This is a genomic window from Salinisphaera sp. PC39, assembly GCF_040361335.1.
Lineage (GTDB): Bacteria > Pseudomonadota > Gammaproteobacteria > Nevskiales > Salinisphaeraceae > APNM01.
The window spans coordinates 1-55,573 of sequence record NZ_APNM01000018.1; the positions used below are offsets into that span (position 1 = coordinate 1).

Sequence of the window (55,573 nt, forward strand, 5' to 3'; positions counted from 1 at the left end):
TGCCAGCCGAACGCAGACCGCTTGACCCGAGACATAGAATCTCTCCCCCAAGGGGGGAAAGGGGAGTGGGCCGCGGGCGGAGGGGATGATGTCCTCCGGGGGCGTGGCGAGGGCTGTCAGAACCGCACGTTGATGCCGGTGGTCAGGCGGCGGCCCGGCTGGGGGACGTCCAGGAACGAGGTGTGGCGCACGATCTCGTCGTCCAGCAGGTTCTCGCCGCGCAGGTAGACCAGGGTGTCGGCGTCGCCGGTGGTCAGGCGGTAGCCGAGGAAGGCACCCAGGTCGGTGAAGCCGTCGGTGGCGTCCTCCAGCGGGGCGGTGCGGTCCTGGCGGTCGGCGTGCAGGACTTCCAGGTTGGCGAGCCAGGGGCCGCCGGCGTAGTCCAGGCCCGCGCCGTAGCGGGTCGGCGTGATCCGCGGCAGGTCTTCGCCGCCGGAGAGCTCGCCCCGGACCAGGTCGCCGAACACCCGCAGTGTCAGCCGCTTCGGGCCGGCGAGCAGGTCGTAGCCGGCCTCCAGCTCGGCGCCCAGGAAGTCGGCGTCGGCGGCGGCGTAGTCGAGCAGCAGCAGTTCGCCGTCGGGGTCGAAGTCGCCTTCCTCGTCCACGCGGTCGGCCTGGCCGTCGCTGGCCGGCGTGCCGGTGCCGTCGGCGTTCAGGCCGCGGTCCACGGAGCGCAGGTACACGAAATCCTTGTAGTTGGTGTAGAAGACGTTGGCGGACCAGCGCAGGCGGCCGTCGCTCTTGCGCAGGCCCAGGTCGACGTGCCGGGCGGTCTCCTCGTCCAGGTCGACGTCGCCGCGCTCGAAGGTCTGGGTCGCCTCGTGCGGGCCGAAGCTGTAGAGCTCCTCGGTGGCCGGGGCCCGTTGGTAGCGGCCGGCGCTGAGCGACAGCGTGACGCCGTTGCCGAGCGGACGCAGGCCGCCGAGCGACAGGCTCAGCGGGGTGTGGTCGCGGTCCGGGTTGCCGCCGGAGGCGTCGTGCTCCTGGCGTTCGACGCGGGCGCCGGCCTGCAGGATCCAGGCCCCGAGCGGGCGCTCCTCCACCGCGAACAGCCCCAGGCTGCGGGTGTCGGTGGGCGGCACGAAGATCTCTTCCTCGCCGTAGGCCTCGAACTCGCGGTCGATAGCCTGCAGGCCGACGGCGCCGCGCCAGCCTCCCGCATGGGCATGGCCCAGTTCCAGACGCAGTTCGGTCTGCTTGTTCTCGAAGAAGGCCTCGCCGCCCTCGGCGTGCAGGTAGTCGGTGTGTGCGGCCGCGACGCTCAGGCGCTCGAAGCCGGGCAGCGGGTCCAGCAGCTCGCCCATGACGTCGACCCGGTCCTGGTCCATGGCGATGACGGCGTCCTCGCCGGGGATGCCGTAGTCGCGCTGGAAGCCGCTGACGGCGCCGCCGATGTAGCCGCGATCGCCGCTCCAGGATAGGCCGCCGCTGTAGGTCTGGGTGTCGGTGGCGCTGTTGCCGATGCGGCGGTCGTCGTCCGCCCGATAGTCGCCGGTGTCGCGGGTCAGGCCCTGCAGGTTCCAGGCGAGGTCGCCCATGCCGCCGGTGAGGTCGAGCCGGGCCAGGGCCTCGTCCAGGGTGTCGTCGCCGTAGGCCAGGTCCATCTGGCCGGTGAGCCGGGTGGGGGCGCTCTGCGGCACGCGGTCGGTGACCGTGTTGACCACGCCGCCGATGGCGCCGGAGCCGTAGAGCAGGGTGGCCGGGCCCTTCAGGACTTCCACCTGGCGGGCGCCGAGCGGGTCCACCGAGACCGCGTGGTCGACGCTCAGGGTGGAGACGTCGCCGCTGCCCAGGCCGTTTTCCTGGACCCGCACGCGCGGGCCGCCCAGGCCGCGGATCACCGGCTGGCCGACACCGGCGCCGAAGTCCGCGGAGGACACGCCGGGCTCCCGGGCGAGGAGCTTGCCCAGGCTCTGTTCGCGGCGGCGCAGCAGGTCGTCGTCGGCGAGCACGGTGCTCGGGTGCATCGCCTCGGCCTCGCCGCGGCCGCCCAGGGGCAGGGCCTCGATGACGATGGTCTCCATGGCGTCGGTGTCGGCGGTCGCGTCGTTGTTCGCGGCCGCGGGCAGCGCGGCCGACAGGGCCGCGCCCAGCAGAAGGCCGGGTACGTGGATTCGCATGATCTGGTCTTCCCTCGCGTGGGCGCGCGATGGCGCCCGGAATCTCGGTTGCCGCTGTCACGGCGGCGCGGCGCCCTTGCGTCCGGACCCGCGTGGGCGGGTCGTCGTGCTCGGGCGGAGCGGCCGGCATCGCCGGCCGGGCCGAGGCGTCGCCTCAGCCGTGGTGGAGCGAGGGAAGCGGCGGCGCGCGGCTGCGGTAGCCGCGGGCGGGGGAGACGGCCGGCGGCCGGGTGTCCACGGCGCGTTCGGGGCCGTGGGCGGGCGCCGTGAGCGCGGTGCCGGTCTCGGCCGACGGGAGCGCGCCGCCGCCGTGGCCGTGCGGGCAGGCGACGCAGTCGTGATCGGCGTGCTGGCCGACCGGATGATCGAAGGCGTGCGCCACCGCCAGGGCCTGCAACAGCAGCAGGCCCGCCAGCAGAACGCTCAGGTGGCGGCGGGATCGAAACATAATTGGGTTTTGTTTAAGTCGGTCGGGGTCGGCTTGTCAATGGATCGATCGGTCGGGGTCGGTCCGGTGGATGCCGGATAAGACACGCCGCGTCTCTCCGGTATGGCGCCGGGGAGCGAGGCGTGCTTGCCGGGGACGGCGTCAGTCGCGCTCCAGCAGCACGTCGCCCAGTCCTTGGCGATGGTTGTCGTGGCGCGCGGCGACGAACAGGTAGTCGCTCAGGCGGTTGAGGTAGGTGTGCACCGGGGCCGGCACCGGCTCGTCGCGGTGCAGGGCCTGGAGATCGCGTTCGCAGCGGCGGCAGATGGTGCGGGCCAGGTGCAGGTGGCCGGCGGCGCGGCTGCCGCCCGGCAGGATGAATTGCTTGAGCGGCGGCAGGTCGGCGTCGGCGGCGTCGATCCAGCGTTCCAGTTCCTCGGTCTCGGCGGCCGCCATCGCGGGGATGGGGAAGCCGATCGCGTCCGGATCGGGCACCGCGATCTGCGAGCCGAGCTTGAACAGCTTGTGCTGGATCGCCCGGAGTTGGTCGGGCAGCGGCGGCGCCGGGTCGTGCGCCAGGGCCAGGCCGATGGCGCTGTTGAGCTCGTCCACGTCCCCGTAGAGCACCAGCCGGGGGTGGTCCTTGGGGACGCGGCCGACACTCAGGAGTTGGCTGGTGCCGCGATCGCCGGTGCGGGTGTAGACCCGAGCCTTGTTCGCCATGCGGCGGGCGGGACGCGCCGCCTCAGGCGGCGGCGCCGCGCCGGCCGCGCAGCGTCGCCACGCCGGCGTGGGCGAGCGCGCCCAGCGACACCCAGAAGACCAGGGTGGCGAGGTAGGCCGGGAAGTAGCGTGCCTCGCGCGCCGCGAATTCGGCCAGCGTCGGGTCGGCGACGGTGCCGGACAGCCAGTAGAAGCCGCCGCTGGAGAAGGCCTCGCACACGACCGCGCCGACCGCGACGGCGCCGGCCAGTGGCGCCAGGGTGTCCCAGGCCATGCGATGCCGGGCCGCGTACCAGCGGCCGGCCGCCCAGAGGGCGGCGTAGGCCGGCAGCAGCATGGCGTAGGCCGGCGTGAAGCAGTAGGCGGCGATGCCGCCCCAGCCGACCGTCGCCGCGTCCAGCGCGAAGGCCAGCGCCAGGAACGCCGGCAGCGCGATGCCGGCGGTCAGGTAGACGCCGGCGGCGAAGAACACCGCCCAGGAGCCGCTGTGCAGGAGCTCGGGTCCGCCGAGCTGGGGGCTCCGGGTGACGGCCATCAGCAGGGCCAGGCCGCCGGCGATAAGCAGTTGCTGCTTGGTGTTCAGAGTACGCACTGGGTGCTCCTAGGGCTGATATCGAAGGGTCACGAAGTAGACGCGGCCGGGTTGCTCGTAGAAGGCCGCCGTCTCGTAGTCTTCATTGAACAGGTTACTGATTCGGGCCTGCAGGCGCCAATCCGGGGCCAGCTTCAACCCGCCGCGCAGCTCCACCAGCTCGTAGCCGTCCAGCTCGTCGTCGTTGGCCGGCTTGTCGTAGGTGTCGCCGGCCACGGTCAGCCCGGCGCCGGCGCTGAAGCGGCCGAATTCGCGGTCGATGTCGAGCTGGGCGCTGTAGTCGGGACGGCGCGGCAGCTCGTTGCCCTCGTTGGGGCCGTCCTCGATCTCGGCGTCCAGCCAGGTGGCGTTGGCGTTGACCAGCCAGCCGGCCAGGGTCGCGCCGGCCTCGGCCTCCACGCCGCGGATGCGGGATTCGCTGATGTTCTGCGGCGTAAACACGCTGTTGAGCACGATCAGGTCGTCGATGCGGGTCTCGTAGGCGTGCAGCGACCAGCGGCCCCACGTCTCGCGCGCGTCCAGACCCAGTTCGTAGGTGCCGGACTCGACCGGGTCGAGGTCGGGGTTGGAGGCGGGCGGGGTAAGCCCCTCTACCAAAGCCCGGCTAGCCCGGGAAATCGGGATAGTAGAGCTCGTTGAAGGTGGGCGCCTTGAACGCGGTGCCGTAGGACACGCTCACGGTGTGGCGGCCGGTGAGGTCGAAGCCGTAGGTGGCCGAGCCGGTGGCGTGCTCGCCGAACTGCTCGTTGTCGTCGCCGCGCCCGGCGAGCTGGATCTCGTGGCGGCCCCAGCGGCCCAGGTACTGCGCGAACACGCCCTTGTTGTCGCGCTCGTCCTCCTTGTAATCCGCGCTGCTGGTCAACTCCTCGCGCCGGTAGTCCAGGCCCAGGGTGAGCAGGTTGCCCGGGGCCAGCGTGATGTCGTTCTGGAGGCTGAGGGTGTCGCGCTCGGTCTCGAAGGTGTTGACGTAGCTGCCGTCCAGGAAGCTCTCCGACTCGTCGCGGTTGTGGCCGGCCGCCAGCTTCACGCGCCAGGCGCCGGCGGGACGGCCGGTCACGGACAGGCCGTAGACCTCGCGGGTGTTCTCCGATTCGTTGGTGGTGGAACCGTCGAACTCGACGTCGCCCCGGGTGTGCAGGGCGTGGGCGTCGACCCGCAGGGCGTCGCTGAAGCGGTAGCCGACGCGGGCGGAGGCGTCGATGCGCTCGTAGCCGTCGTCGTCCGGCTCGTCGGCGAAACAGGCCGAGAAGGCGTCGCAGGCGTCGAAGCCGTCGGTGTTCTCCAGGCCGTAGCTGACGTTGTAATTCAGCCGGCCGTCGCCGCCGGACAGGCCGATGCGGCCCTGGTGGCGGTCGTGGCTGCCGGTGCCGGCGCTGAAGTAGGGCTTGGTGCCCTCGCCGCCGTCGCGGGTGAAGATCTGGATCACGCCGCCGATGGCGTCCGCGCCGTAGAGCGAGGAGCGCGGGCCGCGCACGATCTCGATGCGCTCGATCTGACCCACCGGCAGGTCCTGGATCGCCGGGATGCCGGAGGTGGCGTCGCCGTAGCGCACCCCGTCCACCAGCACCAGGACATGATCGGATTCGGTGCCGCGCATATAGACCGAGGTCAGCTTGCCGGGGCCGCCCTCGTTGGCGACGTTGATGCCCGGCGAGCGGCGCAGCAGCTCGGTGACGGACTCCGCCTGCAGGCGCTCGATGTCGGCGCGGGTGATGACCGTGGTCGGGGCCAGGGTGTCCGACTCCGCCTGCGGCGTGCGGTTCGCCGTGACCACGACCCGGTCGAGCGACTGGGCGTCCGTGGCCCGGGTGTCGTCGTCGGCGGTATTGGCGTGCAGGACCAGCGGCCAGCTCAGCAGCAGGACACCGGCGATTCGGCTGTTCATCGGCTTGTCTCCCTCGTCGGGCGCGCGCACCCGCGCGCCGGGCATGGCGGCGTGGCACGACGGAGACGGGGCCGGGAGGCGCGTGCGGACGACGCGCCGGGGGCGGTCGCTTGCGCCGGCCGGACCATCGCCCACCGCGATGCCAGTGCCTCGTGCGACAGGCCGGTCTCCGGGCTCGCGAGCGACGTTTCCGTCGGCGACCGCGCCTTCCCGGGTCCGTGGCCCAGTGGCGTGTGGCGGTCGCGCTGGCTCGCCTACCGTTGCGGGGGCAGCGCCGGATTTGCCGCGCGTGTCGCGCGGCGCACCGTCTTCCCGTTTCACCCGGCCGTCGGGGCGGCCGGACACCTGTCGAGCGGCGAGAGCCTAGTGACGGGGCGGGGGCGCGTCAAGTCGCGCCGAATGCCGTCGTCACGGCGATAGCGGCACCTGATTTTCTGCTTATCCGCATAAGCGGATATACTGGTTGGCTGAACTTCGGTAACGATCGAGTCAATGAGCGACCAGCTTAGGCAAGCGCTGAACGAGCGGATACTGGTGATCGACGGCGCCATGGGCACCATGATCCAGAACCGCGGACCCGACGAGCAGGACTTCCGCGGCAACCGCTTCCAGGATTGGGACAGCGATCTCAAGGGCAACAACGATCTGTTGTCCCTGACCCGCCAGGACCTGATCCGCGAGATCCACGGCGAGTACCTGGAGGCCGGCGCCGACATCCTGACCACCAACACCTTCTCGGCGACCACCATCGCCCAGGCCGACTACAGCATGGAGTCCCTGGCCGAGGAGATGAACCGGGTGTCGGCGGAGCTGGCCCGCGAGGTGGCCGACGAGTACGCCACCGACGACAAGCCCCGCTTCGTGGCCGGCGTGCTCGGCCCGACCAACAAGACCGCCTCGATCTCGCCGGACGTCAACGACCCCGGCAAGCGCAACACCGATTTCGACGAGCTGGCGACCGCCTACGGCGAATCCGCCGCGGCCCTGATCGACGGCGGCGTGGACATCCTGCTGCTGGAGACCATCTTCGACACGCTCAACGCCAAGGCGGCGATCTACGCCTGCCGCCGGCTGATGCGCGAGCGCGGCATCGATGTGCCCCTGATGATCTCCGGCACCATCACCGACGCCTCCGGCCGCACGCTCTCCGGCCAGACCACCGAGGCCTTCTACAACTCGATCGCGCACGCCCGGCCGCTGACCGTGGGCCTGAACTGCGCCCTCGGCCCGGCCGACCTGCGCCAGTACGTGGCCGAGCTCTCGCGCATCGCCGCCTGCTACGTGCACGCCTATCCCAACGCGGGCCTGCCCAACGAATTCGGCGAGTACGACCTGCAGCCCGACGAGATGGCCGAGCACATCGGCGAATGGGCGGAAGCGGGCCTGCTCAACATCGCCGGCGGCTGCTGCGGCTCCACGCCCGAGCACATCGCCGCGATCGCCGACGCCGTCGCGGACAAGGCCCCGCGCCAGCTTCCGGAAATCCCGCGGGCCATGCGCCTGTCCGGCCTGGAGCCCTTCACCGCCGCCGCCTGAGGACAATCCACCGATTCCACGGATTTCACGGATGAGATTCAGGGATGTTCAAGGACGACCCGGAGACGTTCGCGATCATAGGCGCGGCGATCGAAGTGCATAAGGAATTGGGATGCGGGTTCTCGGAACCCGTCTATCAGGAAGCCCTGGCATGCGAGTTGGGCGGCCGGGAAATTCCTTATCGAAGAGAGGTGCCTTTCGATGTCGTCTACAAGGGGAGAGTTCTGAGAACGACCTATCGAGCCGACTTCGTTTGCTTCGACTCGACCATAGTCGAACTGAAGGCGCTGACGCATATGTCCGGCAACGAGGAGGCCCAGGTCCTCAACTACCTCAGGGCCTCGAATCTGAACAAGGCTTTGCTGATCAATTTCGGCGAGCGCAGCCTGCGCCACAGGCGCTTTGTCAACTAAATTCCGTGAAATCTGAGTAATCAGTGGATTCTATGACCCAATCTTCCACCCAGTTCATCAACATCGGCGAGCGCACCAACGTCACCGGTAGCGCCAAGTTCCGCCGCCTGATCAAGGAGGAGCGCTACGACGAGGCGCTGGAGGTGGCGCGGCTCCAGGTCGAGAACGGCGCCCAGGTCATCGACGTCAACATGGACGAGGGCCTGCTGGATTCGGCCGAGGCCATGCGCAAGTTCCTCAACCTGATCGCCGGCGAGCCCGACATCGCCCGCGTGCCGGTGATGGTCGACAGCTCCAAGTGGGAGGTCATCGAGGCCGGCCTGCAGTGCATCCAGGGCAAGGGTATCGTCAACTCGATCTCCCTCAAGGAAGGCGAGGAGGCCTTCCTGGAGCAGGCGCAGGCCTGCCTGGACTACGGTGCCGCGGTGGTGGTCATGGCCTTCGACGAGGAGGGTCAGGCCGACACCGAGGACCGCAAGGTGGAGATCGCCGAGCGGGCCTACAAGCTGCTCACCGAGAAGCTGGACTTCCCGCCCGAGGACATCATCTTCGACCTCAACATCTTCGCGATCGCCACCGGCATCGAGGAGCACAACAACTACGCGGTGGACTTCATCAACGCCACCCGCCGGGTGCGCGAGTCCTGCCCCGGCTGCCACGTCTCGGGCGGCCTGTCGAACGTGTCCTTCTCGTTCCGGGGCAATGAGCCGGTGCGCCGCGCGATGCACTCGGTGTTCCTGTACCACGCGATCCCCGCCGGCCTGGACATGGCGATCGTCAACGCCGGCCAGCTCGACGTCTACGACGAGATCCCCGAGGAACTGCGGGAAGTGGTCGAGGACGTCGTGCTCAACCGCCGCGACGACGCCACCGAACAGTTGCTGGAGATCGCCGACAAGTTCAAGGGCGACGGCAAGCAGAAGGAGAGCCAGGAAGACCTCGCGTGGCGGGAATGGCCGGTCGAGAAGCGCCTGGAGCACTCCCTGGTCAAGGGCATCGACAGTTATGTCGAGGACGATACCGAGGAGGCCCGTCAGAACGCCGACAAGCCCCTGGAGGTGATCGAAGGGCCGCTGATGGACGGCATGAACGTGGTCGGCGACCTGTTCGGCGCCGGCAAGATGTTCCTGCCGCAGGTGGTCAAGAGCGCCCGCGTGATGAAGAAGGCCGTCGCCTACCTGCTCCCCTACATCGAGGAGGAGAAGGCCGAGGCCGACAAGGGCGGCAACAACGGCAAGATCATCATGGCCACCGTCAAGGGCGACGTCCACGACATCGGCAAGAACATCGTCGGCGTGGTCCTCCAGTGCAACAACTTCGAGGTGATCGACCTGGGCGTGATGGTGCCCGCCCAGCAGATCCTGGACACCGCCGAGAAGGAGAACGCCGACATCATCGGGCTCTCCGGCCTGATCACCCCGAGCCTGGACGAGATGGTCAACGTCGCCAGCGAGATGCAGCGCCGCGGCATGACCCAGCCGCTGCTGATCGGCGGCGCCACCACCTCGCGCGCGCACACCGCGGTCAAGATCGACCCCGCCTACGACGGGCCCGTGGTCTGGGTGAAGGACGCCAGCCGCTCGGTGCCGGTGGCCTCGCGCCTGGTCGAGAAGGGCGGGCACGAGGCCATGAAGGCCGAGCTCAAGACCGAGTACGACGAGCTGCGCGAGCGCCATGCCAGCAAGAGCAAGGAGAAGTTCCTCACGCTGGCCGACGCCCGCGCCAACAAGACGCCGATCGACTGGACGGACTACGAACCGCCGCGTCCGACGCTGCCCGAGAGCACGGAATACGCCGAGCGCCGGCCCGTGCCGTACGCCGGTGGCGGCCAGGCCGACCCGCCCGAATCCGGCCTGTACGTGTTCGACGATTTCCCCATCGAGACCCTGATCGAGACCATCGATTGGACGCCGTTCTTCCTGTCCTGGGAGATGAAGGGGCGCTATCCGAAGATCCTCGACGATCCGGACAAGGGCCCCGAGGCGCGCAAGCTGTTCGACGACGCCCAGGCCATGCTCAAGCGCATCGTCGACGAGAAGTGGCTCACCGCGCGGGCGGTGGCCGGCATCTTCCCGGCGCGCACCGTGAACGACGACGACATCGAGGTGCTGTCCGACGACCGCGGCGAGGCGGTCAAGGTCCTGCACCATCTGCGCCAGCAGAGCGAGCACCGCAAGGGCGTGCCCAACCGCTGCCTGGCCGATTTCGTGGCGCCCGAGGACTCGGGCAAGCAGGACTGGGTCGGCGCCTTCGCGGTGACCGCCGGCCTCGGCTCCAGCGATATGGTCGAGAAGTTCAAGGCCGAGAACGACGACTACAGCGCGATCATGGTGGAGGCCCTGGCCGATCGTCTGGCCGAGTCCTTCGCCGAGTGGCTGCACAAGCACGTGCGCACCCAGCTATGGGGCTACAGCGCGGACGAGTCGCTGTCCAACGAGGACCTGATCAAGGAGAAGTACGACGGCATCCGGCCGGCTCCCGGCTATCCGGCGTGCCCCGAGCACACCGAGAAGGACGCCATCTGGGAACTGCTGGACGTCGAGGCCAACACCGGCATCGAGCTCACCGACTCGCGCGCCATGTGGCCCGGTGCCGCGGTCTCCGGTCTGTACTTCAGCCACCCGGAATCGCGCTACTTCGTGGTCGGCCGTGTCGACAAGGACCAGGTGCGCGACTACGCCAAGCGCAAGGGCTGGGACGAAGCCACCGCCGAGCGCTGGCTGGCGCCGAACCTGGGGTACAACCCGGACGAGTGAGGGGAGGAAATCTCCCCATTCCCCTTTTTCAGAGGGGGTCAGGGGGATTTAGCCGACGCTGAGAAATCCCCCTCATTCCTCCTTTGGAAAAGGGGGATGTGAGGCGCCGTGGTTCTCTTGCTCCCTTCCCAGGGAGGCGAGGGGATTACGCCGCGACCCGCTCCGCCGCCAGCCGCCGGATGGTCTCTACCATGGAATGCAGCCCGTTGCGGCGGTTGGCGGTGATGTGCTGCTCCAGCTTCAGCTCCTCGAAGATGGCGCGGATGTCGGTGTCCACGATCTCCTGCGGAGTCCGGTCGGAATAGATCTGGAACAGGATCGCGATCAGGCCGCGCACGATGTGCGCGTCGGAGTCGCCCCGGAAGTGCAGCACCGGCCCTTCGGCACCGTTGGGTCGGTCCTCGGCGGTGAGCCACACCTGGCTCATGCAGCCGCGCACCTTGTGCTCGTCGGTCTTCTCGGCGTCGTCCATGGGTTCGAGCTTGCGCCCCAGGTCGATGATGAAGCGGTAACGCTCCTCCCAGTCGGGCAGCATCTCGAACGTGGACTTGAGCTTTTCGATCTGCGCATCCATACCCGTATTTTAACAGTTCGGGCGGCCCCGCCCCGATGCCCGAGCCCTATCTCCACATTCCCTCTCCCCCTTGGGGGAGAGAGTGTTGTGGGATTCGGACGAGATTCGCGCCCGTCGCGCTACAATAAGCCCGTGATAGACGTCATCCGCCGCCTCCTGGTCCGCCTGCTCCAGCTGCCGATCCATGCCTACCGGCTGCTGGTGTCGCCGCTGCTCGGCCCGCGCTGCCGCCACATCCCGAGCTGCTCGGCCTATGCCCTGCGGGCGCTGGAGGTGCACGGCCCGGTCTACGGCACCTGGCTGGCCGTGCGGCGGGTGACCCGCTGCCACCCGCTGAATCCGGGCGGCGAGGATCCGGTGCCGCCCCGGCGCGGCGAAAAAGTGTCCTCCCCTTTGAAAAAGGGGAGTTAGAGGGGATTTCTTAAGGCCGTGAAATCCCCCTTGATCCCCCTTTGAAAAAGGGGGAAACCGGGGCCGCACTTTGCCCTGTGCTAGTAACCCTTTACTATTTGCGCCCCCATGACCCGATCCGCGCCACCACGATTCCCCGAGCACAAGGGGCTGGACTTCCCGTCGCTGGACGCGGAGGTGCGCGTGCTTTGGGACGAGCAGCGCGTATTCGAGCGCTGCGGCGAGCTGCGGCGCGACGCGCCGGTGTTCACCTTCTACGAGGGGCCGCCGACGGCCAATGGGCGGCCCGGCATCCATCACGTGCTCGGGCGCACGGTCAAGGACGCCTTCTGCCGCTACAAGACCATGCGCGGCTACCGGGTCGACCGCAAGGCGGGCTGGGACACCCACGGCCTGCCGGTCGAGATCGAGGTGGAGAAGGAGCTGGGCCTCAAGTCCCGCGAGGACATCGAGGCCTACGGCATCGCCGAGTACAACGCCGCCTGCCGCGAGTCCGTGCTGCGCTACAAGTCGCAGTGGGATGAGTTGACCCGGCGCATCGGCTACTGGGTGGACCTGGACCATCCGTACGTCACCTTCGCCAACGAGTACATCGAGTCGGTCTGGCACCTGCTCCGGCGGCTCTGGGACAAGGGCCTGCTGTACAAGGGCTACAAGATCCACTGGTACTCGCCGGGCACCGGCACCGTGCTGTCCTCGCATGAGGTCAGCCTGGGCTACAAGGAGGTGGACGATCCCAGCGTCACCGTGCGCTTCCCGGTCGCCGGCGAGGCCGACACCTATTTCCTGGCCTGGACCACCACGCCCTGGACCGTGATCTCCAACGCCGCCCTGGCGGTGGGCGCGGACATCGACTACGTGCGCGCCGGCAACGGCGAGGAGACCGTGATCCTGGCCGCCGCCGCGGTGCCGCGCGTGCTCGACGACAGCTACACCGTCGAGGCGACGATAGCCGGGCGCGACCTGGTGGACACGCGCTACACGCCGCCGTTCGACCATTTCCGGGATGCCGAGGGCGCGGACAACGCCTGGCGCGTGGTTGCCGCCGACTTCGTGTCCACCGAGGACGGCACCGGCATCGTCCACATCGCTCCCGCCTTCGGCGCGGACGACAACGCCGTCGGCCAGGCCGAGGGCCTGCCGCTGCTCAACCCGGTGACCCGTGACGGCCATTTCGCGGAAGACGTGCCGGACATCGGCGGGCTCTGGTTCAAGGACGCCGACAAGCCCCTGATCCGCACCCTCAAGGACAAGGGCCTGCTGTTCGCGCGCGCCACCGTGCGCCACAACTACCCGCACGACTGGCGCAAGGGCACGCCGCTGCTCAACTACCCGGTGGAGAGCTGGTTCGTGCGCACCGCCGCGCACAAGGACCGGCTGGTCGAGCTCAACGAGACCATCAACTGGTATCCGGACTACGTCGGCAAGGGCCGCTTCGGCGACTGGCTCGCCAACAACGTCGACTGGGCCCTGTCGCGCCACCGCTACTGGGGTACGCCGCTGCCGATCTGGGTCTCGGACACCGACCCGTCGCACGTCGAGGTCATCGGCTCCATCGCCGAGCTGAGGGAAAAAGCCGGCGATGCCGTGCCGGCGGACGCCGAACTGGACCTGCACCGGCCGCACGTCGATGACATCACCTGGCCCGCCCCGGACGGCGGCACCATGCGCCGGGTGCCAGAGATCATCGACGTCTGGTTCGACTCCGGCGCCATGCCCTTTGCCCAGTGGCACTACCCGTTCGAGAACGAGGACGCGTTCAAGGCCAACTTCCCGGCGGACTTCATCGCCGAGGGCCTGGATCAGACCCGCGGCTGGTTCTACACCCTGCACGCCATCGCCGCGCTGACCGAGGACTCGGTCGCGTTCCGGAACGTCGTGGTCAACGGCCTGCTGCTGGACGCGAACGGCGAGAAGATGTCCAAGTCCAAGGGCAATACGGTGGACCCGTTCGAGGCCCTGGACACCCACGGCGCCGACGTCATCCGCTGGTACATGCTGGCCAACAGCCCGCCCTGGGAGAACACCAAGTATAGCGAGCGCGGCCTGCGCGAGACCCGCACCAAGGTGTTCGGCACCCTGGAGAACGTCTACGCCTTCTTCGCCACCTACGCCAACATCGACGGCTTCGATCCGGCGACGCCGGCGCCGCCGGCGTCCGAGCGCCCGGAGCTGGACCGCTGGATCCTGTCGCGGCTGCAGACCACGGCGGCCGAGGCGGTGGCGGCCCTGGACGACTACAACCCGACCCGCGCCGCGCGCGCGGTCGAGCGCCTGATCGACGAACTCTCCAACTGGTACATCCGCCGCTCGCGCGCCCGCTTCTGGGCCGGCGCCCGGGCCGACGGGGCCGCGGACGACGGCGCCGACAAGCGTGCCGCCTACCACACCACCCACACCGTGCTCGCCGCGCTGGCGCGGCTGATGGCGCCCATCAGCCCGTTCTTCGCCGACTGGCTGCACCGCAACCTGGCGGCCGGTGACGCGCCGGATTCGGTGCACCTGGCGGATTTCCCGGCGCCGGACGAGACCCTGGTGGACGCCGCCCTGGAGCGGCGCATGCGCCTGGCGCGGGCGGTCGTCGCCAACGTCCTGGCCCTGCGCAACGAGGCCGGCATCAACGTGCGCCAGCCGCTGTCCCGCATCCTGGTGGTGGAGGAGGCCGGCGTGGCCAGGGCCGATGTCGAGGCCGTGGCGGCCATCGTGCTCGACGAGGTCAACGTCGACGCCATCGAGTATGTCGCCGGCACCGGCGACCTGGTCAGCCGCAGCGCCAAGCCCGACTTCAAGCGCCTGGGCCGGCGCCTGGGCAAGCTGATGCAGCCGGTGGCGCGGGCCGTGGCCGAGCTGGGCGATGCCGAGATCGACGAATACCTGCGCGACGGTGTGCTCACCCTCAACGTCGCCGATCACCCCATCGAGCTGGAAGAGGGCGACCTGATCGTCTCCGCCGAGGGCATCGAGGGCTGGCTGGTGGGCCGGGAGGATGGCGTTACGGTGGCGTTGGATAGTACAATCTCCGATTCGCTGCGCCAGCGGGGTCTGGCGCGCGAGGCCGTCAACCGTATCCAGCGCCTGCGCAAGCGGGCGGATTTCCACGTCGCCGATCGCATCGCGCTGGAATACGCGGCCGACGCCGCTGTTGCCGACGCCATCGAGGCGCACCGCGACTGGTTGGCGGCGGAGACCCTGGCGGCCACGGTGACGATGGCGGACGAACCCGCCGGCGAGGCCCGCGAAGACTTCGACATCGACGGATTGAAGCTTCGCGTCGGCGTCAAACGAGTGACGGACTGATAACCCCCTCTCCCTAACGCTCTCCTCGAGGCGGGGAGAGGGGATTGATTGAACAGAGGCGTAGCGATCATGAAGAAGGACATCCATCCCGAGTACCGGCCGGTGGTATTCAAGGACATGGGCAGCGATTTCGCGTTCCTGTCCCGCTCCACCGTGCACAGCAACGAAACCATCCAGTGGGAGGACGGCAACGAATACCCCCTGATCAAGCTGGAGGTGACCTCGGCGACGCACCCGTTCTACACCGGCAAGCAGACCATCATGGACTCGACCGGCAAGATCGAGCGCTTCCGCATGCGCTACGGCATGGGCAAGAAGTAGAGAATACTTGTCTCTTGTCCAGGCCGGCCCCCGTCGCCGCCCGCCAGCTACAGCGGCAGTTCGCCGCCTGACCCGGATTCGACGGAAGGCCGGCTAACCACAGAGGCACAGAGGCACAGAGGGTAGGAAGGTGCTGAGTACTTCTTCATCCTCTTCGCGCCCTGTGCCTCTGTGTCTCTGTGGTTCGTGAATAGCCGAATTCGAGCCTTATGACCGTCGTAACCCGCTTCGCCCCGTCGCCCACCGGCTACCTGCACATCGGCGGCGCCCGCACCGCTCTCTACTCCTGGCTGCACGCCCGCCATACCGGCGGCCGCTTCCTGCTGCGCATCGAGGACACCGACCGCGAGCGCTCCACGCCCGAGGCGGTGCAGGCGATCCTGGACAGCATGGAATGGCTGGGCCTGGACCACGACGGCGAGATCACCTACCAGACCCGACGCTTCGACCGCTACCGGCAGGTGCTCGACCGGCTGCTGGACGAGGGTCGCGCCTATCGCTGCTACTGCACCGCAGCCGAAGTGGAGGCGATGCGCGAGGCGCAGCGCGCCCGCGGCGAGAAGCCGCGCTACGACGGCACCTGGCGTCCCGAGCCGGGCAAGACCCTGCCGGAGCCGCCGCCCGGCGTGTCGCCGGTGATCCGCTTCGCCACGCCGCGCACTGGCGAGATCGTGATCCCGGACCTGATCAAGGGCGACATCGTGCTCTCCAACGAGGAGCAGGACGACCTCATCATCGCCCGCTCCGACGGCACGCCCACGTACAACTTCTGCGTGGTGGTGGACGACATGGACATGGGCGTGACCCACGTCATCCGCGGCGACGACCACGTCAACAACACCCCGCGCCAGATCCACATCTACGACGCCCTGGTGGACATCGGCGAGGCCGGTGAGGGCGCACGCCCGCCGGTGTACGCGCACGTGCCCATGATCCTGGGCGAGGACGGCAAGCGTCTGTCCAAGCGCCACGGCGCGGTCGGCGTGATGGCCTTCCGCGAGCAGGGCTTTTTGCCCGAGGCCCTGCTCAACTACCTGGTGCGCCTGGGCTGGTCGCACGGCGACCAGGAGATATTCAGCCTCGCCGAGATGGTGGAGTTGTTCGACCTGCGCGACGTGCAGCGCGGCGCCGCCACCTTCAATCCGGAGAAGCTGCTCTGGGTCAACCACGAGCACATCAAGGCTGCCGACCCCGACTACGTGGCCAAGGAACTGGCCTGGCACCTGCATCACCTGGGCGTGGCCACCGACGACGGCCCGCCGCTGGCGGACGTGGTTCGCATCCAGCGCGAGCGCTGCAAGACCCTGGCCGACATGGCCGAGAAGAGCGTGTACTTCTACCGCGATGTCGAGGCCTACGACGACAAGGCGGTGAAAAAGCACCTTAAGGTCCCGGCCCGAGACCGCTTGGCCGAGGTCCGCGCGGCCCTGGGCGGGCTCGATGCCTGGGAGCCCGAGCCCCTCCACGCCGCCGTGCACGGCGTGGCCGAGGCCGCGGAGGTCGGCCTGGGCAAGGTGGCGCAACCGATCCGCGTGGCGATCTCCGGCGGCCCGGTGTCGCCGCCCATCGACGAGACCCTGGCGGTCCTCGGCCGCGAGCGCACCCTGGCGCGGCTGGATGCGGCCATCGCCTTCCTCGACGAACGCGGGGACTGAACCGGCCGCATTGGCGGCGGCCCGTGCCGCTGTTAGGCTCTACGGCCCATGAGTTCTCCGGCGCGCCGACTCATCCACCTGCTCGTGGTCCTGTGCCTGACCGCCAACGGCCTCGCATGGGCCGGGCACGTGGATTTGCCCGCGCCGGCGGGCGGGACGAGCACCGCCCACGCCCATGTCGACGGCGGCGACCTGGTCGATCGCTGCGACCATTGCTGTCATGCCGGCGCCCATCTCCTGGCATTGGCGCCGACGATACGGGCCGAAGGCCCGGCCATGCCGGCCGTCGCCGGCGCACGGGTCGCCGAGATGCCGGTCGAAACCCTGCCCGACCCGCCCTTCATACCGCCCATAGCCTGAGTCTTCCTCGCCGAGTGCCGCGGGCCCGCGCCCGTGGTCTGCCCAATCGCGATGAGGACTCGCCATGCGTTTCCATCCGTTGCTTGCCGCGGCCGGTCTCCTGTGCCTGGCCGCCGCGGCCCAGGCGGTCGAGCCGGAACGGCTGCCGCAACCGCTGACTCTGGACCGGGCCCTGCAATGGGCCACCGAATACAACCCGACCCTGCGCAGTGCCCGCATCGAGCTGCGCCGCCGCGAGGGCGTGCGCGAGCACGCCGACGTTGCGGTGCCCTCCAACCCCGAGCTCGAGCTGGAAAGCGCCGAGCGCGAAGCGCCGGACGGCACGACCACATCGGATATTGGTGTCCGCCTGTCCCAGGAATTCTGGATCGCGGGCCAGGGTGAGCTGCGCGAAGCCGCGGCCGAATCCCGGCTCGCCGGGGCGCGCGCCCAGCTCGACTTCCTGAGGGCCGCGGTCCGCGCGCGGGTGCGTGCGGCCTTCCTGCAGGCCCTGGTCGCCGATCGAGCGGTCGCCACGGCCGAGGCCGTGCTGGCGGTCAACCGCGACCTGGCGGCTTACGCCAGACGCCGGCTCGATGCCGGCAAGGCCAACCGGCTGGAGGCCAATACCGCGCGCATCGGCCTGGGTCGTGCCCGGGCCTTGCTGGCGCAGGCGCGGAATCGGCAGGTCCAGGTCCGCTTGCGGCTGGCCGAGTTGCTGGCCGTGGACCCATCCGAATCGCTGTCGTTGCAGGGCCGGCTGGCGCCGGCGCCGCTGCGGCTACCCGGCCGGAACCAGTTGCTGCAGCGTGCCGTGCGGCGGCGTGGCGACCTGGCGGCGGCGGCGAAAGAAGTCCACGCCGCGCAGGAGGAGCTCAAGCTAGCCCGCCGTCAGGTCGTGCCCAACCTGAAGGTGTTCGGCTTCTACAAAGAAGAGGAGAACGCCCAGGTGGCCGGTGGCGGCGTGGGCTTTGAGCTGCCGCTGCTGCACCGCTATGGCGGCGAGCGCAAGCAGGCCAGTGCCGAGCTGGACGCCGTCCTGCTGGCGCGAGATACGTTGCAACGCACGGTCCGCATTCAGGTGCTGTCCGCGCTGTCGGACTACCAGGCCGCACGCGAACGGGTCGCCGCCTTGACCGAGGAGGTCGTGGCCGCCGCCCGTCAGAACTTCGAGCTTACGCGCCGCGCCTTCGAGGCCGGTGAGCTGGGTGCGCCGGCCCTGACCGCCGCCCAGGACACCCTGATCAACACCCGCCGCGACTATCTCGATGCACTGGATGCGCTGGTGGTCGCGGGCACCGATCTGGAGCGCGCCACCGGCGGCCTCGTTGCGATGGACAACGCCGCCGCCCGGAGCGAAGCGTCCCGATGAATCGACAGGAGACACCTATCATGCCCCGCACGAACCGGATTTGCGCTTGGCTGCTGCTTGCCGCACTGGCACCGCTTGGCGCCTGTGGTCAGGACGCCGCCGCGCCGGCCCAATCGAAAGATCCGCGTCACACGACGGAAAAGGCCCGGCAAGGCGATCATGGCGGCCACGAGGAAAAAGGTCACGAGCCGGGCCGGGAGGAAAAGCAAGCTTCCCGCCAGGACCGCGTGCATCTCACGAAGACGCAGCGCCAACGTCTTAGCCTGAAGATCGCATCGGCCGAGGCGGGCTCGACCGCCGCCCTCGTGCAGGCGCCGGCCACGGTGCGCTTCGACGCCGACCGGGTGGCCCGGGTCGGCCCCAGGCTGGAGGCCAAGGTGGTCGAGATCACCAAGGATCTGGGCGAGAAGGTCCGGGCCGGCGAGACCGTGGCGGTGCTCGACAGCGTGCAGCTCGGTCGCGCCAAGGCGGATTACCTGACCGCCGCCGCGCGTTACGAGTCGGCGCGGGCCGATTATCGGCGCGACCAAAAGCTGGCCGGGCGCCAGATCGTCAGCGAGGCCGAGCTGCTGGATTCCAGGGTGGGCTATCTGCAGGCCAAGGCCGAGCGCGATGCGGCCCGCGCCGAGCTGCGGCTGTACGGTCTCGACGAGTCGGCCATCGACGCCATCGCCGTCGGCGGCGAACAACCGCTGTCCCGGTACGAGCTCAGCGCGCCCATGGCCGGCGTCATCCAGCGCCGCGACGTGATGCCGGGGCAAACGGTGTCGGCCGATGAAACCCCGATCCACATTGTCAACAGTGAGCGGATGTGGGTCATGGTCGAGGTCGCCGAAACCGATATGCCGCGTCTGGCGCCCGGCCAGCGGATGAAGCTGACCGTGCGGGCCCTGCCCGGCAGAACCTTCACCGGCAAGACCGACTGGGTCTCCCGGGATCTGGACGAGCAATCGCGCACGGTGCGCGTACGCGCGATCGTACCCAACGGGGACGGCCTGCTGCGTGCGGGCATGTTCGGCACCGCGCGCATCCATACCGAGAGCGAACAACGCCTTGCCTTGGTGCCGGTGGACGCGGTGCAGACCGTCGACGGGCGGCAAGTGGTGTTCGTGCCCGGCCAGGAGCCCGGGGCGTTTCGCGCGATGCCGGTACGCACCGGCGCCGAGGCGGATGGACGGGTGGAGATCCTCGCCGGCGTCGAGCCCGGCGAGCGTCTGGTCGTGTCGGGCGCGTTCGATCTGATGTCCGCCCTGACCGCCAGCGGCCGCAACGCGGCCCATGGCCACTGATCGGCGCGAGGAGCACAAAGCATGATTGAAGGTCTGGTAAGACTCGCACTCAACAATCGCCTGCTGACGCTGGTGGTCATAGCCGCCATTGCCGGCATCGGTGTCCTGTCCCTGAACCGCGTGCCGATCGATTCCTTCCCGGACGTCACGCCGCCGATGGTGCAGGTGTTCACGTCCAGCCCCGGTCTGTCGCCGGTGGACGTCGAGACGCTGGTGTCCTACCCCGTATCGATCTCGATGTACGGATTGCCGGGGCTCGAACGGGTCCAGTCCACCTCCATCTTCGGGCTGTCGCGGGTCAATATCTACTTCGAGGACGGCACCGACATCTATTTCGCCCGGCGGCTGGTGATGGAGCGTCTGGCCAAGGCGCGCCGCGAGATTCCGCCGGGCCTGGGCGAGCCGCAGCTCGGCCCGATCACCACCGGCCTGGGCCGGGTCATGATGTACACGGTGGAGAACGAGAAGGGGGCGAACCATTCCCTCATGGATCTGCGTGTGGCTCAGGACTGGATCGTCAAGCCGCAGTTGCGCACCGTGCCGGGGGTCACCGACGTGCTGTCCATCGGCGGCTTCGAGAAGCAGTACCAGGTCAAGCTGGATTCCAACGCGCTGGCCGCGCGCGACCTTACCGTGGCGGACGTGCGCCGGGCGTTGGCGGCCAACAATCGCAACGTCGGTGCCTCCTTCATCAACCGGGCCGGCGAGGAGTACATCATCCGCGGCTACGGCTGGGTCGATCCGGGCAAGAAGGGCCTGGATGACCTGCGCCATATCCAGGTCGCCGAGCAGGACGGCACCCCCGTCTACATCCGGGATATCGCCGAGGTCGCATTCGGGCCGGCGATCCGGCGCGGCGCCTTGGTCGCCAACGGCGACGAGGCGGTCGGCGGCTTCGTGCTCAAGCTGATCTACACCAACACCCAGAAGCTGCTGGAGGCGGTGGATAAGAAGGCTGAGGCTATCAACGAGGCTCTGCCCGAGGGCATGCGCCTGAACCAGTACTACTCGCAGTCGGACTTGGTCGAAAAGGCGGTGGGTACGGTCGAGTCCGCGCTGCTGGAAGGCGCGGTGCTGGTGCTGGTGTTTCTGTACCTGTTCCTGGGCAACCTGCGCTCCACGCTGATCGTGCTTGCCAGCCTGCCCTTGAGCGTGCTGATCGCCTTCATCGCCATGAACTACGTCGGCATGTCGGCCAACCTCATGAGCCTGGGCGGGCTCGCCATCGGCATCGGCATGATGGTGGACGGCTCGGTGGTGATGATCGAGAACATCTTCCGTCACCTGGAGGAACGCGTCGACGAGGATATATCCATGCTGCGGCTGGTGAGCGAGGCCGCCCGGGAGGTGGCCCAGCCGATCACCTTCGCCATTGCCATCATCATCATCGTGTTCCTGCCGCTGTTCACCCTCCAGGGGGTCGAGGGCAAGATGTTCTCGCCGATGGCCTATACCATCTCCTTCGCACTTGTCGGCGCGTTGATCCTCTCCCTGACGCTGGTGCCGGTGCTCACATCGCTATTGTTCAAGAGGGACAGCGTGCACGGCGAGCCGCGGCTGGTGCGTTGGCTCAAGGCCGGCTACCGGCCGCTGCGCGATGCGGCGATCGAGGCACCGGCACTGGTGCTGGGCATCGCGGTGGTGCTATTCGGAATCAGCCTGGCGATCTTTCCGGCCCTGGGCACCGAGTTCGTGCCCACCCTGCGCGAGGGCACCTTTCTGGTGCGCTCCACGCTGCCGCCCGGGGCCAATCTGAAGACCACCAATGAGTATGCCAAGCGCGTGCAGTCGGTGATGAACGAGTTCCCGGAAGTCACCGGCGTGTACGCTCGCGTCGGTCGTGCCGAGGTCGGCGGCGACCCGGAGCCGGTCAATGTGATCGCCTCCATGGTGACGCTCAAGCCGCTGGACGAATGGCAGAGCGGGCGCGACTACGAGGGATTGCAGTCGGCCTTGGCCGATCGCTTGAGCGCCGAGGTGCCGGGCCTGGCCAACAACGTCTCCCAGCCGATCCAGCTGCGCACCGACGAGCTGCTGTCCGGCGTGCTGGCGCAAGTGGTCGTGAGTGTCTACGGCGAGAATCTCGACAAACTTGCCAAGCTCGGTGGCCAGATCACGGGCATCGCCCGCGAGGTCCCCGGGGCGGTGGACGTGCGCATGCAGCAGCAGGGCGGCAAGCCCCAGGTCGTGGTGCGTCCGGACCGGGAGGCCTTGGCGCGCCACGGCATCCCGTTGGACGAGGTATTGGGCGTGGTCGAGGCCGGCATCGGCGGGGCCACGGTCGGCCAAGTGTTCGAGGGTATTCGACGCTTCGACATCTTCCTGCGTTTGCAGGAGACCGCGCGCGGTCAGGTGGATGCCATCCGCGATCTGCAGTTTCGCACCTCGGAGGGCGCGCTGATCCCGCTGTCGCGCGTGGCAGACGTGGAGGTCTATCGCGGGCCCAAGAAAATCTCCCGCGCCAAGGCCAGCCGCCGGTTGTTCGTGCAACTCAACGTCCGTGGCCGCGACATGGGTGGCGTCGTCAGCGAGCTCCAGACGCGGGTCAAGGAAGAGGTGGACCTGCCCGCCGGCTATTTCGTCGAGTACGGCGGCCAATTCGAGAACCAGCGGCGGGCCATGGCGCGGTTGTACATCGTGGTGCCCATCACCCTGGCGCTGATCTTCCTGCTGCTGTTCATCGCCTTCTCCAGCTTCCGCTATGCGGCGCTGATCTATCTCAACGTGCCGTTCGCCATCACCGGCGGCATCTTCGCCCTGTGGGCCTCGGGACTGTATCTATCGGTGGCCGGCGCGGTGGGGTTCATCGCCGTGTTCGGCGTGGCCGTGCTCAACGGCGTGGTGCTGGTGTCCTACATCAACCAGTTGCGCGATCAGGGCTTGAATCGTGACGAGGCCGTGCGCACCGGCGCCGAGCATCGTCTGCGCCCTGTGCTGATGACGGCTTCAGTGGCCATTCTCGGCCTGATCCCGCTCTTGCTGGCCGACGGCATCGGCGCCAATGTCCAGCGGCCGCTTGCGGCCGTGGTGGTCGGCGGCCTGGTGACTTCCACGCTGTTGACTCTGCTGGTGCTGCCGGCGGTCTATCGGTGGTTCGCGGAGCCGCGGCGCGAGGTCGAAATCTGAGGCAACAGAGGACGGATCATGCAGGAAATCAAGGCATATGTCCGCGAGCCCATGCTGGACCACGTGGTCGACGCGCTGGCGGCGATTCCTGGTCTCCCGGGCATCGCCGTGGTGCATCTGCGCGAGTTCGGTCATGCCGTCGAGGATGGCCGCCTGGTCAAGACCGAGATGGCCAAGCTGGAGATCGACGTGCCGGACGAACTGATCGAGTCCGTGATCGAGACCATCGTCGAGCACGCCCGAACCGGCGAGGGGCATCCCGGCGACGGTATGGTGTTCGTGTCCGAGCTGCGAGAGGCCGTCCGGATCGCGGATGGCACCCGCGGCGATGCCGCGTTGCGGCGCCGGGTCTGACGGTCGGTGTTACTCCCGGCACGCCGGCGGCACCTGTGCTGGGATGATCGGGGGAGCGCGCCATGACTCGTTTTTACCTCATGGGTATGGCCGTGGATGCGGCTGCGGTGTTGGCGGAGATCGCCGGGTGCTTCGCCTTCTGGGCCTGGCTGCGCCGGGGCGGGAGCGCCTGGCGGCTGTTGTTGCCGGGCCTGGCGTCCCAGGCGCTGTTTGCGTACCTGCTCACGCGCGTCGACGTGGGCTTCGCCAGTCGCATCCATGCCGCCTGCGGCGGCATCTTCATCGCCGCATCGCTGGCATGGCTGTGGCTGGCAGAGGGGCTGTGTCCGAATACTTGGGATCTGGCGGGCGCCGGCCTCGCGGTCCCCGGAACTCTGGTCATCCTGGCCAGCGCGCAAGTGTCGCGCTGAGCCGAGGTCGAGGCCGATCATCCGAAACACGACGGGTGCCCGAAAATCATGGCAGGTGGCAATTACGACGGTCTCCGTCGGGAATACAACCGCGAGGCGGGGCGTTACGATCGGCGCTGGTCCGCCTACGTCGAGCGCACTACCGGCGAGACCCTGCGGCGTATGCCGGTCGCGGAGAACGACCGTATCCTGGATGTCGGCTGCGGCTCGGGCGTGCTGCTGCAGCGTCTGGCGCAAGGCACGCCCGGGGCCGCCCTGTCGGGGGTCGACCTGAGCGGGGCGATGCTCGCCGTCGCCCGGCGGCGGCTCGGGCCGGCGGTCGATCTGCGGTGCGCGGCGGCGGAGGAGCTGCCGTTCGCGGACGGGGCCTTCGACACCGTGGTCTCGGTGAGCATGTTCCACTTCATCCGCCGCCCCGAGGAGGCTCTGCGCGAGATGCGGCGGGTACTCGCGCCCGGCGGGCGGCTGGTCCTGACCGACTGGTGCGCCGATTACCTGGCCTGTCGTCTGCTCGACTGGTGGCTGCGCCGGGTCGACGACGGCCATTACCGGACTTACGGTGCCGCCTCGCTGCGGGCGCTCCTGGCGCGCACGGGCTGGGCGGTGTCGCGGCTGGAACGCTATCGGATCGACTGGTTCTGGGGGCTGATGACGGTGACCGCGATACCGGGGGAAAGTCCCTCGTAGGCGCTATCTCCTACAGTCACCTGTTCACGAGCGGCTGACTCTCCGCGGCGGGCCGGCGCCGGTCAGTGTGAGACGTGCCTGGCCCAGCACGCCGATGGCCGAGCGCAGGAACAGGGCGGCGATTGCCGCGCCCACGATCACGTCCGGCCAACGGCTGCCGGTCCCGGCCACCAGCGCGGCGGCGACCAGGACCCCGCTGTTCGCCACGAGATCGTTGCGGGAGCAGACCCAGGCCGAGCGCATATTGACGTCGTCGCCGCGGTGGCGCGTGAGCAACACCAGACACAGGGTGTTGGCAAGCAGCGCCAGCAGGCCGACCGCTGCCATGATCCCGTACTGCGGCGTGTCGCCGGACCATGCCTTGGCGACGGCGTCGCCGAGCACCAGCAGGCCGAAGCCGAGCATGATCGTGCCCTTGAAGCCGGCGGATACTGCCTTCCAGCGGTCGCTGCGGGCCACCACGAACAGGCTGAGGCCGTACACCAGTGTGTCCCCGAGCATGTCCAGGGAGTCGCCCATCAGGGCGTTCGAGGCCGCCAGCCATCCGGCCGTGAACTCGACCAGGAACATGCTCGCGTTGATCGCCAGCACCGCCCAGAGCATGCGTGTCTGGCGTTCGCGCAACTCGGCGATATGTGCGTCGTCCTCGTCGCAGCAGGCGGACATGACGTGCTCCGGTTACCGAATCCCGACGGGATGTATGAGGTTGACGATCGTAAAGGTTGCAGTCGCTACAAGGTAAAGCGAATAGCATCACGTCCCGGATTCCATCCGGCCCGTCCGTCTATGATCGAGACTCTCGATAAGCCAGGCGGTACAGGGCCGGCAGTACCAGCAAGGTGAGCAGGGTGGCGGAGCAGATGCCGCCGATCACCACGGTCGCCAGCGGTCGCTGGACCTCGGCGCCGGTGCCGGTATTCAGCGCCATCGGCACGAACCCGAGACTGGCGACCAGGGCGGTCATGAGTACCGGCCGAAGGCGCTGCAAGGCACCTTCCATGATCGCCTGCTGCAGGGGCATGCCGTGAGCGCGCAGATCGCGGATGAAGGACAGCATTACCACACCGTTGAGCACCGCGATGCCGGAAAGCGCGATAAAGCCGACCGCCGCGGAGATCGACAACGGCATGCCGCGCAGCCACAGGGCGGCGACGCCCCCGGTCAGCGCCAGCGGTACGCCGGTGAACACCAGCAGCGCGTCGCGCAGCGAACCGAAAGCGGTGAACAGCAGGGCCAGGATCATCACCAGCGTGGCCGGCACCGCCAGGCTCAGGCGCTGCTGGGCCGAGCGCAACTGTTCGAAAGTGCCGCCGTATTCCACCCAATAACCGGCCGGCATGTCCACTTGATTGCGCACGGCCGTCCGGGCCTCGGCCACGAAGGTACCCAGGTCTCGGCCGGCGACGTTGCTGCTGACCGTGATGTAGCGCTTGGCGTTCTCGCGGCTGATCTGGTTCGGCCCGGTGGTCCGCTCGATGGCGGCGACTTCGCGCAGCGGCACATAGCCCGGGTCGCCGCCCGGAACGGTCACGGGCAGACGCTCCAGTGCATCGATGTCGTTGCGTCTCGCCTCATCCAGGCGCACCACGAGATCGAAGCGGCGGTCGCCGTCGTATATCTCGCCGACCGGTGTCCCGCCCAGGGCGGTGCGGACCGTGTCCTGCAGATGCCGCACGTCCAGGCCGTGACGGCCCAGCGCCACGCGGTCCGGACGGATGCTGATCACCGGCAGGCCGCTGACCTGCTCCATCCGGGTGTCGCTCGCCCCGTCGAGCTCGGCAACGACCGCGACGACCGACTCGCCGGCGGCGCGCAGCGTATCCAGCTCGTCGCCGTAGATCTTGATCGCCAGGTCGGCACGCACGCCGGAGATGAGCTCGTTGAAGCGCATCTCGATGGGCTGCGTGAACTCGTAGTTGTTGCCGGGCAGGTCGCGAACGGTGTCTTGGATCTCGGCCTCCAGGTCGGCCTTGGAACGGTCGGGGTCGGGCCAGTCGTCGCGGTCGGCGAGCATGATGAAGGTGTCCGCCAGCGACGGCGGCATCGGATCGGTCGCCACTTCGGGTGTCCCGATCTTGCTGAAGACGTGGGAGACCTCGTCGATCCGTTTCAGGCGCCGTTCCAAGTCGTGCTGCATGGCGACGGACTGGGTCAGGCTGGTGCCGGGGACGCGCAGGGCGTGCATGGCGATGTCGCCTTCGTCCAGCTGCGGCACGAATTCGGTGCCGAGCCGGGTAGCCAGCCAGCCGGTGCCCACGATCAGCAGCAGCGCCGCCAGCACGACCGGGATGCGGGCGGCCAACGCCGCGCGAAGCAGCGGCGCATAGCCTTGGCGCGCGAGGCGGGTCAAGCGGTTCTCGTCCGCCTTGACGCGGCCGCGCAGACCCACGGCGAGCGCGGCGGGCACGAACGTCAAGGCCAGGATCAGCGCCGCGCCCAGCGCCATCATCACGGTCAGCGCCATGGGCCGGAACATCCGGCCTTCCACGCCGGTGAGGGTGAGGATAGGGATATAGACGGCGAGAATGATCAGTACGCCGAAGCTGGCCGGGCGAATCACTTCGGTGGCGGCATCGCGCAAAACCGCCAGGCGCTGACCGCGATCCAGCGTCGAACCGGTCTGTCGCTGGGCCTCGCCCAATCGGCGCAGGCAGTTCTCGACGATAATCACCGCGCCGTCCACGATCAGACCGAAGTCGAGCGCGCCCAGACTCATCAGGTTGCCGCTTACCCCGGCACCGACCATGCCGGTGATCGTGGCCAGCATCGCCAGCGGGATGACCATCGCGGTGATCAGCGCGGCGCGCAGGTTACCCAGCAGCAGGAACAGCACGGCGATCACCAGCAGCGCGCCTTCGGCCAGGTTCTTCTGCACCGTGGCGATGGTCTTGTCCACCAGTGCGGTGCGGTCGTAGAGGGGATTGACGGTCACGCCGTCGGGCAGCGAGTCGCGCACCCGTTCCAGACGCTCGCCGGCGGCCGCGGCGACCGCGCGGCTGTTCTCGCCGATGAGCATCATCACCGTGCCCAGGACCACCTCCTCGCCGTCCTGGGTGGCGGCGCCAGTGCGCAGGGCGCTGCCCTCGATCACCTCGGCGACGTCCCGCACCCGCAGCGGGACACCGCCGATTTCGGCGACGATGACAGCGCCGATATCGTCGCGGTTCTGGAGACGCCCGGGCACGCGCACCAGGCGTTGCTCGCCGCGGTGCTCGATATAGCCGGCGCCGACGTTGTCATTGCCGGCCTCCAGCGCGGTCAGGAGATCGTCCATACCCAGGCCGTGGGCCGTCAGCTTGGCCGGATCCGGGGCCACTACGTATTGCTTGCTGAAACCGCCGGTGGTGTTGACCTCGGTGACGCCGGGCGTCAGCCGCATCTGCGGGCGGATCACCCAGTCCTGGATGCTGCGCAGGTCGGTGGCGTCATAGCCGCTACCGGGCTCGGCGGTGACCGTGTACATGAAGATTTCGCCCAGGCCGGTGGCGATCGGCCCGAGAGCGGGCGACAGTCCGGCGGGGATGACGTCGCGCGCCTCGGCCAGGCGCTCGCCGATCACCTGGCGGGCGAAATAGATGTCCGTTCCCTCCTCGAACACCACCGTGATCTGGGACAGCCCGTAGCGCGACAGCGAGCGTGTGTAGTCCAGTCTGGGCAGGCCGGCGAGCAGCGTCTCCATGGGATAAGTGATGCGCTCCTCGACCTCCCGGGGGGTGTAGCCGGGCGCTTCGGTGTTGATCTGTACCTGGACGTTGGTGATGTCCGGTACCGCGTCGATGGGCAGCAGTCGATAGTTGTAAACGCCCAGCGCGGCGACGCCGGCTACAGCCAGCAGCACCAGCCAGCGCTGGTTGATGGCCGCGGCGATGATGCGGTCGAGCATGGCGTGGTCCTAGTGGCTGTGGGAGACGCCGGACTTCTCGAGGTCCGCGCGGATCAGGAAGCTGTTGCCGGTGACGTATTCGGTGCCCGCCGCGATACCGTCGAGCACTTCCACATGCGTGGCACCGCGCATCCCCAGCGTCAGCATGCGCACTTCGTAGGTGTCGCCGAAGCGGGCGTAGACCACATCGAAACCGCGGAAGCGCTGCAGCGCGCTGCGTGCGACGGCGCGTTCGACGCGGCGTTCGCCGATGGTTACCTCGCCGTGCACGAACTGCCCCGGCCGTAGCCGATCGTCGTCATTGGCCACCGGGACGCGCAGATGCACGTTCTGACGCGGGCCGCTGGTGGGGGCGATGCGGGCGATCCTGCCGTGTGCGAGTGTGCCGCCGTCGAGATCGTGCACCGTGACCGCCTGACCGGCCTCGATATCGCGCAGATCGCGCGCGAACGCGTCCAGCGTGATCCAGACCGTGCCCAGGTCGGCGATAACGAACAACGGCGCTTCGCCGGCCAGGTCGCCCACCGCCGCGTGGCGCTCTATCACCGTGCCGGCGAAGGGGGCGCGCAGGGTGGTGGGGCGCAGGCTGTCGCGGGCCACCACCGTGGCCAGGGGCGTGCCCGCCTCCACCCGCTCGAACAGGCCGACGTTCACGTCCCGCACCGTGCCGGCGTAGCGTGCCGCCACCCGCGCCACCCGGTCGGGGTCCGGTCGCACGCGTCCGCTCAGGGTCAGCGTCCGGCGCAAAGTGGCGGGACCGACGGTGGCGGTGGCCAAACCCGCCTCTTGCGCGATCGGGTCCGGGATGCGGGTCCGGCCCTCGTGGCTGGCGTAACGCCACGTGTGGCTGCGTCCGCCGTACCCGGCGCGTACGACCACGTCGAAGGAGTGCGGTTCGGAAACGGTCCGGCGGCCGCGCAGGAAGTCTCCCACCGGCTCGAAACCGATCTCGTCGGTGCGACCGCCGAGCCGTTCCAGCCGCACGGTGAGATCGACCTCGGCCGGATCCAACGGCTTGCCGTTGTGCCAAGCCCACGCGCGGAACTCCGGCGGCAGGCCGGCCTCGACCAGGGCAAGCTCCAGCCGGAAGGCGCCGTCCTCAAGGAGACGGCCGCCGTGCGCGCCGGTGGCGGTCCGGTCCTCGCGCCCGGTGTCGTGGGCGTTATCGCCCCCGGCAGTCACCGCGGACAGCGGCAGGCCAAGCGCCAGGACGACCGTGGTGGCGAGGGCGGCAATGCCCGTCATAGTGCGTCGAAACAGGGTCATGGGATCAGTCCTCGTCCGGGGTGGCTGCCGGCGTGCCGGTCAGCCGCTCGATCTCGATCAAGTGACGGTGATAGCTCGCTGCGGCGTGGATGGCCCGGCGCTCCTGTCGGATCAGGCTGCGTTGCGCCTCGGCCAGGTCCAGGTAGCTGTAGCGTCCGCGCCCGTAACCGGCGCGGATGTCGGCGAGCGCTTCCCTGGCGCGTGGCAGAATCCGCCCGCGCAAGGTCTCCACCTCGGTACGGGCATGGTGCATCTCCTGGTAACGGGCATAGACCACGGCGTACAGCTCGCGCTCGGCGGCCTCCAGCTCACGTTCCCGGGCCGCATGCTCGGCCCGGCTCGCGGCGAGATCCGGCTGGGCCCGCGAGCGGCTGGCAAGCGGGATCGAGACACCGAGCACGAACGCGCTGTCGTCGGTGGATTCGCGCCAGCGCATGCCGCCGGATACCGTGATGTCGGTGGCCCGGCGGGCCGCGGCCAATCGCTGCCGGGCCGCGGCCACCCGCGCCTCGTCCGCCAACCGGCGCTGCTGGGGATTGCGCTCGAGCCTGGCCATGACCGTTTGGATGGTGTCCGCCGCGGGCAGCTCGAAGAGCTCGGCCGCCACACGGTCGAAGCCGGGATCGCGCTCGCCCCAGAGGCTGGACAACCCGACGCGCGTAGCCTTGAGCTCGTGCTCGGCATGCTCCAGCCCCAGACCCGCATCGGCCAGGGCGATGTCCGCGCGAGCGGCCTCGCTGGCCGGTGCGGCACCGGCATCGACCCGGCGGGCGGCCTGCATACGCGCCTTCTCGGCAAGCGCCACGGCTTCCTCGGCGAGCGTGAGCAAAGCCTGGTCGCGGGCGACATGCACGAATCGCCGCGCGACCCGAGCCAGCAGATCGAGTCGCCGGATGTCCGCTTCCGTGGCCACGAGCGCGCGGCGGCTGAGCGCCAGATCCTCGCGCCGTGCCGCTTTGCCGCCGCGCTCCAGGGTGCGTGACAGCAGCAGTGTGGCGTCGGCGGCGCGCAGGCCGCGGGTCTCGCCGCTGCCGGCGAAGTTCTCGAGCTCCAGGCCGAGCCGGGTCGGCGGCGGCTGGCCGGCGGATTCGATGCGGGCGTCGGCGGCGCGCCGGCGGAAGACGCCGACGGCTAGTTCCGGATTGTCCGCCACCGCCCGGGCGATGGCTCCCTTCAAAGTCAGCGTGTCGTCCATCGCCGCGACGCCAAAGGCGGCGGCGAGCAGGCAGACACCCGCGCACAGACGCAGGGCCATGGGGTTCTCCTCGCGAATAGACTCGATCCGGCGCGGCGTGGGCGCACCGGGTGCAGGGGAGAAGGCCTAGGCGATCGGAGGCCGGAAGGGAACCACGGCGACGCCGGGGGGCAGCGACTGACAGGTTTCAGTCACCGGGCTCGCCGTTACTTCAATCTGCGGGAGGTCGGTGGCGGACGGCAACGCGGCGCAATGCGCGGCGCAGGCACAGACATGGAGATGCAGCCCGCCGTCGTCGCCGTGCAGATCAACCAGTTCGTGCGTGGTATCGCCATGCGGGCCGGTCGGGGAGGTGGCCGTGCCGTCGTGCAAGTCGATCTCGGGCCAGATCGCACTCAAGAGCAATAACGTCAGCACGATCGTGCGCCATGCGCGGAGAGCGCCCTGGGCGCCGTTCGGTTCAGGCACGGCGCGGATCATGTCCGGACTCTCGATGCCACTCGCCAACTCGGAGGGTGCTGGTGGCCGTGAATTTACCATGTTGCGCCATGAGGCGGTCAGTCATCGCTTCGCGCGGCCTTGATCGTCGCCGCGATATCGGGTGGCACGGGGAGGCGCTGACACGGTCTGATGTCCGAACCGCCGGTATTGCCGGTAGGCACGAGTCCGAACGCGGTCTTGGTCGCGGCGCCGAGCAGACGGACGAACTGGCCATGTACCTCTCGGGTTTCCCGATGCCGCATAGCCCATAGAAGCATGTGCCAATGCACCCTGACATGCTCCCGTGTGGACGCCTGCCCCAGCACGTGCGTCCTTTCCAGGTGCCGGAATGCCGGGACACTGTCGCCGCGCCGTTCGGCGGCCTCGGCACGTTGTGACTCGGTGTCGACGTGGGGGCGGATGTGTCTCGCGAATGCCATGACGTAATCTGCCTGCATGGTGTCGATAACGACCATGAAGGTTATAGTTGCTGCAAGGTCAAGAACGGGGTGAAACATGCGCTACACCATTGGCGAAGTGGCCCGTCGCAGTGGCTGCATCGCGTCGACCATCCGCTATTACGAGCGGATCGGACTGCTGCCGCCGGCCAGGCGGGGTGACAACGGCTATCGCTACTACGACGATCGGGATCTCGAGCGGCTGGAATTCGTCACGCGGGCCCGGGCGCTGGGTTTCTCGGTTGCCGCCATCCGGTCGCTGCTGCGACTCGCCGGGCACCCCGGGGAGCCCTGCGACGCGGTGGATCACCGGGTCGCGGAGCAATTGTCGGCCGTGCGCGAGCGCATCGCGCGCCTGCGGCGTCTGGAAACCCGGCTGAAGCGTCTCCAGGACGCATGCGACGGCGGTTACTCGGTGGGTGACTGCGGCATCCTCGCGGCATTGACCGATTCCGGCCATCGTCGGGGGAAGCGGCTTTCGTGACCCTGGCGGGCAATTTGCCGGAGCGCTAGCTGTGCCGGTCCTGGCGGGACTGTTGGCCAATGCCGGCTGGCGGCGGCTGTTCGCCGCCCAGGTCGCGGCCCTGGTCGGCACGGGCCTGACCACGGTGGCGCTGGCGCTGCTGGCCTACGACCTGGCCGGCGGCGACGCCGGGCGGGTGCTGGGGATCGCGCTGGCCCTGAAGATGGTGGCCTATGTCGGGATCGCGCCCATTGCCGGCGCCTACGCGGCGCGGCTGCCGCGCAAGCCGTTCCTGGTGGCCCTGGATCTGGCGCGGGCCGGCGCGGTGTTCTGTCTGCCCCTGGTCACGGAGGTGTGGCAGATCTACCTGCTGATCCTGTGGCTCAATGCCTGCTCCGCCGGGTTCACGCCCACGTTCCAGGCGACCATCCCCGAGATCGTGCCCGACCCGGCGCAGTACTCGCGGGCGTTGTCCGCCTCGCGCCTGGCCTACGACCTGGAGAACCTGCTCAGTCCCGCGCTGGCGGCCGGGGCGCTGATGCTGCTGTCCTACGACGCTCTGTTCGTGGCCAACGGCGTGGGCTTCCTGGCCTCGGCCGCGCTGATCCTGGGCGTGGGGCTGCCGGGCGCGCGCGCCGGCGCCGCGGGCGGGGCCTGGCGGCGGACCGGCGACGGCCTGCGCGCCTATCTCGCGGTCCCCGAGCTGCGGGCGGTGTGGCTGCTTTATTTCGCGGTGGCGGCGGCGGGTGCCCTGGTGATCGTGGACACCGTGCTCTATGTCCGCGAGTGGCTGGGCCGCGGCGAGGTGGCGGTGGCGCTGGCCTTTGCCGCCTCCGGCGCCGGCTCCATGCTGGCGGCCCTGGCCCTGCCGCGCTGGCTGGACCGGGCGCACGAGCGTCGGCCCATGCTGGTCGGGGGCCTCCTGTTGGCCGTCGGTGTGGCCGCGGTGGCGGCCTGGCAACCGGGGTTCGCCGGGCTGCTGGCGCTGTGGTTCGCGCTGGGCGTGGGCCTGTCGCTGGTGCAGACACCGGTCGGCCGGCTGCTCACCCGCCACAGCACCGAGGCCGACCGGCCGGCGCTGTTCGCGGCCCAGTTCGCCCTGTCGCATGCCTGCTGGCTGGCGGGCTATCCGCTGGCGGGCGTCCTCGCTTCCGCGGCGGGTCTGGCGACCGCGATGTGGGTGCTGGCGGCGATGGCCGCGGCGGCGGCATTCGCGAGCTGGCGGGTCTGGCCGCGTGCCGATGCCGGTGGCTGAGGCGGGGGACCCGTTCGGCCTATTCCGTCCGCGCCAGCAGCCGTTCCAGGTCCGCCGCGATCTCGGGCACCGACTGCGACTGGTTGATCAGCAGCCGGGCCTCGCCTCCCGGGCCGAACACGAAGATGCCGCTGCTGTGGGAGACGGTGTAGAAGCCGTCCGCGTCCGGCTCGCCGTAGCCGTAGGTCACGCGATAGCGCTTGGTTATTTCGTCGAGCTGGTCGCGGGTGCCGGTCAGACCGATGAAGCGCGGCCCGTAGTAGTCGGTGTACGCGGCCAGTTCCTCGGGGCCGTCACGTTCCGGGTCGACGCTGACGAACAGCACCCGCACGCGGTCGCGTTGGGCCTCGGGCAACTCGCCGAGGGCGGCCGACAGCCGCCCCAGGGTGACCGGGCAGATATCCGGGCAGTGGGTGTAGCCGAAGAACAGCACCCGGACGTGGCCGGCAGTATCCGCCGCATTCGCGGTCTCGCCGTTCTCGTCGGTGAGGGTGAAGGCCAGGTCCGGCATCACGCCGCGGATGTCGTGGCCGTGCCAGGCGGGATCGTTGCCGCAGGCCGCGAGGCCGGCGGCGAGCAGGGCGGCAAGGGCGAAACGGGAAGCGTGGTGTCGGATCATGGCGTGCTCTCGCGGTTGCGTTCGCGTTCGTGGCGGAAGGCGAAGGCCAGCAGCGCCAGGGTGGCGAGCAGGCTCATCATCGCCGCCGGTATCCAGGTGATCAGGCCGCCGAGCTGCTGGTCGAGCAGCGGAGAGATCGGCCAGGCGCGGCCGCAGACCGCGTACACGTCAAACAGTGTCTCGGGGGACAGCGCGATCCAGGCGCCGAGCGCGATCTGCGGCGGCATCAATGCCCACAGGACCAGGATGCGCAGGCCCACGCCGCGGGTCACGGGTGTCGTTCCCGGTGGGCGCGGATCGAGCATGAACCACCAGAACAGCAGTCCGTCCACGGCCATGCTCAGGTTCATGATCCAATACAGGCGGGCGTCGAGCATGGCGTCGAAGTGCACCGACGGTATCAGCCAGAAGCCGATCAGGCCCACGAACAGCAGGCCCGCGATCACGGGCTGCTGCAGGAACCGATAGCCGATACGCACCGGGGGGCTGGCGGCCAGCCGGCGGCCGGCGGTGCGCAATGGCCGCGGCGTGCCGGCCGCGAGCACCGCCGAGGGGGCCGACAGGGCGATGAGGAACGGGCCCAGGTGATGCAACGCCAGGTGCTGGATGCGGTGCATGAAGAACATGAACTGGGCGTAGTAGTCGAAGCGCGTCTGCATCGCCGCGTACATCAGGCCCAGGCCGAGCAGGAAGGCCAGCGCAGATGGGATGTCGCGCGCCCGCCGCCGCCGCGCGATCCCCGCCAGGTAGGCGGCGAGCGCGAGCGCGAACAACGCGATCAGCGGCCACAGGGGTTCCCAGGGGGCGAGTTGCGACAGCACGGACCTCGGCGGGTTGCGGATGCGAAACGATGACACCCATGGGACAGGCGGGGAGCGTGACAGTTCAAGGGGGCAACCGCTTGCGCGCGCTGTCTGCGGGGCCTATCGTTGCCGCGTCATGCACGGCATTCCCGAGGTCGGCGCTCGAGATCGCCCGCTCCCGCCAGGAAACGGGCGCCGCCGGCCATGAGCCATCCCTTTGTCATCACGCAGCGGGTGCTCGGCCTGTTGCTGATGCTGTTCTCCTTCGCGATGCTGGTGCCGGCGGCGGCCGCCATCCTGTTCCGCGACGGCGAGTTGGCCGCGTTCGTCGACGGCTTCGCCGCCACGTTCCTCGCGGGCCTGCTGCTCTGGCTGCCGGTACGGCACCTGCGCCGTGACCTGAAGCTGCGCGAGGGCTTCCTGGTAGTGGTGTTGTTCTGGGTCGTGCTGTCGCTGTTCGGGGCCGTGCCGCTGTACCTGGCGGAATCTCCGTCGATGTCGTTCACGGACGCGGTCTTCGAGTCGGCCTCCGGTCTCACCACGACCGGGGCGACCGTACTCACCGGTCTCGACGCACTGCCGCACGCGGTGCTGGTGTGGCGCCAGCTACTCCAGTGGCTGGGCGGCATGGGCATTATCGTCCTGGCGGTGGCGGTGCTGCCGATGCTGGGCGTGGGCGGGATGCAGCTCTACCGCGCCGAGACCCCGGGGCCGCTCAAGGACGCCAAGCTCACGCCCCGCATCCGCGAGACCGCCAAGGCGCTGTGGCTGATCTACGTGGGCCTGACCGCACTCTGCGCGGCGGCCTTCTGGCTCGCCGGCATGGGCGCGTTCGACGCCGTGATGCATGCCTTGAGCACCCTCTCCACGGGCGGATTTTCGACCCACGACCTGAGCATGGGGCATTTCGACAGCGCCCTGATCGAAACCATCGCTCTGGTCTTCATGTTCCTGGGCGCGGTCAATTTCGCCCTGCATTTCGCGGCCTGGCGGCACGCCAGCGCCGCGCCCTATTGGCGGGACGCCGAGTTCCGCGGCTTCGCGCTGCTCAGTGCGACCATGATCCTGGTATGTGCGGCGTTTCTCCTGGCCACCGGCACCAGGGCGAACGCCGGTGCGGCCTTGCTGGACAGCGCCTTCCAGGTGGTCTCGATCGGCACCACTACCGGCTACACCACGGCCGACTTCACGGTCTGGCCGGCGTTCCTGCCGATGATGCTGATCCTGGGCAGCATCGTCGCCGGCTGCGGCGGCTCCACCAGCGGCGGGATCAAGGTGATGCGGTTTCAGTTGCTGTACCGGCAGGGCCTGCGCGAGATCCGGCGCTTGGTCCATCCCAGTGCCGAGGTGCCGATCAAGCTGGGCGGGCGCGTGATACCGGATTCCGTGGTGCAGGCGATCTGGGGCTTCTTCTCCGCTTATGTCGGGGTCTACATCATGGTGTTCCTGATCCTGACGGCGACCGGGCTCGACGAGGTCTCCGCGTTCTCGGCGGTGGCCGCCTGCCTGAACAACCTGGGCCCCGGCCTGGGCGAGGTATCGGCCACCATGGTCGGCGTGTCCGCTGTCGGCAAATGGGTCCTGGGTCTGGCGATGATCATGGGCCGGTTGGAGATTTTCACGCTCCTGGCGGTGTTGACGCCGGCGTTCTGGCGCGGCTGAGGCTGGTCGCCATCGGGGTCTGGACAAACATATAAATAATTGTTCAAATATTCGCATGTCTATGCGAACGACCGGTAATGCGCCCTCTCCGACAGCCGGGTTGGATAGCGACCAAGCCGCCGAGTTGGCGGAGACCTTCCACCTGTTGGGCGACGCCAACCGCCTGCGTTTGGTCCTGGCCTGCCTGGACGAGCCGGTGAGCGTGCAGGCCTTGGCGGACGGGCTCGGGTTGTCGCCGTCGCTGGCCAGCCACCACCTGCGGCTGCTGCGGGCGGCGCGGCTGATGCGTGCCGAGCGCCGCGGGCGCCAGGTGTTCTACCGCGCCGCGGACGAGCATGTCCGCCGCATGCTGGCCGACATGATCGAGCACGTGCAGGAGGACGCCTTGTGAGCGGTCACGATCATCACCACCATGCCAGCGGCGGCCGCGCCCTGTTGCTGTCGCTGGTGCTGACCACGGCCTTCGCCGCGGTCGAGGCCGTCGGCGGCTGGCTGTCCGGTTCCCTGGCCCTGCTGTCGGATGCCGGGCACATGATCACCGATTCCAGCTCCCTGGCGATCGGCGCCTTCGCGGCCTGGCTGGCGACCCGGCCGGTATCGCGCCGGCACTCATTCGGCCTGCAGCGCGCCGAGGTGCTCGGGGCGCTGGTGAACGTGGTGTTCATGTTCGGCGTGGTGGCGCTGGTGGCGGCCTCGGCGGTTCAGCGTCTGGCCGAGCCGCGGGAGGTCGCCGGTGGTGTGGTCATGGTGATCGGTGGCCTCGGACTCCTGGTCAACCTGATCGTGGCCTGGATTCTGACCCGGGGTGCCCAGACCATGAATGTGCGGGGGGCGTTGCTGCACGTCATGGGCGACCTGCTGGGCTCGGTGGCCGCGGTCACGTCGGGCCTGGTGATTCTGCTGACCGGCTGGATGCCCATCGACCCGCTCCTGTCGCTGTTCGTGGCCCTGCTGATCCTGGTCTCGGCCGGCCGGCTGCTGCGCGAGGTGCTGCACGTGTTGATGGAGGGGGTGCCGCGGGAACTGGACGCGGAGGCGGTCAGCGCCGCCCTCACCGGACACGATGGGGTGCGGGCGGTGCACGACCTGCACATCTGGGCCCTGTCCTCGCATCATTACGCGCTGTCGGCGCACGTCGACGTGCGCGACCTGGAATCCTGGCGCGAGTTGTTGCCACGGCTGCAGGAGACCCTGCGCCGGCGCTTCGGCATCACCCACAGCACCCTGCAGCCGGAGGACGACGCGGTGGGCCGGAACTGTGATTCCGTGCCGGGCTGCGGCCTGGAGGCACGGCCGTGAACGAGACGACCACCTGTGGCGATACCGGCCCTGCAGCTGCGACGCCGGGCGCACGGCGCACCTGCGGCAGGGGCGCCTGCTGGAGATCTTCACCATTGCCTGGAACGCGGTGGAGGCGGCGGTGGCGATCGCCGCCGGGGCGCTGTCCGGCAGGGCCTCGCTGATCGGCTTCGGCGTCGACCCAGTGATCGAGTCCAGTTCCGGCGCGCTTGGCACGGGGACCATTGCTGCTAGCGGCCGTGCCGCGTGCCGCGGCGACTTGGCCGTTTGCGCGGGCCCGCCGAATGCCATGAAACAATCCGGCGCCGCGCCCTGCCGGCGGTGGGGCGCGACGACCGGGCGCCCGCGGTGGGGTGTCCCGGGATCGGGGACTGGGGACGCCGGCCTCCCGGCCGTCGCACCGCAAAGACTGCGGCAGGCATGGTCTCCTTGCAAGTGTCGCGTCGGGATCGCGGCCCCGCCGACGGCCGTTGCCCACGCCCGACCATCGTTGTCTGGCGCACGGGCTGCAATGGCTTTCGCGCTCTCCGGGTCCTCTGACTGAACACGCTTCATCGGGGATTCACGCATGCACGTACTGCTCGCCGCCCAGGCCCTGCTCGACCGGACCCGGGCCCTGGACTTCCTCGCGCCCCTGGCGCTGCGCTTCTACCTGGCGCCGGTGTTCTGGCTGGCCGGCACCAACAAGATCGACGGCTTCGACAACACCGTGGCCTGGTTCGGCAACCCCGACTGGGGGCTGGGCCTGCCGTTTCCCTGGCTGATGGCTGTCATGGCGACCGCGGCCGAGGTGGTCGGGGCGATCGGCCTGCTGCTGGGACTGGCCGTGCGCTGGCTGGCGGTCCCACTGATGGCCACGATGATCGTGGCGGCGTTCGCGGTGCACTGGGAGAACGGCTGGCAGGCAGTCGCCGATCCGACCTTCTGCCTGTTCGGCTGCGAGGCCGCGCAGGCCGCCGCCGAGCGCCTGGATGCGGCGAAGTCGATCCTGCGCGAGCACGGCAACTACGAGTGGCTGACCGCCGAGGGCAGCTTCGTGGTGCTGAACAACGGCATCGAGTGGGCCGCCACCTACTTCGTGATGCTGTTGACACTGTTTTTCATCGGCGCGGGCCGCTATGTCAGCCTCGACCACTGGATTGCCCGCGGCCTGGCCAACCGGGCCTGATCCGCGACGGGAGCACCGTATGAACGACGAGACCCGCCTGCAGGCGAGCCTGCTCGCTCTCCGCCTCACCGTGTTCCTGGTGATGGCGATGTGGACCGTGGACAAGTTCGTGAACCCCGGCCACGCGGCGGGGGTGTTCGAGAACTTCTATTTCATCCCGGGACTGGGCGCGGGCGCGTTCCTGTTGATTGGCCTGGCCGAGGCGGCGCTGTTGCTCGCCTTCGTGGCCGGGGTGCTCAAGCGTTTCACGTACGGTGCCGTGTTGCTGCTGCACGCGGCGTCGACCCTGTCCTCGTTCCCGCGGTACATCGCGCCGTTCGAGGGGCCGAACCTGCTGTTCTTCGCTGCTTGGCCGATGCTCGCCGCCTGCCTGGCGCTGTATCTGCTGCGTGATCGCGATCGCCTGCTGGCGGTGGCCTGACGTGATGGCGGCATGGTTCGCCGACAGCCTGATGGCCCGACTCATGGCGGCGCCCTGGTGGCTCCAGGCCTGGGTCGGCTGGATGATGGTGGCCAACACCGCGAGCGTGGTTTTTCTACGCCACCGCGAGGCGCGCTGGGTGCTGACCGTGTGGATCGGCAATGTGATCACCATGATGGCGCTGTACGAGGCGGTCGGCTATGTCCGCCTGCTGGGTCTGTCGCACGTGCTCTGGTGGACGCCGCTGTTGGCGTACCTGTTCGCGGTGCGCGGGCGTTTCGCGCAGGCCGGCGCCTTCGGCGCCTGGGCCCGGGCGCTTACGGTTACCATCGCGGTCTCGCTGGTGATCGACTACATCGATGTCATCCGCTATTTCATGGGCGACGGTGCGCTCGGGGGTTGAACCGCGTACCGCTCGCGAAACCGGGAGTCCCGACATGATCGATCTCTACACCTCCGCCACTCCCAATGGTTGGAAGGTCTCCATCGCTTTGGAGGAGCTCGGCCTCGATTACGAGACGCATCCGATTCTGCTTTCCAAGGGCGAGCAGAAGCAGGACTGGTATCTCGCGCTCAATCCCAACGGCCGCATTCCGACCATCGTCGACCGCGACGAGGGCGGCTACGTGGTGTTCGAGTCCGGCGCGATCCTGCAGTATCTCGCCGAGAAGACCGGCAGGCTGATGCCGGCCGACCGCCGGGGCCGCTTCGATGTGATCCAGTGGCTCATGTTCCAGATGGGCGGCGTCGGCCCGATGCAGGGGCAGGCAAACGTGTTCTACCGTTACGCGCCGGAGAAAATCCCGTATGCCATCGAACGCTATCAGAGCGAGACCCGGCGCCTGTACCAGGTGCTGGATCGCCGTCTGGCGGACCGCGAGTACCTGGCCGGCGATTACTCGATCGCCGACATCGCCAACTGGAGCTGGGTGTCGATTCACTTCTGGGCCGGTGTCGACATCGACGGCATGCCGCACCTGCGGCGCTGGCTCGATACCGTCGGCGAACGGTCGGCGGTCCGGCGCGGCGTCCGCGTGCCGGAGCCGGTTGAGTTCAACCTGGAAAAGACCGACGAGTCGGCCCGCGAGGGCGCCTCGATGCTGGTGACTCAGGATAGCCGATGAGTCCGGTTGCCGCATCGGCGCGCGATTGGCTGCGCCTGGCTGTTTCCCCGGTCGTGGTGCGGCGCGCGCTGGTGTACGGTGTCGTGGTCGGACCGGTGCTGATCGCCATCAATCATGCCGACGCGATCGCGCATGGCGATGTCGACGGCGTTCGGCTAGGCAAGATGGCACTCACCATGCTGGTTCCGTACCTGGTGTCCACCCTGTCCAGCGTCGGCGCCCTGCGCGCCCGGACCAGGGACGGCCGCGGGTAAAGGCACCTCATGCCCTCGCGACCCGAGGCCGTGGCGTTCGACGTCATTGAGACCCTGTTTCCCCTGGAGCCGTTGCGTCAGCGGCTGGTAGCCGCGGGTCTGCCGGCCTACATACTCGAAACATGGTTCGCGCAAATCCTGCGGGACGGTTTCGCGCTGGACACGGCCGGCGTTTTCCGGCCGTTCCGGGAGGTCGCCGCGGACACTTTGAGCCGTTTTCTGGCGGAATATGGCCTGGCCGCCGGCAACGACGAAGTCGAGACCGTCCTCGCCGGCTTCAGTCGACTCGATGCGCATGCCGATGTGGCCCCGGCCCTGGCGATGCTGCGCGCCAACGGGGTGTACGCCATGGCGGTTACCAATGGCAGTGCCGCCGTCACGCACACGTTGCTCGGACGCGCCGGCTTGGAGGACATGCTGGAACGGGTGGTCTCCATCGACGAGGTCGGCCATTGGAAGCCGTGCCGCGAAGTCTACGCTCGGTGCGTCGACCTCGCTGGCATTCGTCCGCGGCAGTTGGCGCTCGTCGCCGCGCACGGCTGGGATGTCCAGGGGGCTGGGCGGGCCGGTCTGATGACGGGCTACGTGCGTCGCGACGGGTTGGCGGTCCCGGCGACGATCGAGCGTCCCGATGCGGTCGGCGCCGATCTGATCGACGTGCTGGACCAGCTTTTCGGCCTCACGGCGCGGTAGGCGCGCATCGCTGAAGCCGTAGGCCCGGGCTCGCCGCCGACCGCCCCGCAAAAAGATCGCCGCGGCGGGAATCCGTCGGCGAAAGGTGACGGGACTCGCCACGAGGGGTCCCGCTCAAGGGCCGGAGCGATGCGGGTAACCGGCACGAGGGGATTGCGGGTGTAGGGGCAACGGCGTGCCGGCCCCGCATCATCCCAGTAGACCCGTGCAACGCTGCTTTGCTTACAGGCCGGATGAACGGGGCGGGCCGGGTGCCGCACCGGCGGCGACGGGCTCGTCACCGGGGTCGGGGCCGGCAAGGTCCCAGCTCAGGCTGTAGGGGTCGAAATCGTCCTCCAGGGTGGGCTTCACGATCCGGAAATAAGGCGATATGTCGAAGTCGCGTGGCGCGAACAAACTGTAGTGCCGGATGTGCAGCAGTTCGTCGTAGCAGTCCCGGCACTGCGGGTCGGCCGAAGCCTCCCGGCTGATTTCGGGCAGGATCGGATAACGTACCGACTGGAAGGCCTGGGCGATCAGCGACGAGCATATCGCCTTGGTGGGATCGCCGCTGCCCAGCGCCAGCAGCCGCCGCCGCCAGCGGATGGGCACCGGCGGGGTCTGGATGAGATAGCGTGCCAGATCGACGACGTTTTTCAGGTCGTACTGGTGGCCCAGCCGTGTCTCGGCATAGTCGATGACATGGTCGATGTCGGCCTCGGTCAGCCCCACCGGGCGGCAGATCCGGGTATGCCCATGGGCATATTCGGCCAGGGGCAGGGTTCTCACCCCCACATTGACGTCCGCCTCGATCAGGCGGCAGGACTGAAGGGGGGCTTGGTTCTGGTCGTCGGCTTCCGCCACCACCAGCGCGGCGTGCGACCAGTTCGACTGGGTGATGTACTTGATCGCCATGCTGAAGCGGCTGGTGCCCTCGATCAGCAGCACGTCGCCCTTGCGCAACGTACGGGCCAGCAATTCGGGGGCGCAGGTCGGCGCGAACGCGAATCCCGGGCGCGGCTTTGACAGAAAGCGCGCCAGTCGTCCGCCGAGCCGTCTCAGAAGCCACCACATGGCGATTCCCCGATGCCTGGTATCCTTTCCCTACTGTACCTCTCCGTGGCGTTCCGGCTCAGCCTTCAGCCCGGCTTGCGGAAGCGCAGCGTCATCCGGTCCGACTCGCCGATCTCACGGTAGCGCTGCAGGCAGCGGTCCCGCTGGTCGCCCTGGTCCATGCGCCGGCAGTGGCGCAGACTGGGCGGCAGGGTCCAGACGCCGGCGGGGTGGCTCTTGTCGTCCGCCGGATTGGCGTTGATCTCGGAGCGGGCCTCCAGCTCGAAGCCGGCGTTTTCCGCCAGTTCGATCACGTGCGCCTCGGTCACGTAGCCGCTTTCCACCATCTTGGCGCGACTGGTGCCCGGCGCGGCACGGTGCTCGACCACGCCGAGCACGCCGCCGGGCTTGAGCGCACGGTGCATGACCGCGAACATGGCCGGCGCGTATTCGCCCTTCATCCAGTTGTGCACATTGCGGAAGGTCAGGGCCAGGTCGGCGGTGCCCGGCGGGGCGATGGTGGTGCGCTCGGGTACCGACAACTCGGTGACCACCACGTGGTCGTAGACATCGGGGTGCGCCTCCAGCTTCTCCATGAATGCCTTGTGCACGTCTTTGCGCCAGTCCGGGGTTCGGTCGGCGGTCATCGCGAAGTTGGCCGCGTAATAGATCCCGCGCGGGCGGGTGATCGGCGCCAGGATCTCGGTGTACCAGCCCGAACTGGGCCAGATCTCCACCACGGTCATCTCGGGTTCCCAGCCGAGGAACAGTAACGTCTTCTTGGGATGGCGGTAGCGATCGCGGGCCGCGTTGTCCGCCTCGCGGTGATCGCCGGTCACGGCCTGCTCTATGAGAATGCGGGCTTTCTCGTCGGCCGTGGCGGCATTCGGCAGCATGGTCGCTGCGAGCAACAACAGGCCGACGGCATGCCGGATGGTTTTTGATGATTGCATGTCGATATTGTCCGGTGGGTGGCGGTGGCGCATCAGCGTGCGGTCCCGGTCATGCCGAGCAGCCGGCAGCCGCTCCAGATGAACAGCGCGAAGAGCACATGGGGCACGATCGCGGCGACGATCAGCTTGGGGGTCACAGCCAGGCCGAGAAAGCCCCAGCCGGCGATGGGCATGAAGATCACCAGCGCCGACGCCCACAGGGCCGCCCCCAGGTACAGCGCGTGCGAGAGCCGAATCCCGGGCGAGAGCCGCACGTAGACCAGCGTCCACAGGATCACCCAGGCGGCGTGGAACAGGAATCCGACCGGCTTGGGCAGGGTGGTGCCCAGTATCGCCTCGGCGAATGCCAGGCCCAGCGGCTCGGGCAGGGGCGAGATACCCTGCTTGATAGCCAGCAGCATCAGCACTGCGATTATCGCAGCGGTGACCAGTCCCACGCCGCTTGCCTTGAGGATGCGTGTGGTATCCATTGTTGCCACCTCCTTTTCCGGTGTATATCAGAGTTCGCGGCCGCGCATTGCGTTATCCGATCCTCGGCTCGCCGGGGCGAGGCCGCGGGTGAGGTGCGATGGCGTCGAACCGGCGTTTGCACACCTCTCGCTAGCGGGCGAGGTCTCTCCGAAAGTGGACCGCTGGAGGCAGGACCTGATTGCAGGGGGACAGGCTAGTCGAAGGACAGCCGGCAACAGCCGAGGTCGAGGGCGCCGCGGGCGCGGCGTCCGGCGAGCACGCCGTCTGCGAGGCGATAGAGTACCGACTTGCCGTCGCGCTCCGCGATCACGATCCGCGCGTCGCGCAGGATGCGCAGATGGTGCGACAGCAGGCTGCGCTCCGCCCGCAACAGGGTCGCCAGCTCGCCGACGTGGCGGGGGCCGCGCATCAACTCGCGTACCACGCCCAGGCGGATGCCGTCCGCCAGTAATTTGAGGCGGGCGACGCAGCCGTCCGCGTCCGGTGCATGGTGGTGATCGGGATGGAGAGACATAGGCATTCCAGTCTCCGGCTCTAGCAACAGCGACCTTCCACGTACGCCGCAGTCTGCTCGTCGCGGGGTGTCTCGAATACCTGTCGGGTCGTGCCCGCCTCGATCACTCGGCCCGCGCCGTCGCGCTGCCAGAATACCGCGGTGTCGTCGGCAATGCGCCGCGCCTGCGCCAGGTTGTGGGTCACGACCACCAACGTATAACGGCCGCTGAGATCCTGGATCAGCTCTTCGACGGTGGCACTGGCGATAGGGTCGAGCGCGCTGCAGGGTTCGTCCATCAGCAACACCTCGGGTTCCAGCGCAACCGCGCGGGCCAGGCAGAGACGTTGCTGCTGGCCGCCCGACAGGGACAGGGCCGGTGACTGCAGCCGGTCGCGGACCTCGTCCCACAGCCCCACGCGGCGCAGTGCCTGCTCGGCACGATCACGGCGCTCGTTGCTGGCGTGCACGCCCAATTCCTTCAGGGGCAGGTCCAGATTGCGCGCTATGGACAGCGGAAAGGGATTCGGCTGCTGGAAGATCATGCCCACACGCCGGCGCAGTGCGATCAGGTCGCCGGTCTCGGCCAGGGCGTCACGGCCGTCGAGTAGTACCCGCCCGGTGACGCGGCAGCCGGGGGTCAGGTCCGTCAGCCGGTTGAGGCTGGCCAGGAACGAGCTTTTGCCGCAGCCGGACGGGCCGATCACGGCGGTGATCCGGCCGCGCCGGACGCCCAGGTCAACCCCGGCCAACGCAGTCCGCCCCCGGTAGCTGACGGTCAGGTCGCGGGTGTCGATGATCGTCTCCCGCCGGGCCGTGTCGGTGTCCGGCGCGGGCTGGCTCGGGAGATCGGCGTCTTGGGTCAATGTCCGGGTCATGGTCATGTCGTCATCAGGTTGCGGGCCAGCAGCCGCCGGCCGGCGAGCGCCGCGAGGCCGTTAATGGCCAGAAGCATTGCGATCAGCACCAGTGCCGAGCTATAGGCGTTGGCGGTGCCGCCGGCCACGTGCATGGACAGGTCGTAGATATGAATCGGCAGGACGCGTCCGGAATCGCCCAGTGAATCGGGCATGCGGGCGACGTAGCCGCTGGTGAACAACAGGGCCGCAGTCTCCGCGAGCGCGCGCCCGATGCTCAGCACCAGGCCCACCACCAGACCCGGCGTCGCCGCGGGCAGCAGCACATAGCGGAGCATACCGAGACGGCTGACACCGGTCGCGGCCGCGGCCGCGCGGTAGCTGTCGGGCACCGCGCGGAAGCCTTCCTCGGCGGAACGAATGAACAACGGCAAGACCATGAACCGCCCCGGTTATCCCGGAGGCTCGTGGGTTTGAGTCACGCCGCCATGGCGGACTCGTCGAATTGGGCATAGTAGGCGGCTTCCAGCTCGGCCGGTGGTACGTGGCCGATGGGCTCGAGCAGCCGGCGATTGTTGAACCAGTCCACCCACTCCAGGGTGGCGAATTCCACCGCCTCCAGATTCCGCCAAGGCCCGCGCTTGCGGATCACCTCGGTCTTGAACAACCCGATCACGGTCTCAGCCAAGGCGTTGTCGTAGGAATCGCCCACGCTGCCCACCGACGGCGCGATCTCCGATTCGGCCAACCGCTCGGTGTAGCGAATCGATAGATATTGCACCCCGCGGTCGCTGTGATGGATCAGGCTGTTGTCGTTGGACAACCGACGCTCGTACAGGGCCTGCTCCAAGGCCTCCAGCACCAGGTCCGTGCGCGGTGTGCGGGACACCCGCCAGCCGACGATGCGCCGGGCATAGGCGTCGATCACGAAGGCGACATAGACAAAGCCGGCCCAGGTCGCCACGTAGGTGAAATCCGAAACCCAAAGCTGGTTGGGATAGTCCGCGGCGAAGTCCCGGTTGACCAGGTCCCGCGGACACGGCTGGGCCGTATCCCGGCGGGTGGTCTTGATCGGCTTGCCTCGAACCACACCGGCCAGGCCCAGCTCGCGCATCAGCCGCTCGACCGTGCAGCGGGCCACCAAGAAACCCTCTCGGGTGAGTTGGCGCCAGACCTTACGCACTCCATACACCTGGAAGTTCTCGTGCCACACACGCGTGATCTCGGCCTTGAGCCAGGCATCACGCCGCACCCGCGCCGGCGCCCGGCTGGGATCGCGCTCGCGCGCCTTGTGCACGTGGTAGGTCGACGGCGCGATCGGCAACATCCGGCAGATCGGCTCGACACCGTAGACCTCGCGGTGGTCGTCGATAAACGCCACCATCACTTGCCTCGGCGGTCGAGCTCCGCCTGGGCAAAATACGCCGAGGCCTTGCGCAGGATCTCGTTGGCCCGGCGCAGCTCGCGATTCTCGCGCTCCAGCGCCTTAACCCGATCACGCTCGGCTGTGGTCTGGCCATCACGCAGACCACGGTCGCGCTCGGCTTGGCGCACCCAGCTGCGCAGGGTCTCTGGCGTGCAGCCAATCTTGGACGCAATCGAACCCAGCGCCGCCCACTGCGAGGCATACTCGGCCTGATGCTCGAATACCATCCGGACCGCCCGCTCCCGCACCTCCGGGGAATACCGCTTCGTCGTCTTCATCGCTCCATCCTCTCAAGAAATGGAGCCTCCGGGAATCTCGGGGCGGTTCACCATGCAGGCGAGCGTCAGGCCGCCGGCGGCGATCGAGTAACCCAAGCCCAGATAGACAACGAAAAGGGCGTTGCCGAACAGACCGAAGACGATCGATGGCACGCCTGCCAGCACATCCAGGCTACGGCGGACCAAGGCACTCAGGCGATCGGTACGCCGGGTCAGCTCGGCCAGCCAGACTGCGGTCGCCACGCCCAGTGGCACCGCGGCGGCCAGGCACACGGCCAGGATCAGCAGACTGGATACGATGACCGGGCCGATGCCGCCGTCGCGGCCGGCGTTATGCACGGCATCGGTAAGAAAGGCCCAGGAAATACCGCCCAGCCCCTTAGCGACGATATCGCTGAGCAGCCACAGGAACGTGGCTGTGACGCCGAGCGCCGTGCCCCAGACGAGTGCCGCCAGGGTCCGCTCGGACCAGTCGGCCTTGCGTCCGGCGCGGGCGGCGAAATAGTGCGCTTCGGCCTCAGCCATGGGTTCGCTCGATGCGGGCGGCCAGCGTGACCAGGGCGGTGACCAGCAGCAACAGCACCAGGCCCGTAAAGAACAGCGCGGCACGGTGATCACCCAGGGCGTAGGCCATCTCCAGCGCGATATTGGCGGTGAGGGTGCGCACGGGTTCGAATATGCTGGCCGGCACCTGGACCACGTTGCCGGCCACCATGAGCACCGCCATGGTCTCGCCCATCGCACGACCCATCGCCAGCAGCACGCCGGTGGCAATGCCGCCGCGCGCCGCCGGCAGCAGGACCCCTGTGATCAGCCCGAAGCGTGACAGGCCCAGAGCGGCGCCTGCGTGCAGGTTGGCGCGGGGCACCGCGACCAGGGCGGCGTCCGCGAACAGCGTCACCGTGGGCAGGATCATCAGGGTCAGGATCAGCATGGCCGCCAGCAGGCTGGCGCCCGGCGGCTGCCAGGCGCCGATCAGCGGCACCAGCACCACCAGCCCCCAGAGTCCGTAGACCACGGAAGGGATGCCGGCCAGCAACTCGATAAGCCGCCGGTAGGGCCCTGCCAGGGTGGGCGGCGCGAAATAGCGGCAGAACAGCGCCGAGAGCAGCCCCAGGGGGGTAGCCAGCAGGACCGCGCCGCCGGCGGCCAGCAGCGTGCCGGCCACCATTGGCAGGAGGTTGAAGGTCCCGGTCTCGGCTTCGGCGGCGGGGTGCCAGGAGGGGTCGTCGACGAAGCGTGCCAGGCCGATCCCGAGGGCGGCGTCGCCAGACTCGCACAGCAGGAAATAGAAGATGAATGCAACGATCAGCGCCGCCAGTGCGGCGCAGGCGCGCAGGCTCCACTCCAGGACGAGGTCGGAACGCCTCATGTCAGCCGGCGGGAATGAAGTGCAGTTGCTTGATCAGGTCTTGGACCGCCGGCGACCGGGCGTAGTCGATGAATGCCTTCGCCAGGCCCGACGGGTTCGGCCGGGTCACGAGGTTCAGCTCCCGCACCAGGGGATAACGGCCGCCGCGCACATTCTCGGAGGTGGCCGCGGCTCCGTCGAGCGCCAGCAACCGGATCGGCGAGCCGTGGGCGGCCTCGTACTCGGCGGTGCCGATGGAGACGTAGGCAATGGCGTGGCGGTTGCCGGCCACCGTCTTGATCGCCTGTTGATTGTGGCCGACCACGACGTCCGCCTGTATGTCGGGACCGGCCAGATCGAAGTGCTCGAGGAACACTGCCAGAGTGGCCCGGCCCTCGGCCTTGTTCACGACCGTGACCGGCGCTTGCTCGCCGCCTACGGCGGCCCACTTCCCGACTGCGCCGGTATAGAGGTCGCGCACCTGCGCCTGCGTGAGGGAGGACACGGGGTTGTCCTCGTGGACGATCAGCGCGATGCCGTCCAGGGCGATGGTGTGCGCGACCAGGTCGGACTCCGACGGCGCCAGCGCGCGCGAGGCGGTGCCGATGTCCACCAGGCCGCGACGCGCGTCGGCGATGCCACGGGACGAGCCGCCTGCCTGCACGTTGATCTCGACGCCGGGATGCTCGGATTCGAACCGCTTGCCAATCTCGTCGGCCAGGGGGGCCACCGTGGACGAGCCGGCGAGGGTCAGGGATGACGATGCATCGTCGCCGCATCCGGCCAGGCCGAGGCTTGCAAGCAACAATGCCAATGCCGGCAGGTTCATGCGCATGGGACATCTCCCCGAACAAGAACGCCGCATGGGGCGTCTGACGTGAATGACGCTTCAGCCAAAAGACCCGGGCGACCTGGATTCGATTGCAGAGGCGGTCACGGGCACACGGCTCGGCCGCGGCAGCGCACCAGCGATGGCGCACCTTGGCGGCGCTGCCGAATCCGGCTGAGACCGAGGGCCGCGATGGACAGAGGCACCAGCCAGCCGAATAGCCCCGCAAATGCGCCCAGGCCCGGCAGACCCAGCAGCAGGACCAGGCTGGGTGCGCAGCAGGCCCCGCCCGCCAGCAGCGCCGGCGCGGTCCCGGCGGCCAGCCCGAGACGGCTTGCGCGGCAGGCCCGCGGATGGGAGCGCAGGTACAGTGCGCCGTGGATGTTTACCGTCATCAGCCCCGCCAGCACCGCGGCGAGCAACAGATTGATCGGGCTGAGCAACAGCACGGCGTGGCCCGCGTCCAGAATCGCGACGGGCTCGAAACGGAAGGGCGCGCGCATGTCGAGCAAACGCTCCAGCGTGACGGGCGCCAAGCGCCAGTCCCAGGCGGCGGGCGATGCCGGCGCCAGATCGCCGATCGCATACAGGTAGAGTACGGCGTAGCCTATGCCGCACGAAAACGGTAGCCAGTGCCGGTGCCGGTCAGTCGGCATTGCCGTCGAGTACCACGGTATCCGGGTAGAACGCGTACCAGGCGAACCACATCGCCTCGAAGCCGGGCGCCGCCACCAGGCCGCTGAGCGCCTCGTTCCGCGGCCCCCCCTTGGTGAAGGTCAGGTCCCGCAGGGCTTCGTCCGCGGGCAGCTCGCCGGGCTCGCCCCGGTAAACCCAGGCGGTACCCAGGCCGGGGTCGTGAAGAACCAGGAAATCGGCCTGCTTGCCCCGGTGACGCAGGACACTATGCTTGGCCAGCGCCGCGCGATCCACGGCGACCGCCACGCTACCCGTGCGAAAGCCGTAAATCTCGCGTTTGGGGGGATAGCGTTCGCTCTCGTGCATGACCGGAAAGGCCCGTGGCGACTGTTCGGCGTAGTAGCCGCGCCTGGGGTTATAGCCGCCGTATGGATCGCTGCGATAGCTTCGCAGATGCCCTGTCTGTTCCTTGGAGAGCACCTTTGTGTCGGGATAACGGGTCCGCCAGCGGTCCCAGGTTGTCCAGAACACGCGAACCTGATGCAGGCTCCGGCCTTTGCGGGGCCCTTCCACGGCGGAGGCCAGTATTTGCGGCCAGTGGCTCTCGCTGTCGCGGTCATACATGATCAGGTTGCTGTTGACCAACCGTCCCGAGACCCCGAACTCGGTCGTGCCGCGCAGGAAGCCGAGGGCCGTGCCGGTCAGGGGACAATAGGTCACGCTCAGCCTGTCCCCGCCCACGGTATCGTTGACGATCTCGTGCCATACCAGGATCGATTGGGGGTAGGCCTTGGCCTCGCCGTTGCGGTAAACGCCGATGATTCGGCTGCCCGCCGCCAGCCACTCATCGGCCTGCGCGGCGGGCACGAAGTTCGGATCGTCGATGGAGGGAATCCCATCCTTGCCGGGACCGCCGGACAGGCTGGCCTGCCAGTAATGGTCGCCCGACGATGTCATCACCAGCGGCGGACCGTTAGGCGGAGCCGCGATGGCCGGCCCGGCCATCGCCGGCAGGCAGACCAGGAGGATCGACACGATTCGGCATGGCATGGGTAGCTTCCGCGGGCATGGGTCTCTTGCTTAGAGGACCGCCCGCGCCGGGATATGCTTGCCCGGATGCGGTGATCGTGGGAGCCCTTGATGCCGGGCCGTTCGTCGGAAGGATGAATTTCGCGGGCGAGGTGGATCGGAGGCTCGGCACGTACCGCTTGCGAAATCCCCCTTGGGTGTTCGGTGCGCGTATCGCAAAAAGATCGCCGCAGCAAACGCCGCGGCGAAAAAGGCCCGAGGGGAGGGTTCGTTTACGCGTCTTTGTGTGTGTCGCTCTGGCCGGTGGGCGCGGGCGCGCCGGTCTTGAAATCAGCCATGAGTTTCTTGCGCGCCCGGAACAGACGGGTCATGACCGCCGATTCTCCGATCTCGAGGTTCTGCGCGATCTCGCGCACGTTGCAGCCGAGCAGGACCTGCATGGCCAGAGGCTTGCGGTAGCCGGGTGGCAGGCGGCGGATCGCCTGCCGCAAGCGTTGCCGATCGAGGTCGTGATCCGGGCCGCTGTTGTCCTCGCCGGCTACAGCGGCCGGCTCGACATCATCCGCGATCTCCAGGCGCTTGCGCTCGTGCAGCCGGGCGTGCTCGCGGCGCAGTGTGGTGAACAGCCAGCTCTTGACGGCCTTGGGGTCCTTCAGGCTGTCCAGCGACCGCCAGGCCCGCAGGCAGGTCTCCTGCGCGACGTCCTCCGCGGTGGCGGGGTTGTCGCAGAGCCAGTGGGCGAACCGGTAGAGGTCGCCCACGAGAGGTGCTACCAGGGTGTCGAAGCGCTCGCGGTCGCCGCCGGTTGCGGACCGGCGGGCCGAAGTCGCGTTCGCGGCGGCTGCCGCGATGAGAGCGGGGCGGCTGAGGCTGGCCGTTTCCATGGTTCCTTTCTCCTTCGACTGCGCGTGCCGATCAGGCGACGTCCTCGGTCAGGGCCGGGTAGTCGATGTAGCCGTGCTCGTCGCCGCCGTAGAAGGTGGCGCTGTCCCACTCGTTGAGGGGTGCGTTGCGGCGGAAGCGCTCCGGCAGGTCCGGATTGGCGATGAACGGCCGACCGAAGGTCACCAGGTCGCAGCGGTCGGCATCGATGCGGGCACGCGCCTCGCCCGCGGTGTAGTTGCCGTTGCCGATGTAGGTGCCGCGGAAGGCCGAGCGGATGGCGTCGACGATCGGCTCGGGCCGGCCGTCGGCGTGGTTGCCCTGGAAGGAGTCCTCCACCACCTCGATGTAGGCGATGCCCAGATCGTCGAGCCGGGCGGCAAAGGCACCGAAGGTCGCCTGTGGATCCCCGTCGTGCATGGCGTTGAAGCTGCCGGTCGGGCTCACGCGCACGCCTACGCGGTCCTCGCCCCAGACGCCCGCGACCGCCTCTACCACCTTCAGCGGCAGACGCAGCCGGTTATCCACCGAGCCGCCGAACTCGTCGGTGCGATGATTGCTGCCGCTACGCAGAAACTGGTCCAGGAGATAGCCGTTGGCGGCGTGAATCTCGACGCCGTCGAAGCCGGCGGCCTTGGCGTTCTCGGCGCCTTGCCGGAACTGCTCGACGATGTCCGGCATCTCGTCGGCTTCCAGGGCGCGCGGGGTGGGGATGTCCACCATGCCGGAGTCGGCGCTGATGAAGGTCTTGGCGCCTTCGGGCTGGATCGCCGAAGGGGCCACGGGCAGGGCGCCGTCCGGCTGCAGGGCGGTGTGGGAGATACGGCCCACGTGCCAGAGCTGCAGGTGCATGCGTCCGCCGGCGGCGTGCACCGCGTCCGTGATCTTGCGCCAGCCGGCGATCTGCTCGTCCGAATGGATGCCCGGCGTGAAGGCGTAGCCCTTGCCCTGCGGCGAGACCTGGGTGGCCTCGCTGATGATCAGCCCGGCGCTGGCGCGCTGGCGGTAGTAGGTGACGTTCATGTCGTTGGGTACGTCCCCGGGCTGACTGGCCCGGGCCCGGGTCAGCGGCGCCATCAGGACCCGGTGGGGCAGCTCGAGGGCGCCCAGGCGGGCGGGCCGGAAGAGGGGATCGTCCTGTTTGTCGCGGTCGTTCATGCGGCTGTCGCTCCTGCTTGGAAGGGAGACGCCCGGCCCTCGGGGCCGGGCGGTCTGTCGGGTGTTACTGCTCCAGCTCGACGCCCAGGTTCTTGCCGATGCGCTGGATGAAATTGCCGCTGGCGACCACGAACGCGATCTCTGCGATCTCGCGATCGTCGAAGTGCGAACGCAGCGCGTCGAAGGCTTCATCCGAGGCAGCGACGTCGCGGGTGGTCTCGTACGCGAACCGGATTACCGCCCGCTCGGCGGGCTCGAAGTCGGCGCTGTCGAACCCGGATTCGTCGAGCTGGTCGATCTGGGCATCGCTCAGCCCGGCCTGTTTGCCGGCCGGCACGTGGTGGCCCTGGCAGTAGGCGCAGCCGTTGTAGCGGGCCGCCGTCAGGTAGGCGATCTCCCGGATCTTGTCGTCGATACCGAGCTGGTTGAAATAGGCGTCCAGCATGGTGCCCAGGGCCTGGGTGGCGGGGCCGGAATGGCCGAGCAGCTTGACCACGTTCGGCACCAAGCCCATGCCCTGCTTCATGTTGTCATAGACCGGTGCGGCACCCTGTGCTTCCTGACCTTCTTGGGCGTAGGGAATGCGCGGCATGCTCTCTCTCCTTCTGTCGTTGGATGTCGTCCGATATGGACCAATCGGTCCATATCGGGGCAAAAAAATGTCAGTCCAGCGCCCTGAGCGTGATCGCCACCACCGCCCGCGCCTCGTCGCGCCCGATGCCCGCCTTGAGCAGGGTCCGCAGCCCGGTCATGTTGGTCACCAGATAGCGGGCCAGCGCCTGCGGATCGCGGTCAGCGGGCACGTCGCCCTCGCGCTGGGCCCGTTCGACGGCGGCGCGGAATACCCGTGTGAACCGGGCCACGCCCTCGGCCACCGCCTGCGAGACGCGCGTGTCGCGCATACCGAACTCGCTCGCCGTGTTCATCAGCAGGCAGCCCCAGCGGCTTCGTTCCGTGTCCGTGCCCTCGGCGGCGGCGTTGAAGGTCGTCTCGATGAAGGCGCGCGCGGAATCGCTCGCTTCGAGGCTTTCCAGCAAGGCGCTCTCGCGCTCCCTGGCATAGTGCCTGAGACAGCGGTCGAACAGGCGCGGCTTGTCGCCGAAGCTCTGGTAGAGACTGCTCTTGGAGAGACTCATGGCGGCCAGCAGGTCCTGCAGCGACGTGGCTTCGTAGCCCTGGGACCAGAAGGTCTCCATGGCCCGCTCCAGGGCGCGGTCCGGATCGAATTGGCGGGGGCGGCCGATGCTCATGGATTCACTATAGGACCGATCGGTTCATAATTGCAACCCGGGTCGTGCTTGTGCTGGCAGCAGTCGCTCAAGGCGGACGATTGATTACAACATTCTAAATGCCGTAACAGGCTACGGAGTCAAGTGAGCCGTCGCTGGAACCGGCGCTCAGAAGTCCATTCGAGCGGTGTTCCGAACCAGCCGCCGGATCTCGGCGTTCTGGAAGTCGGCCAGCGATTGGAACAACTCGCGCTCCTCGTCGATCTCCGAGGCCGACACCAGCTCGCGGTAGAGGTGTTCCAGGGTGGTGTGGATGCGTTCGGCGGTGGTGGCGATATCCTCGACCGTGGTGCAGGCCAGGCATTGGCGCAACTCTTCCATGACGTGCGGCTGCTCCAGGTACGGTGTGTTCTGCATCCAGGTGTCGAGCACGTTGTGGGCTTCGCCCTCGGTATAGCGCGCCAAGCCCTGGCGCATTTTGTTCTCGTGATCGGCCAGATAGCGCAGCAGCAGGCGCACGCGCTCGTCCTTAGCCTCGCCGGCGAGCTTGCGGTAGTCCGAGGCCAGGGCCTTGTGGAAATCGATGACGTGGTGCAGCACGTCCTTTACCTGTTCGAACCGCATGGTCGTCTCCGCCTGTTTTCGTTGTCTCGATGCCACCCGCGCCGCGCCTCGCGTCCGGCTGCCTGATGACGCCATCCTCACAGACAGACTTGGCGCCGGGATTGATCCAGATCAACTTGCGATCGGTTCCTCCATGGCCGCGCCACTCCCGTTGCGGCAATCCGGCACCGGCCGGTGACCTTCGGGCGTTGCGGATAGAGTTATTACCTCGGTGGCCGAATACGCGAAGTCCTTTCGCGATTTGGCCACGCATGGCGCGGCGCGTGTCCGCGCCGTGCTCACGGGGCCATACGGCCCCGGCGGGCCATCCCTGGCCCGCGTTATTACTCCGGAAATTGTTTGTCTGTATTGTCGCCGGAGTAATAAACAGCGGGTACAGCGGTACGAACGGGATCGCCAGCTCGAACGCGGACACCGGGCTCTGTTAGCGACCCGGCATGCCGCCCGAATCGGCTGGACGTGCCTGCCCGCGGCGGAGCGATGGCCAGTCCGTGAACGCGACGATGTACAGGACCACCAGATTGGCTATCGGTATCAGGAGCAGCAGGCTCAACCATCCCGAGAAACCCGCCTTGACAAAGATTTTCCAGAAGGGTGGCAGAATGATGGCGATCCACAACAGCATGAACAGCCAGTGGCCGCCGAACCAGATTGTGTCGTGGGTCATGATTGGTAATCCCCGGTATGAGTTGAACACGGACCTGTTCCGTTTCAGACGGCGCAGGCCGGTGTGCTGTGGCAGGGGGGCACCGGCTGGTTTTCCCGGCCGCGCGACATTTCCCGCGTCAGCCAGAAGCCGGCGCCCAGCAGCAGCGCGCCGCCATAGATCATGCCTTGCCCAGGCACCTCGGCGAAGATCAGAAAGCCCAGGGTCGAGGCCACCACCGGCGAGACGATGATGTCGACCAGCGCATAGACGTTGGCGTTGAGCGACTTCAATACGATCGAGATGCCGAAATAGGCAAAGCCGGTGGAGACCACGCCCAGGCCAAGCG

General features: G+C 68.4%; 57 protein-coding genes, 2 pseudogenes, 1 riboswitch and 1 other annotated feature (1 of these 61 cut by a window edge). Of the genes and pseudogenes, 25 read left to right on the forward strand and 34 right to left on the reverse strand.

All coding sequences use genetic code 11. The annotated features are described in order from the left end of the window. Nucleotides 1–116: 116 nt before the first annotated feature. From PC39_RS14500 to PC39_RS14525, 6 genes are all read right to left on the reverse strand, one after another. Nucleotides 117–2,120, reverse strand: a complete 2,004-nt coding sequence (locus PC39_RS14500; protein ID WP_353254123.1) for a TonB-dependent receptor — start codon at nucleotides 2,118–2,120, stop codon at nucleotides 117–119. 154 nt (nucleotides 2,121–2,274) lie between these two features. Then, entirely contained in the window at nucleotides 2,275–2,568 is a 294-nt protein-coding gene (locus PC39_RS14505; RefSeq protein ID WP_353254124.1) for a hypothetical protein, read from the reverse strand. Nucleotides 2,569–2,709: 141 nt separating this feature from the next. Next, nucleotides 2,710–3,270 carry a cob(I)yrinic acid a,c-diamide adenosyltransferase gene (locus PC39_RS14510; protein WP_353254125.1) on the reverse strand — a complete coding sequence of 187 codons (561 nt, stop codon included), beginning with the start codon at nucleotides 3,268–3,270 and terminating at the stop codon, nucleotides 2,710–2,712. Nucleotides 3,271–3,292: 22 nt separating this feature from the next. Beyond that, on the reverse strand, nucleotides 3,293–3,862 hold the full coding sequence (locus tag PC39_RS14515) for a hypothetical protein (protein ID WP_353254126.1): 570 nt from the start codon (nucleotides 3,860–3,862) through the stop codon (nucleotides 3,293–3,295). A gap of 9 nt (nucleotides 3,863–3,871) precedes the next feature. Further along, a complete protein-coding gene (locus PC39_RS14520; RefSeq protein WP_353254127.1) occupies nucleotides 3,872–4,459 on the reverse strand; it encodes a TonB-dependent receptor domain-containing protein in 588 nt (195 codons plus the stop codon). 7 nt (nucleotides 4,460–4,466) lie between these two features. Then, entirely contained in the window at nucleotides 4,467–5,747 is a 1,281-nt protein-coding gene (locus PC39_RS14525) for a TonB-dependent receptor domain-containing protein (RefSeq protein ID WP_353254128.1), read from the reverse strand. Between the two features lie 143 nt (nucleotides 5,748–5,890). Beyond that, nucleotides 5,891–6,111: riboswitch (cobalamin riboswitch) on the reverse strand. 128 nt (nucleotides 6,112–6,239) lie between these two features. Between PC39_RS14525 and PC39_RS14530 the strand changes: the two are divergent. From PC39_RS14530 to metH, 3 genes and pseudogenes are all read left to right on the forward strand, one after another. Further along, a pseudogene (locus PC39_RS14530) lies at nucleotides 6,240–7,265 on the forward strand (homocysteine S-methyltransferase family protein); the annotation flags it as partial. 62 nt (nucleotides 7,266–7,327) lie between these two features. Then, entirely contained in the window at nucleotides 7,328–7,696 is a 369-nt protein-coding gene (locus PC39_RS14535; protein WP_353254129.1) for a GxxExxY protein, read from the forward strand. A gap of 53 nt (nucleotides 7,697–7,749) precedes the next feature. Further along, nucleotides 7,750–10,452 (forward strand): annotated as a pseudogene (gene metH / locus PC39_RS14540) (methionine synthase); the annotation flags it as partial. A gap of 145 nt (nucleotides 10,453–10,597) precedes the next feature. Here metH and PC39_RS14545 read toward each other — a convergent pair. Then, on the reverse strand, nucleotides 10,598–11,026 hold the full coding sequence (locus PC39_RS14545) for a SufE family protein (protein WP_353254131.1): 429 nt from the start codon (nucleotides 11,024–11,026) through the stop codon (nucleotides 10,598–10,600). 132 nt (nucleotides 11,027–11,158) lie between these two features. Between PC39_RS14545 and yidD the strand changes: the two genes are divergently transcribed. The 11 genes from yidD (at nucleotide 11,159) to PC39_RS14600 (ending at nucleotide 24,287) form a co-directional block, all read left to right on the forward strand. Beyond that, complete coding sequence (gene yidD / locus PC39_RS14550) at nucleotides 11,159–11,437, forward strand: membrane protein insertion efficiency factor YidD (protein WP_353254132.1); 279 nt, start codon at nucleotides 11,159–11,161, stop codon at nucleotides 11,435–11,437. A 108-nt stretch (nucleotides 11,438–11,545) separates the two neighbouring features. Then, nucleotides 11,546–14,734 (forward strand): isoleucine--tRNA ligase, encoded by a 3,189-nt coding sequence (gene ileS / locus PC39_RS14555; protein WP_353254133.1) that lies wholly within the window; start codon nucleotides 11,546–11,548, stop codon nucleotides 14,732–14,734. Nucleotides 14,735–14,803: 69 nt separating this feature from the next. Continuing rightward, the gene (locus PC39_RS14560; RefSeq protein ID WP_353254134.1) at nucleotides 14,804–15,055 is read left to right on the forward strand and encodes a type B 50S ribosomal protein L31; all 252 of its coding nucleotides are present in this window, start codon (nucleotides 14,804–14,806) and stop codon (nucleotides 15,053–15,055) included. A gap of 209 nt (nucleotides 15,056–15,264) precedes the next feature. Beyond that, nucleotides 15,265–16,710 carry a glutamate--tRNA ligase gene (gene gltX / locus PC39_RS14565; RefSeq protein WP_353254135.1) on the forward strand — a complete coding sequence of 482 codons (1,446 nt, stop codon included), beginning with the start codon at nucleotides 15,265–15,267 and terminating at the stop codon, nucleotides 16,708–16,710. A 48-nt stretch (nucleotides 16,711–16,758) separates the two neighbouring features. After that, nucleotides 16,759–17,070 (forward strand): hypothetical protein, encoded by a 312-nt coding sequence (locus PC39_RS14570; RefSeq protein ID WP_353254136.1) that lies wholly within the window; start codon nucleotides 16,759–16,761, stop codon nucleotides 17,068–17,070. Between the two features lie 64 nt (nucleotides 17,071–17,134). Next, nucleotides 17,135–18,421: a TolC family protein gene (locus PC39_RS14575; RefSeq protein WP_353254137.1), complete on the forward strand. Its 1,287-nt coding sequence runs from the start codon at nucleotides 17,135–17,137 to the stop codon at nucleotides 18,419–18,421. A gap of 20 nt (nucleotides 18,422–18,441) precedes the next feature. Further along, complete coding sequence (locus PC39_RS14580; protein WP_353254138.1) at nucleotides 18,442–19,710, forward strand: efflux RND transporter periplasmic adaptor subunit; 1,269 nt, start codon at nucleotides 18,442–18,444, stop codon at nucleotides 19,708–19,710. A gap of 21 nt (nucleotides 19,711–19,731) precedes the next feature. Next, nucleotides 19,732–22,836, forward strand: coding sequence for an efflux RND transporter permease subunit (locus tag PC39_RS14585; RefSeq protein ID WP_353254139.1), 3,105 nt, complete (start codon nucleotides 19,732–19,734; stop codon nucleotides 22,834–22,836). A gap of 18 nt (nucleotides 22,837–22,854) precedes the next feature. Continuing rightward, entirely contained in the window at nucleotides 22,855–23,190 is a 336-nt protein-coding gene (locus PC39_RS14590) for a P-II family nitrogen regulator (protein WP_353254140.1), read from the forward strand. A gap of 62 nt (nucleotides 23,191–23,252) precedes the next feature. Continuing rightward, nucleotides 23,253–23,600, forward strand: coding sequence for a YnfA family protein (locus tag PC39_RS14595; RefSeq protein ID WP_353254141.1), 348 nt, complete (start codon nucleotides 23,253–23,255; stop codon nucleotides 23,598–23,600). Between the two features lie 48 nt (nucleotides 23,601–23,648). Then, nucleotides 23,649–24,287 carry a class I SAM-dependent methyltransferase gene (locus PC39_RS14600; protein ID WP_353254142.1) on the forward strand — a complete coding sequence of 213 codons (639 nt, stop codon included), beginning with the start codon at nucleotides 23,649–23,651 and terminating at the stop codon, nucleotides 24,285–24,287. A gap of 24 nt (nucleotides 24,288–24,311) precedes the next feature. On the opposite strand, the gene PC39_RS14605 is transcribed toward PC39_RS14600, so the two are convergent. The 6 genes from PC39_RS14605 to PC39_RS14630 all read right to left on the reverse strand — a co-directional run bounded on the left by PC39_RS14605 (nucleotide 24,312) and on the right by PC39_RS14630 (nucleotide 31,629). Beyond that, nucleotides 24,312–24,953, reverse strand: coding sequence for a cation diffusion facilitator family transporter (locus PC39_RS14605; RefSeq protein ID WP_353254143.1), 642 nt, complete (start codon nucleotides 24,951–24,953; stop codon nucleotides 24,312–24,314). Nucleotides 24,954–25,071: 118 nt separating this feature from the next. Beyond that, the gene (locus PC39_RS14610; RefSeq protein ID WP_353254144.1) at nucleotides 25,072–28,170 is read right to left on the reverse strand and encodes an efflux RND transporter permease subunit; all 3,099 of its coding nucleotides are present in this window, start codon (nucleotides 28,168–28,170) and stop codon (nucleotides 25,072–25,074) included. Between the two features lie 9 nt (nucleotides 28,171–28,179). After that, nucleotides 28,180–29,436, reverse strand: coding sequence for an efflux RND transporter periplasmic adaptor subunit (locus PC39_RS14615; protein WP_353254145.1), 1,257 nt, complete (start codon nucleotides 29,434–29,436; stop codon nucleotides 28,180–28,182). A 4-nt stretch (nucleotides 29,437–29,440) separates the two neighbouring features. After that, nucleotides 29,441–30,691 (reverse strand): TolC family protein, encoded by a 1,251-nt coding sequence (locus PC39_RS14620; RefSeq protein ID WP_353254146.1) that lies wholly within the window; start codon nucleotides 30,689–30,691, stop codon nucleotides 29,441–29,443. Nucleotides 30,692–30,757: 66 nt separating this feature from the next. Then, a complete protein-coding gene (locus PC39_RS14625) occupies nucleotides 30,758–31,111 on the reverse strand; it encodes a hypothetical protein (protein ID WP_353254147.1) in 354 nt (117 codons plus the stop codon). A 77-nt stretch (nucleotides 31,112–31,188) separates the two neighbouring features. Then, nucleotides 31,189–31,629, reverse strand: coding sequence for a DUF3703 domain-containing protein (locus PC39_RS14630; RefSeq protein ID WP_353254148.1), 441 nt, complete (start codon nucleotides 31,627–31,629; stop codon nucleotides 31,189–31,191). Here PC39_RS14630 and PC39_RS14635 point away from each other — a divergent pair. Further along, nucleotides 31,628–32,053, forward strand: a complete 426-nt coding sequence (locus PC39_RS14635; protein ID WP_353254149.1) for a MerR family transcriptional regulator — start codon at nucleotides 31,628–31,630, stop codon at nucleotides 32,051–32,053. The two genes, PC39_RS14630 and PC39_RS14635, sit on opposite strands and share 2 nt — an antisense overlap. Nucleotides 32,054–32,084: 31 nt before the next feature. Next, the gene (locus PC39_RS14640; RefSeq protein ID WP_353254150.1) at nucleotides 32,085–33,287 is read left to right on the forward strand and encodes an MFS transporter; all 1,203 of its coding nucleotides are present in this window, start codon (nucleotides 32,085–32,087) and stop codon (nucleotides 33,285–33,287) included. Nucleotides 33,288–33,306: 19 nt separating this feature from the next. Here PC39_RS14640 and PC39_RS14645 read toward each other — a convergent pair whose 3' ends face one another. After that, entirely contained in the window at nucleotides 33,307–33,906 is a 600-nt protein-coding gene (locus tag PC39_RS14645) for an SCO family protein (protein ID WP_353254151.1), read from the reverse strand. Further along, entirely contained in the window at nucleotides 33,903–34,727 is an 825-nt protein-coding gene (locus PC39_RS14650; RefSeq protein WP_353254152.1) for a cytochrome c oxidase assembly protein, read from the reverse strand. Before PC39_RS14650 ends, PC39_RS14645 begins: the two co-directional genes overlap by 4 nt. Nucleotides 34,728–34,913: 186 nt before the next feature. Here PC39_RS14650 and PC39_RS14655 point away from each other — a divergent pair, with 186 nt between their 5' ends. The 9 genes from PC39_RS14655 to PC39_RS14695 all read left to right on the forward strand — a co-directional run bounded on the left by PC39_RS14655 (nucleotide 34,914) and on the right by PC39_RS14695 (nucleotide 41,330). Then, a complete protein-coding gene (locus PC39_RS14655; RefSeq protein WP_353254153.1) occupies nucleotides 34,914–36,371 on the forward strand; it encodes a TrkH family potassium uptake protein in 1,458 nt (485 codons plus the stop codon). Between the two features lie 100 nt (nucleotides 36,372–36,471). Then, on the forward strand, nucleotides 36,472–36,762 hold the full coding sequence (locus tag PC39_RS14660) for an ArsR/SmtB family transcription factor (protein ID WP_353254154.1): 291 nt from the start codon (nucleotides 36,472–36,474) through the stop codon (nucleotides 36,760–36,762). Then, nucleotides 36,759–37,670, forward strand: a complete 912-nt coding sequence (locus PC39_RS14665) for a cation diffusion facilitator family transporter (protein ID WP_353254155.1) — start codon at nucleotides 36,759–36,761, stop codon at nucleotides 37,668–37,670. The genes PC39_RS14660 and PC39_RS14665 overlap by 4 nt, the downstream gene beginning before the upstream one ends. Before the next feature lie 568 nt (nucleotides 37,671–38,238). Further along, a complete protein-coding gene (locus tag PC39_RS14670; protein ID WP_353254156.1) occupies nucleotides 38,239–38,838 on the forward strand; it encodes an HvfX family Cu-binding RiPP maturation protein in 600 nt (199 codons plus the stop codon). Between the two features lie 19 nt (nucleotides 38,839–38,857). Beyond that, complete coding sequence (locus PC39_RS14675; protein WP_353254157.1) at nucleotides 38,858–39,259, forward strand: hypothetical protein; 402 nt, start codon at nucleotides 38,858–38,860, stop codon at nucleotides 39,257–39,259. A 4-nt stretch (nucleotides 39,260–39,263) separates the two neighbouring features. Next, the gene (locus tag PC39_RS14680) at nucleotides 39,264–39,662 is read left to right on the forward strand and encodes a hypothetical protein (protein WP_353254158.1); all 399 of its coding nucleotides are present in this window, start codon (nucleotides 39,264–39,266) and stop codon (nucleotides 39,660–39,662) included. A gap of 34 nt (nucleotides 39,663–39,696) precedes the next feature. After that, nucleotides 39,697–40,383, forward strand: coding sequence for a glutathione S-transferase family protein (locus PC39_RS14685; protein WP_353254159.1), 687 nt, complete (start codon nucleotides 39,697–39,699; stop codon nucleotides 40,381–40,383). Next, complete coding sequence (gene nrtS, locus PC39_RS14690) at nucleotides 40,380–40,637, forward strand: nitrate/nitrite transporter NrtS (RefSeq protein WP_353254160.1); 258 nt, start codon at nucleotides 40,380–40,382, stop codon at nucleotides 40,635–40,637. The genes PC39_RS14685 and nrtS overlap by 4 nt, the downstream gene beginning before the upstream one ends. 30 nt (nucleotides 40,638–40,667) lie before the next feature. After that, a complete protein-coding gene (locus PC39_RS14695; RefSeq protein ID WP_353254161.1) occupies nucleotides 40,668–41,330 on the forward strand; it encodes a haloacid dehalogenase type II in 663 nt (220 codons plus the stop codon). A gap of 222 nt (nucleotides 41,331–41,552) precedes the next feature. Here the strand turns inward: PC39_RS14695 and PC39_RS14700 are convergent, their stop codons facing one another. From PC39_RS14700 to PC39_RS14790, 19 genes are all read right to left on the reverse strand, one after another. After that, entirely contained in the window at nucleotides 41,553–42,383 is an 831-nt protein-coding gene (locus tag PC39_RS14700) for a YiiX/YebB-like N1pC/P60 family cysteine hydrolase (protein ID WP_353254162.1), read from the reverse strand. A 65-nt stretch (nucleotides 42,384–42,448) separates the two neighbouring features. Continuing rightward, nucleotides 42,449–43,315 (reverse strand): class I SAM-dependent methyltransferase, encoded by an 867-nt coding sequence (locus PC39_RS14705; RefSeq protein WP_353254163.1) that lies wholly within the window; start codon nucleotides 43,313–43,315, stop codon nucleotides 42,449–42,451. Nucleotides 43,316–43,347: 32 nt separating this feature from the next. After that, nucleotides 43,348–43,785, reverse strand: coding sequence for a hypothetical protein (locus tag PC39_RS14710; RefSeq protein ID WP_353254164.1), 438 nt, complete (start codon nucleotides 43,783–43,785; stop codon nucleotides 43,348–43,350). Nucleotides 43,786–43,979: 194 nt separating this feature from the next. After that, nucleotides 43,980–44,306, reverse strand: a complete 327-nt coding sequence (locus PC39_RS14715) for an ArsR/SmtB family transcription factor (protein ID WP_353254165.1) — start codon at nucleotides 44,304–44,306, stop codon at nucleotides 43,980–43,982. Nucleotides 44,307–44,320: 14 nt separating this feature from the next. Continuing rightward, the gene (locus tag PC39_RS14720; RefSeq protein WP_353254166.1) at nucleotides 44,321–45,157 is read right to left on the reverse strand and encodes a phosphate ABC transporter ATP-binding protein; all 837 of its coding nucleotides are present in this window, start codon (nucleotides 45,155–45,157) and stop codon (nucleotides 44,321–44,323) included. Nucleotides 45,158–45,159: 2 nt separating this feature from the next. Continuing rightward, on the reverse strand, nucleotides 45,160–45,576 hold the full coding sequence (locus PC39_RS14725; RefSeq protein WP_353254167.1) for an ABC transporter permease subunit: 417 nt from the start codon (nucleotides 45,574–45,576) through the stop codon (nucleotides 45,160–45,162). Between the two features lie 38 nt (nucleotides 45,577–45,614). After that, nucleotides 45,615–46,840 (reverse strand): IS3 family transposase gene (locus PC39_RS14730; RefSeq protein ID WP_353254168.1). Its coding sequence is split into 2 segments (ribosomal slippage): nucleotides 45,615–46,555 and nucleotides 46,555–46,840, totalling 1,227 coding nucleotides; the frame shifts between segments, so codons are not numbered across the junction. After that, nucleotides 46,446–46,562 (reverse strand) — a sequence feature (AL1L pseudoknot). Its footprint overlaps the gene before it by 117 nt. 12 nt (nucleotides 46,841–46,852) lie before the next feature. After that, nucleotides 46,853–47,365, reverse strand: coding sequence for an ABC transporter permease family protein (locus tag PC39_RS14735; protein WP_353254169.1), 513 nt, complete (start codon nucleotides 47,363–47,365; stop codon nucleotides 46,853–46,855). Beyond that, nucleotides 47,358–48,212 (reverse strand): phosphate ABC transporter permease subunit PstC, encoded by an 855-nt coding sequence (gene pstC / locus PC39_RS14740; RefSeq protein ID WP_353254170.1) that lies wholly within the window; start codon nucleotides 48,210–48,212, stop codon nucleotides 47,358–47,360. Before pstC ends, PC39_RS14735 begins: the two co-directional genes overlap by 8 nt. 1 nt (nucleotide 48,213) lies before the next feature. Next, nucleotides 48,214–49,026 carry a phosphate ABC transporter substrate-binding protein gene (locus tag PC39_RS14745; protein WP_353254171.1) on the reverse strand — a complete coding sequence of 271 codons (813 nt, stop codon included), beginning with the start codon at nucleotides 49,024–49,026 and terminating at the stop codon, nucleotides 48,214–48,216. Nucleotides 49,027–49,124: 98 nt separating this feature from the next. Next, nucleotides 49,125–49,676 carry a hypothetical protein gene (locus PC39_RS14750; protein ID WP_353254172.1) on the reverse strand — a complete coding sequence of 184 codons (552 nt, stop codon included), beginning with the start codon at nucleotides 49,674–49,676 and terminating at the stop codon, nucleotides 49,125–49,127. After that, a complete protein-coding gene (locus PC39_RS14755) occupies nucleotides 49,666–50,706 on the reverse strand; it encodes a DUF3179 domain-containing protein (protein WP_353254173.1) in 1,041 nt (346 codons plus the stop codon). The genes PC39_RS14750 and PC39_RS14755 overlap by 11 nt, the downstream gene beginning before the upstream one ends. A 251-nt stretch (nucleotides 50,707–50,957) precedes the next feature. Continuing rightward, complete coding sequence (locus PC39_RS14760; protein ID WP_353254174.1) at nucleotides 50,958–51,569, reverse strand: sigma-70 family RNA polymerase sigma factor; 612 nt, start codon at nucleotides 51,567–51,569, stop codon at nucleotides 50,958–50,960. 31 nt (nucleotides 51,570–51,600) lie between these two features. After that, the gene (locus PC39_RS14765) at nucleotides 51,601–52,725 is read right to left on the reverse strand and encodes an alkene reductase (RefSeq protein ID WP_353254175.1); all 1,125 of its coding nucleotides are present in this window, start codon (nucleotides 52,723–52,725) and stop codon (nucleotides 51,601–51,603) included. 64 nt (nucleotides 52,726–52,789) lie between these two features. Continuing rightward, complete coding sequence (locus tag PC39_RS14770) at nucleotides 52,790–53,317, reverse strand: carboxymuconolactone decarboxylase family protein (RefSeq protein ID WP_353254176.1); 528 nt, start codon at nucleotides 53,315–53,317, stop codon at nucleotides 52,790–52,792. 70 nt (nucleotides 53,318–53,387) lie between these two features. Further along, nucleotides 53,388–53,975, reverse strand: a complete 588-nt coding sequence (locus tag PC39_RS14775; RefSeq protein WP_353254177.1) for a TetR/AcrR family transcriptional regulator — start codon at nucleotides 53,973–53,975, stop codon at nucleotides 53,388–53,390. A gap of 147 nt (nucleotides 53,976–54,122) precedes the next feature. After that, nucleotides 54,123–54,578: a hypothetical protein gene (locus tag PC39_RS14780; protein ID WP_353254178.1), complete on the reverse strand. Its 456-nt coding sequence runs from the start codon at nucleotides 54,576–54,578 to the stop codon at nucleotides 54,123–54,125. 424 nt (nucleotides 54,579–55,002) lie between these two features. After that, nucleotides 55,003–55,245, reverse strand: coding sequence for a hypothetical protein (locus tag PC39_RS14785; protein WP_353254179.1), 243 nt, complete (start codon nucleotides 55,243–55,245; stop codon nucleotides 55,003–55,005). A 44-nt stretch (nucleotides 55,246–55,289) separates the two neighbouring features. After that, on the reverse strand, nucleotides 55,290–55,573 hold the final stretch of the coding sequence (locus PC39_RS14790; protein ID WP_353254180.1) for a DMT family transporter. Its footprint extends 646 nt past the window's final position; 284 of the gene's 930 nt are visible here — the last part of the coding sequence; its start codon lies off the right edge, out of view; its stop codon occupies nucleotides 55,290–55,292.

Coding starts and splice junctions, on each gene's coding strand:
- PC39_RS14570 (WP_353254136.1), top strand. CDS start 16,759: ATGAGTTCTCCGGCGCGCCGACTCATCCACCTGCTCGTGGTCCTGTGC.
- PC39_RS14785 (WP_353254179.1), bottom strand. CDS start 55,245: ATGACCCACGACACAATCTGGTTCGGCGGCCACTGGCTGTTCATGCTG.
- PC39_RS14715 (WP_353254165.1), bottom strand. CDS start 44,306: ATGCCTATGTCTCTCCATCCCGATCACCACCATGCACCGGACGCGGAC.
- PC39_RS14675 (WP_353254157.1), top strand. CDS start 38,858: ATGAACGACGAGACCCGCCTGCAGGCGAGCCTGCTCGCTCTCCGCCTC.
- PC39_RS14630 (WP_353254148.1), bottom strand. CDS start 31,629: ATGTTTCACCCCGTTCTTGACCTTGCAGCAACTATAACCTTCATGGTC.
- PC39_RS14525 (WP_353254128.1), bottom strand. CDS start 5,747: ATGAACAGCCGAATCGCCGGTGTCCTGCTGCTGAGCTGGCCGCTGGTC.
- PC39_RS14670 (WP_353254156.1), top strand. CDS start 38,239: ATGCACGTACTGCTCGCCGCCCAGGCCCTGCTCGACCGGACCCGGGCC.
- PC39_RS14770 (WP_353254176.1), bottom strand. CDS start 53,317: ATGCCGCGCATTCCCTACGCCCAAGAAGGTCAGGAAGCACAGGGTGCC.
- PC39_RS14710 (WP_353254164.1), bottom strand. CDS start 43,785: ATGGATACCACACGCATCCTCAAGGCAAGCGGCGTGGGACTGGTCACC.
- PC39_RS14750 (WP_353254172.1), bottom strand. CDS start 49,676: ATGCCGACTGACCGGCACCGGCACTGGCTACCGTTTTCGTGCGGCATA.
- PC39_RS14510 (WP_353254125.1), bottom strand. CDS start 3,270: ATGGCGAACAAGGCTCGGGTCTACACCCGCACCGGCGATCGCGGCACC.
- PC39_RS14735 (WP_353254169.1), bottom strand. CDS start 47,365: ATGGCTGAGGCCGAAGCGCACTATTTCGCCGCCCGCGCCGGACGCAAG.
- PC39_RS14505 (WP_353254124.1), bottom strand. CDS start 2,568: ATGTTTCGATCCCGCCGCCACCTGAGCGTTCTGCTGGCGGGCCTGCTG.
- PC39_RS14620 (WP_353254146.1), bottom strand. CDS start 30,691: ATGGCCCTGCGTCTGTGCGCGGGTGTCTGCCTGCTCGCCGCCGCCTTT.
- PC39_RS14610 (WP_353254144.1), bottom strand. CDS start 28,170: ATGCTCGACCGCATCATCGCCGCGGCCATCAACCAGCGCTGGCTGGTG.
- PC39_RS14625 (WP_353254147.1), bottom strand. CDS start 31,111: ATGATCCGCGCCGTGCCTGAACCGAACGGCGCCCAGGGCGCTCTCCGC.
- PC39_RS14560 (WP_353254134.1), top strand. CDS start 14,804: ATGAAGAAGGACATCCATCCCGAGTACCGGCCGGTGGTATTCAAGGAC.
- PC39_RS14765 (WP_353254175.1), bottom strand. CDS start 52,725: ATGAACGACCGCGACAAACAGGACGATCCCCTCTTCCGGCCCGCCCGC.
- PC39_RS14585 (WP_353254139.1), top strand. CDS start 19,732: ATGATTGAAGGTCTGGTAAGACTCGCACTCAACAATCGCCTGCTGACG.
- PC39_RS14600 (WP_353254142.1), top strand. CDS start 23,649: ATGGCAGGTGGCAATTACGACGGTCTCCGTCGGGAATACAACCGCGAG.
- PC39_RS14720 (WP_353254166.1), bottom strand. CDS start 45,157: ATGACCCGGACATTGACCCAAGACGCCGATCTCCCGAGCCAGCCCGCG.
- PC39_RS14745 (WP_353254171.1), bottom strand. CDS start 49,026: ATGCGCATGAACCTGCCGGCATTGGCATTGTTGCTTGCAAGCCTCGGC.
- PC39_RS14605 (WP_353254143.1), bottom strand. CDS start 24,953: ATGTCCGCCTGCTGCGACGAGGACGACGCACATATCGCCGAGTTGCGC.
- pstC (WP_353254170.1), bottom strand. CDS start 48,212: ATGAGGCGTTCCGACCTCGTCCTGGAGTGGAGCCTGCGCGCCTGCGCC.
- gltX (WP_353254135.1), top strand. CDS start 15,265: ATGACCGTCGTAACCCGCTTCGCCCCGTCGCCCACCGGCTACCTGCAC.
- PC39_RS14635 (WP_353254149.1), top strand. CDS start 31,628: ATGCGCTACACCATTGGCGAAGTGGCCCGTCGCAGTGGCTGCATCGCG.
- ileS (WP_353254133.1), top strand. CDS start 11,546: ATGACCCGATCCGCGCCACCACGATTCCCCGAGCACAAGGGGCTGGAC.
- PC39_RS14680 (WP_353254158.1), top strand. CDS start 39,264: ATGGCGGCATGGTTCGCCGACAGCCTGATGGCCCGACTCATGGCGGCG.
- PC39_RS14685 (WP_353254159.1), top strand. CDS start 39,697: ATGATCGATCTCTACACCTCCGCCACTCCCAATGGTTGGAAGGTCTCC.
- PC39_RS14725 (WP_353254167.1), bottom strand. CDS start 45,576: ATGGTCTTGCCGTTGTTCATTCGTTCCGCCGAGGAAGGCTTCCGCGCG.
- PC39_RS14500 (WP_353254123.1), bottom strand. CDS start 2,120: ATGCGAATCCACGTACCCGGCCTTCTGCTGGGCGCGGCCCTGTCGGCC.
- PC39_RS14775 (WP_353254177.1), bottom strand. CDS start 53,975: ATGAGCATCGGCCGCCCCCGCCAATTCGATCCGGACCGCGCCCTGGAG.
- PC39_RS14580 (WP_353254138.1), top strand. CDS start 18,442: ATGCCCCGCACGAACCGGATTTGCGCTTGGCTGCTGCTTGCCGCACTG.
- PC39_RS14655 (WP_353254153.1), top strand. CDS start 34,914: ATGAGCCATCCCTTTGTCATCACGCAGCGGGTGCTCGGCCTGTTGCTG.
- PC39_RS14545 (WP_353254131.1), bottom strand. CDS start 11,026: ATGGATGCGCAGATCGAAAAGCTCAAGTCCACGTTCGAGATGCTGCCC.
- PC39_RS14595 (WP_353254141.1), top strand. CDS start 23,253: ATGACTCGTTTTTACCTCATGGGTATGGCCGTGGATGCGGCTGCGGTG.
- PC39_RS14705 (WP_353254163.1), bottom strand. CDS start 43,315: ATGCAATCATCAAAAACCATCCGGCATGCCGTCGGCCTGTTGTTGCTC.
- PC39_RS14535 (WP_353254129.1), top strand. CDS start 7,328: ATGTTCAAGGACGACCCGGAGACGTTCGCGATCATAGGCGCGGCGATC.
- nrtS (WP_353254160.1), top strand. CDS start 40,380: ATGAGTCCGGTTGCCGCATCGGCGCGCGATTGGCTGCGCCTGGCTGTT.
- PC39_RS14760 (WP_353254174.1), bottom strand. CDS start 51,569: ATGGAAACGGCCAGCCTCAGCCGCCCCGCTCTCATCGCGGCAGCCGCC.
- PC39_RS14575 (WP_353254137.1), top strand. CDS start 17,135: ATGCGTTTCCATCCGTTGCTTGCCGCGGCCGGTCTCCTGTGCCTGGCC.
- PC39_RS14755 (WP_353254173.1), bottom strand. CDS start 50,706: ATGCCATGCCGAATCGTGTCGATCCTCCTGGTCTGCCTGCCGGCGATG.
- PC39_RS14645 (WP_353254151.1), bottom strand. CDS start 33,906: ATGATCCGACACCACGCTTCCCGTTTCGCCCTTGCCGCCCTGCTCGCC.
- PC39_RS14780 (WP_353254178.1), bottom strand. CDS start 54,578: ATGCGGTTCGAACAGGTAAAGGACGTGCTGCACCACGTCATCGATTTC.
- PC39_RS14590 (WP_353254140.1), top strand. CDS start 22,855: ATGCAGGAAATCAAGGCATATGTCCGCGAGCCCATGCTGGACCACGTG.
- PC39_RS14700 (WP_353254162.1), bottom strand. CDS start 42,383: ATGTGGTGGCTTCTGAGACGGCTCGGCGGACGACTGGCGCGCTTTCTG.
- PC39_RS14615 (WP_353254145.1), bottom strand. CDS start 29,436: ATGACCCTGTTTCGACGCACTATGACGGGCATTGCCGCCCTCGCCACC.